The following is a 56,412-nucleotide window of genomic DNA, read 5'->3' as shown; positions in this document are numbered from 1 at the left end:
CACGAAGCGTGGCTGCACCGCTCATGGCCTTGCCCGGCCCCTTTGGAGTACCAAAATTTGGGCCCATCCTCTTGAACGGATCCCCTTCTTCATAAGTCGAATTCGCCCCAGGGCCGGTTTCCGGCTGCTATCCTGTGACGGCTAATCCCTCAAGGAGGATATGCAAGCAGTTCCGTCCACTGAATGAGCGCATGCCCGTGCACCGCACGTATGCCGAATGGGCGGCTTAGCGCGAGACGGAGAAGATCATTTCAGGGAGAAGGAGGTTCGCATCATGGTTGCCAAAGACGTGAAATTCTCCACAGAGGCGCGCGAAAAGATGCTGCGCGGCATCGATGTTCTGGCCAGCGCCGTGAAGGTCACGCTCGGTCCCAAGGGGCGCAACGTCGTTCTTGACAGGTCGTTCGGTGCGCCGCGCATCACCAAGGACGGAGTCACCGTCGCGAAAGAGATCGAGCTGGAGGACAAGTTCGAGAATATGGGTGCGCAGATGGTGCGCGAGGTCGCCTCGAAGACGAGCGACGTCGCGGGTGACGGCACCACAACAGCGACCGTGCTGGCGGAGGCCATCGTCAAGGAAGGCACCAAATCGGTCGTCGCAGGCATGAACCCGATGGATCTGAAGCGCGGCATCGACCTTGCCGTGGACGCGATCGTTCACGACCTCAAGAGCCACGCCAGGAAGGTCACCGCCAACGAAGAAATCGCCCAGGTCGCCACCATCTCCGCCAATGGCGACGCTGAGATCGGCAAGTTTTTGGCCGATGCCATGAAGAGGGTCGGCAATGAGGGCGTCATCACGGTGGAAGAGGCCAAGAGCCTCAACACTGAGCTCGAGGTGGTCGAGGGCATGCAGTTCGACCGCGGCTATGTCTCGCCCTATTTTGTTACCAATCCCGAAAAGATGCGGGTCGAGCTCGAGGACGCCTATATCCTGATCCACGAGAAAAAACTGTCTGTGCTGCAGAGCCTGCTGCCGCTGCTCGAAGTCGTGGCGCAATCGGGCAAACCGCTTCTGATCGTCGCCGAGGATGTCGAGGGTGAGGCGCTGGCGACCCTTGTCGTTAACAAGCTGCGCGGCGGCCTAAGGGTCGCTGCCGTCAAGGCGCCGGGATTTGGCGATCGGCGCAGGGCGATGCTGGAAGACATCGCGGTGCTGACCGCCGGCACGATGATCGCCGAAGATCTCGGCATCAAGCTCGAGAACGTCATGCTCAACATGCTTGGGCGCGCCAAGAAGATCGTGGTCGAGAAGGAGAGCACGACCATCGTCAACGGTGCCGGCGCGAAAAAAGACATCGAAGGCCGTATCACGCAGATCAAGGCGCAGATCGAGGAGACCACCTCAGATTACGACCGCGAGAAGCTGAAGCAACGCCTGGCAAAACTCGCGGGTGGTGTCGCGGTGATCCGCGTCGGCGGCGCGACCGAAATCGAGGTGAAGGAGCGCAAGGACCGTGTCGACGACGCACTGCATGCGACCCGCGCGGCGGTGGAAGAAGGCATCCTGCCCGGCGGCGGGGTGGCGCGGCTCAGGGCGCAGAAGGCGCTCAAGGGCATCAAGACCGCCAGCTCTGACCAGAAGGCGGGCATCGACAACGTGCGCCGCGCGCTCCAGGCGCCGGCGCGCCAGATCGTGGAGAATGCGGGCGAGGACGATTCGCAGGTAGTCGCAAGATTGCTCGAGAACGAGAACTGCAACTGGGGCTTCAATGCTGCAACTGGCGAATATCAGGATCTGGTCAAGGCCGGCGTGATCGATCCCGCAAAGGTCGTCCGCACCGCGCTGAAGGATGGCGCCTCGATTGCTTCGCTTCTGGTCACGACCGAAGCCCTCGTCGCCGAAAAGCCGAAGAAGCAAGAAACACACGCGCCAGCTGCGTCGCCGATGGATTTCTGATGAGCGCGCCCGATCGCCTTAACACCGGGCGTTCCATCATTGATGGTCACGGCGGCATATCGACGAGTCGGCCTGCTCCCGACGAAGCCGTTCAAGCCCTCGTGGACGCGGGTGCTTCTGGCTGCAAGAACGCACAGAACCCGCAGACTGCGCACCATTGAGCGCCGGACTGGCTTTAGCTGCCAATCACACGCCGGATTCTCGCCAGTGCCTGATCGAGGTCCGCTGCATTCGTGCAAATCCCGAAACCGAAGCGAAGGCGGTCGCCGCGGTGATCGCAGTGCACATGGACTTCGGCAAGTTTTGCCTCAATCTCGCCTGCACGCCGCGTCCGGAAGGTCAGAAAATTGCCGCGCTCGGCCTTAGCACCCCATGGCGTAATCAAATCTGCAAACCGCAATCCCTCAATGTGCTGAAGCGCAAGCCCCTCGATGAATAACGTCATCAATGCCTGCGCGTGACGGTGGATTTGCTCAGCAGTCAAGCTCTCACGGGCAAGCCAATCGAATACGGCGACAAGCCGGTAGAGACCCGAGGGATCGAAGGTCGCCCCCAGGAAACGGCCGGCATCCCGAGGATACCCGACTGATTTCCCCGGAAGCGCTGCAAGCGAGCCGAAATCGGCGAACCAGCCTGTGTCCCGGGGTCTTGGCCCGTAGCCAGGCGGGCAATGCAGGAAGCAGCATCCCTCCCCTGCCATCGCATATTTGTAACCGCCTGCGAGATAAAAGGCGCGGCCCGCGATCTCAGACAGATCGGTCGGACGGGCCATAAAGCCGTGATAGCCGTCGATTACGATGAAAGTATCGCGCGAAGGTACCGCCTCGACCAGGGTCTTGAGATTTCCCGACGTTGCTGACGAGGTGAAAAACACCTGGCTTACAAAGACAAGGTCATGTTCGCCGTTCCCGCATGCCGCATGAAAGCGTTCAGCAAAGGTCTCGAATGGCTCGGCGGATATGCGCGTGACAGCAACCAATCCATCCTCCTCCAGGCGGTCGAGCTGACGCCGTGCGGTATGGAACTCGGCGTCGCTCGTCAGGATACGAATGGGCCGATCCGACGGAAAGCAAGACAACAACCTGCGCAGGAATTCGTGCGTGTTAGGCGCAACGGCGATGGTCGATGGGTCGGGTAGTTGGAGGTGCTTGGCGATCCCGGCCTGGACCCGCGGGATCAGCTCACCGAACACCAAGCCCCATTTTTCGCCGGCGAGCCGCGCCGCATCGTGCCAGCACTGCTCTTGCGCGGCGAGTGTCACGTCGGGCCAGTCGTGGTGGCTGTGCGCCGCGAGGTTGATCCGCTCAGGCGCCGCGGCGCGAAACTTGGCAAAATGAGCGGTAAGATCGAGCATGGTCATGACGCGTACACGAACCTCATCTGCTCCAGGATCGGGGCCGGGAGCTCAGGCACAGCTGAACGCGGAATGAGGAAAGTGGACAGTCGGAACAGGTCAGAGAACATGCGATGTCGCTCGGCCGTCATCCGAAGATAGGCGTGACCCGAGGAGCCGCCAGTACCGATCTTCAAACCGATCATGCGCTCCACCATGAGTGCATGCCGATATCGCCACAGAGTTAGGGTTTCGTCGATGTCCATGAGCACAGTCAAAAGACGGAACGCCGGTTGCACGGCAGGCTTGTCACGATAGAGAGTGATGAAAAGGGCAGCCTGAACTGATTGCGGCAACAGCCGCCAACTACCCCCCTCATCTGTTTCCGAGAAAATTTCCGAGAACGACGCAATCGCCCGCTCGATATTCTTCAGTTCGCGATCGCGCTTTTCCGGCGGGATCGCAGGATCCGCGCGCACCAGCTCAGCATCGCGAGCCAGATGTTTTTCCACCGCAGCGCGATAGGCCTCGCGGAATGTCTCCCCTCCCCAGTCAAGAAATGGCGTTCGCGCAAGCCAACGATTGAGCAAGTCAAATAACGATGGCCGAACGCCGGCGGCTCGAAGGGCATCCCGATCCGATTGGGAAAGACGCTCATCGATCGCCTTTTCATCAAATGGAATGCGCGTTTCAGGCGGCAAGCCAAGCCGCGTCTCGATCAGCCGAAACTGCAGGGACTGGAAACCCGAAGCCGGCATCAGCAGGTCGCGAAAGTCCAGGAAGTCAAATGGCGTCATGGTTTCCAGCACGTCAAGCTGGGCCACGACAAGCTTGAGGATTTCATGGACACGATTGAGCCCGTGTACGATACGGGCCATGGCATCATCAGTGACCGGGATCGCGCCAAAGTCTGCCTCAACCCGGTCGAGCTCATGCAAAATCTGCTTGAACCACAGCTCGTAGGCCTGGTGGACGATGATGAATAGCATCTCGTCATGGGCGTTGATGCCGATTCTGGCACTTTCGGGCTCTTGCGATGACAGGAGGCGGTCGAGCCGCAGGTAATCGCCATAGTAGACCGGTACGCGCATCGCTGATCTCCATCGAAATGACGGACGACACCAACTCTTGCGCGGCATCATCCTCTCAATGCGGGTCCGCAGCAAGTGCACAACGAACGTCGCCGATCTGCGCCTGAAAACGAGCCCGGTACTGCATGGCCATCCCGATCACTGGCCCGGACCCAAATGGCTTTACGTTCAGCCAGGCCCGGCAACTGCAAGCTGTCCTTCTGAACCAAGGACGAGTCTAGCTTCGAACTTTCGACACTCCCGATCCAGTGTCTGCCGGATCCATTCGATATCCCGCCGCGCCGGAATGGAGAGACGGAAGTTCCTGATCTGGAGCGGAATCAAGTTGAGCGCGTGAAGACAGCCGTCGGTCGCATCCAGGTCGGCGAAATACATCAACACCAGGTCGTCCCGGTAGCGCTCGTAACCTTGAATCCCCTCATAGTCGTTCAGAAAATCACCGCAGCCATACAGAATGAGACGATCCCGATAGATTTCGATCGCTCTCGGATGGTGCGACGAATGCCCATGAACGATCGACACGTTCGCCTGGTCGATGAGTGTTCGGGCAAAGACCATCTGTTCGTCCAGAATCTGATATCCCCAATTGGATCCCCAATGGATCGAAACGACGATCAGATCACCCGGCTTCTTGAGCGCCACGATTCGATCGGCAACCTCTGAGGCGCTCGCTTCGGACAGGTCAGGCAGCAGGTTGACGCCTGGAGCGCCCTCGGTGGCGGCCCATTCCAGGGGAATGCCGCTCGATGTCGAGCCGAACGAAAAGATCAGAAGCCGGGCATAGGCAAGATTGAGCACGGCCGGAGCGCTGGCTTCGCGATCGTTGCGCCCCGCGCCAGTCGCCCTGATGTCGAGCTTTTGTAAGGTTGCCAGCGTCTCCTCCAGGCCTGGGCGCCCATAATCGAGCACATGGTTGTTGGCAAGCACACAGCAGTCGATCTTGGCGGCCGCCAGACAATCTGCATTCTCGGGGCTCATGCGGTAGTTGACGCCCTTGCGCGCGCGGTCCTTGCTGCGGGTCACAGCCGTTTCGAGATTGATGATCCGCGCGTCCGGCCGCATCCGCGCCAACTGGTCCAGTGCGGCGCCCCAAGCATAGGACGGCCCATGGCGCCGTGGAATCCACCCGTTTTCATGCTCGGCGAGCAACACATATTCCTCCGCTGATCGCGCGGATTGTTCGTGAATTTCGGGGCTGCACGGGTGCGCCAACACTTGGTCGATGCCACGACCGCACATGACGTCTCCGCATAGAAAGAGCCGGAGCGATTTTCGATGTCCAGCGGGCAAATAGATTTCCTCAGGCATGGTCTAGCAGTGAGCCCCCCTGAACGCCGCCATCACCTCAGCAAGCATCCGTTGCTGCTCCCCCACATAACGTGGAGAGAAGTGAAACGGCTCGACGCGACGCACGTTGGCTTCTCGAGCAATTTCTCCAGCAGCTGTGGTCGTGAGATGGGCCCGGTGCCTCGCCAGCGCATCGTCCGCTCCTGCAAACGCGGCTTCGATGAAGAGGATATCCGCGTTCTGCACGAGCGCTACGATGGCGCCACGATTGGCCGGCGTATCGGCGACGTCGGTGACATAGCCAACTTTCTGTCCGGCCGTGACGGTGAGGAGATCACGCAAGGCCCCAAGTGGAACGAGCCGATTGTCCGAAACTGCCGATCCATCGATCTTGATCAAATGATCGTCCGCGCGTCGTTCGGCCACGGCCTGCTTGAGCGAGCGCAACCACGGACCAACGGGCAGCCCGCGCTCCAACAACCGGTTCTTCCAGACATTGACATGCGCCGCCTCCTGCAGCGCAAAGGCAAGGCAGGGCGTACCGTGTTCAAGGATCACGGCTGACACTTGATGGGTCGGTTCGTCGCAGATCACCCCGGCAACGGTCTTGCGAGAGACTGAGGCCTCTGCGACAAAAGCCTTCCTCAGCCTGAACCGCGTGCTCAAGATGGAATTCGCCGCTGCGAGCTCGCTCACGATGAAGACAAGATCGCTAGAATAGGTTTCGACCAAATTCCAGCGATAGGCCTGAAGCTTGTGAAAGACCCGCTCGGTAAAGCCGGATGGACCAAAGAGCTGCACGGACTTCTCGTGCCCGACCAGCAAGCGAAGCAGGTGGTCGAATCCAACGAAGTGATCGATATGCTCGTGCGAGACGAAGACCTGGTCGATGCGTCGTATCTTCCGCGGCGACAGCGAAAAAATCTCTCCGATATCGAACAGCAGGCTGCGCTTCTCGAACAGCGTCTCCACATATACCGTCGGGTCGCCGTAGCGGCCATTGACCAGGTTCGGATGAAAAAGCGGTCGCATAGCAAGCCAACCTGCCGCAGTTGCCCGACGGACTTCCTGATCTAAGCAGACTTTATGGATTTCGCACTCGCCAAAATCGAGCCACACGGCCGCAATCTGGTCGCGCTCGTCCGCCGATCCGGCGAGGTCGCGCCGGCTCCGTAGGAACTCTCAGGCCCGAGCCCAGGTCCGAAACCTATGTCCCCTGCAAGAAAATGGAGGGAGCCATGAAACTCGTTTCAAGCGCCTTCGCCGACGGAGCGCAAATTCCGAGACGGTTCACCTGCGACGGAGAAGACCTCTCGCCGCCTCTGCAATGGTCTGATGCGCCGGCGGGAACAAAAGTTTTGTCTTGCTCTGCGACGACCCAGATGCGCCCGCCGGGACGTGGCACCATTGGGCGGCTTACGATCTTCCGGCAGTCCTAACGGAGCTTGCGGAAGGCGCCGCGCGGAACAAAAATGTGAAACAGGCGGTCAATGATTTCCACAAAGTAGGCTATGGCGGCCCGTGACCGCCTCATGGCCATGGGCTTCATCATTATCACTTCCGGCTGATTGCCATCTCCACCGACCTGCTTCAGGCAAAGGCCAACGTGTCCTGCCGCGACATCGAACGAGAGGCGCGCAAGTCCGGAATCGCGGAGGCGACCCTCGTCGGCTGGTATAAGAGATAGTGACAACGGGAGTTGCTCGGGCCACTTTCCGAGGCTTTAGATGTGATCAGTACGACCTGACCACTTGCCCTCTTTCCATATACCACCGTCGCAACACGGCGGCAGCCAATGGAGTGCTAGGCCATTTTCTTGTCCTGCAGCGATTCATCCGGGTGACGACGATCACGGCGCCGATTCGATTTGCGGACATATGTGATGAGTGCTTCGGGGTTCTCAAGCTTCATCTTGAGAGCTGCAAGTAATGCGTCCTGAGCTTCGATGGTGAGCGCCTTGGTACGCGTCGTCGCGAGCTTCAGTCCGACCGTGTAGTCGTCATGGCAGTTTCCTTACCTCTAACAATACCTCAGGCGGCGGACCGTGGAGCCGAGAACGTGAGTTGCCCCCACAGACCGATCGGCGATTATTTTGGGATAGTTGACGCCGACATTTAGCAGTTCGACTACCGCGATCGCGCTTGTGAGCTGCCAGGAGGTAGCTGCGTCGATGTCGAACGCTTCGCCGCGCAGCCTCATGGCTTTGTTGCACTGCGTTCTTCTGCCGGCCAGCCATACGTGGATGCCGCGGCTCCTAGGTCAGGCCCTTCCCAGGCTCTGCGGCGTACAATTATCTTATTGAAATAAAAAATGATTTTCGACTATCGCGTCTGAGCGGGATCGGGCCACTTCGGAGCGAGTTCAGCCTAAGACGCGCATACCTTCGCTCTTTTGCGGACTTCCAAGAGGAGAAGAATTCAGCACAAAATAATAGAGAGGAGATACCTTGAGATCGGTACGACATACCCGCTTGGCGGCTCACCGAGGAAGGCCGCTGCGCTATTTGCTCCACCGCAACCCTGGCTTGTTCGAGGCACGCCCGGGCAGCTGGGGCAGCGGCGCAGCCTGATCAGGATCGGCAGGCGGGAACGCGCTTGAGTAAGGCTGATGGCGGCGTCGAGGCGCCTTACTGCCGGTGTTGGAGCGTGAGTCCGATTGGGAGGAGATCACGATGAAGATTGACAGCACCACATTTGGCACGATCACGATTGACGGAAAAACCTATGAGCACGACGTGGTCGTTCGTCTTTCCGGCGAGATTGTGAAGCGGAAAAAGAAGCTATCAAAGAACCTCTACGGTACCTCGCACGTGCTTTCAGAAGACGAGGCAAAATTTCTCTTCGAGAAGGGGTGCGACCAGGTCGTCATTGGCTCGGGTCAGTTTGGCAACGTGCACCTGTCGCCCGAGGCTGAAGCCTATTTCGAGAGAAAGGGCTGCGAGGTCCTCTTGAAGCCGACACCCGAGGCGATCGAAATATTCAACAGATCGCGTGCAAGAAGGATCGGGCTCTTTCACGTAACCTGTTGACCCAGCCGTTCTTACATTTCAGATGATTCTGATCGGGCGTGAGCTTTAGGCAATGCTGGTTGGGGTGAGAGGGATCGACCTCCGAATAGCGGGATCGGATACCCTGCTATCACGCGAGTAATCAGTAGAATTGCGAGGCCTTGCGACACCTCAAGCAAGTTGCCCCGCCTCGTTGCACGCGGAACGAAGAGATTTCGTGATCGTTCGAATCTGAGGGTGCCTCCTTCAAACTCTCCCTCGGAAATCTTGGCCGTGCACGTGCACGGCCCGAGCCGGCCCTGTCCGACTTCAAAGGGCCTGCTCTCGTTGGCTGTCGCAAGATTTTTCTTGATCTCCCAGTGCACACGTCGTGCACACGCCGCCCTCTAACCAACTGAAAATATTGAACTCTCGGTCCAATCCATCATCGGGGCGACGGAAATTTTCCATGTCATCTCAATTGCCTAGCCGCAACATCGGTTCAATGCAACATGATGTTTCGAAGCGCTGCCCGGCCGAAACAGGCCCGGCCCAACCAAAATATCGAAAACAACCCCATGCAAAGTAGCTTCGCCATTGCAGGGAGCTCAACGGAGGCGGTCAGAACTGTACCGGCTACCCGGGAAGTCGACAGACATCCGGATGCAGCAGCGGCGCCTCCTTGATCCAGATTTTCGCGCCCTGCGGGCCCACCGTCGCTTTCAGGTCGACGCCGTCGGGTAGCCGACCCCAGCCCTGCGGCTGCAGCGTCTCGCCCCCGATCGTTAGTCCCCCCGATAGAACAAAGAACTCGAGCCCGCGCGCGTTCGCAAGGCTGATGATCTCACCCGGCCGCCAGTCTTCAAGGCGGACCTGTTCGTGGCCGTCCTTAAATAGAATGCTGACGCTGCTTGCACCGGGGCGCGGCGCAACCTGTTGGCCCTCACCTGGCTGACGCACGACCTGGGTCCGGTCCTCGTCCCGGAACTGCCAGAGCCGCACGAAGATGGTGCAGCCGTCCTTCGAGGCGGGGACATGTGACGTCCCCGGAGGGTTGCGGAAGTAGCTGCCCGCGGGATAGTCGCCATGCTCATCCTGAAAGGTACCTTCAAGGACGACAATCTCTTCTCCACCGCCATGCGTATGACGCGGGAAGGCGCTACCGGGAGCGTAACGCACGATCGAGGTGGCGCGCGCGACCTCGGCGCCAATGCGGAACAGCATGCGCCGATCCACGCCGGCCGACGGACTGGCCACCCAGTCCAGCTTCGAGGCGTGAACGATAACAGGCTTTGACAGATCATCGTTGATGCGCATCGTTACTCTCCCTCAGGCGGCGCCATCCGAAACCCACCCCTTCGCCATTTCGGATCTCTTGACCAGCGCAGGTGCCTAAACCAGGACACGTTCAGATTCCCGCGAGCGGAACGCCACTCGCCGCATTCTGCGGTCGTCGTGACGCGATCAGCCGCCGCGCCTCTTCGGCTCGACCACTGCGCAGCAAGGCGCAAGTCACGGAATATTCCAGCAGGTCGCGCTGCGCGCGGCTGCCTCCAACCCTTTCATGGGTTGCCAGGACGGGCGTTAGCTCATCGACGACCCGTGTCCAGTCGCCCTTGGCCAAACCATCGAAGCCGCGCGCGATGGGCACCACCATGTCCGCGGCGGGTCCCTTCGGGTTCTCGATGATCCCGGCTAAGGCCTCCGCATCGCCGGCCATTGCAAAGGCGAGCGCGCTGTGCATGTCGGCAAAGATGATCCCCGAGTTGGGAAACCACTTCGCCGCATACTGGCTGATCTCGCTCCACAGTTCCGGATACCGCGGCTCGCCCGCCATCTCGGCGCGTGCAAGGAACGAGGCGCAATCGGTGAGGACATTGATTTGCGGCCCCCACGAGCCGCCCGGATGCAGCGCCTCACGATAGATTTGCCAGGCTTGATCCCGCCTGCCGGTCTCCAGCGACCACAGGGCAAGATGCCAACTGATATGGCAATGCAGTTGCGCCTCGCGTGGGTAAGCGGCGTTCCATTGCTCGAGATAAGCCAGCCCCTCCTCGCGCTGTCCCTTCTCATAGAACAGATGGGCCTTGATATGCGCAGCGTGAGCGTTGCGGGGACAACCACGAAGTGCGGTCTCGATATTCCTGAAACCACTGTCGAGCCTGTGCAGCTCGATTTCGGCAAACGCGAGCACGGTTCGAAACCACCAGTCATCGCCGTAATGGGTTGCAAGCGGCTCCAGCATCGCCAGTTGCTCAACCTCGCGGCCGGACTTGCCTGAGAAGCCGATCAAGCCGAAGACACCGGTGGCCGGTGCCAGCACCATGGCATCGCGCGGCCAGTGCTTCATATGTTCGGCGATCGCCGAAACCGCCGCAGCGCCTTGACCACTCAGGATCTTGGCAAAGATCGCAATATGACCTTGCTCGCGCGAAGTCGTAGCCGGCGCTAGCGCGATCGCGCGTTCGAGCGGCGCTTTGACTTCGTTGCCGCGACCGAGCAGTTGCAGGGTTCGCGCAAGCGCGATGTGTGCCAGAGCGAAACCTTCGTCGGCGGCGATCGCGTCGCGGAATGCCTGGTCAATTCCCGATCCGGCCGAGAGCAGCTTGTCGACGCCGGCGACATATGCGTCGCGGGCGGCGGCAGAGCTTGTGCTCAAGGGGTTACCGTACCGGTCTTCAAGAATGTGCACCCGATTTCCCATCGAACTCTCGGTCATTTTGATGACACTCCCTCCATGGAAACCTGCTTGGCCTTGGCTTGCCGCCGGCGGCGCTCATCACCCAGCTTGAGCAGCCGCTCGCGATCCTCTGGATTTACTCTTCCATACCGGGGCCGCCAAAGGGAACCCTCCTCCTTCCACACAAATGGCGCTTTCACAGTCGTTCGTGGCGCCGTCGCCGTGTCAAAAAGGGCGAGCGCCTGGCGCATGATTTCGCGCTGCATGTCCGGTTGCCAGGGATGCCCGCAAGGATTGCCCAGCGGGAAATCCGTGAAGTAGAACCGTGGCACGCCGCAGTGCTCCACGACATCCTGCGCCGAGCCGACAATGAGCGTCGGAATGCCGTTCGCTTCCAGATGCCGGGCCACCAAGCTTACGGTCTGATGACACACGGGGCAAAGGGGGCAAAGGATCGCAGCATCCGCCCCGTCTTTTCGAACCCGTGCCAGGATTTCAGGTGCATCCTCCGCGTTCGTTTTCCGTTGGCTGTATTCTGTCGGCACGCCGTGAAAGTGCCGGGTCAGTCCGACGAGGGCGCCTTCGCCGACCAATCCGAAAGCGGCTTCTACCGGTAGGAAGCTGCCCGGATCATTGGTGTGGGTCGACTCCTTGTCCCACGCAACGTTGTCGGTAAACAGTTTCCCGGGCGGCGGCGAAACCACACCCGACCATACCCGTTTGACGCCGTCAAAATCCGGCGGACTGGCCGTGGTAATCAGTGCGATACGCAGGTCCGATGATGGTTCGGCAGGTTTGATGAAAGGGACATCATCGAAGGTCGCCCAGACATAGTCGTTGTCGTAACCAAGGGCACGGTAATATTGGCGCGTTCGCTCCATATATTGAACTGGGGTCTCCGCTACGCTCATGTGGATTCTCCTCGAGACGCTAACTTGGTCGTGCGGCGGGCCGGTATGAAAAGCCGATGAGTGCCAGCAACGCGGCGAGCAGTGGTGCGAACGACAGCATCAGGACGGTCGACCAGCCGAAGGACGACAACAGCCCGCCCGAAAGAAAGGAGCCGATGGTCATCGTGCCGAAGACCACGAAGTCATTGAGCGACTGAACGCGCGCCTTTTCCTCGGGGCGATGGCACTCCAGAACCATCGCGGAGGCGCCGATGAAGCCGAAGTTCCAGCCGATCCCGAGCAGGCTCAGCGTCGCCCAGAAATGCACGACATCGATCCCGAGCAGGCCCACCGACGAAGAGGCCACAATCAGCACCAGCCCGACCGCGACGATCGCGGATGCACCGAAGCGCGTGATCAGGCGGCCGGTCCAGAAACTCGGGGCGTACATCGCGATGACGTGCCACTGCAGACCGAGATTGGCCGATTCCTGAGGCAGCCCGCAGAGCTTCATCGCCAGCGGGGCTGCGGTCATGAGGAAATTCATGAGCAGGTAGGAAACGACCCCGCAGATCACGGCCAGGACAAAGCGCGGCTGCCGGGCAATCACAGCGAGCGGCCTTCCGGCGTTGAGATGCGTTGCAGTCAGTGGAGGAAGCTCAACGCCCGCCAGAACGACCGCGGAGAGCGCGGCAACCGCCGCCTGGCCGACAAACGTCGCGGCAAAGAGGTACGGTGCCCACAGGTTCATGGTGTGCGTCACAAGCTGTGGACCGATCACACCGGCGAACACACCGCCAGCCATCACGGCCGAGAGCGCGCGCGGACGCCGTTCAGGTGCTGCGCAATCGGCCGCCGCAAAGCGGAACGAGAGCACCACGGCCGCGTAGACGCCGCCAAAGAAGGTCCCGGCGCAGAATAGCGGGAATGACGCGTTGAGTACCGCCAGGAGCGCAATCAAGCCTGCGAAGACGCCGCTGCCTGCACCAAGCAAGAATGTCGTGCGCCGGCCATAGCGCTGCGCGACAACGCCCGCCGGCAGCGTGCACAGAGCCATGCCGACGACAAAAACCGAGACCGGCAGCGTCGCAAGTGCCTTGGTGGGCGCCAGCATGTCGCCGACCACGGCCCCGGTTGCGTAGACGACCGTGGAATTGGCGCCCGCGAAAGCCTGGGCGACGGCCAGCCTAGCGACGTTGTTGCGCTCGCGGCGAATGACGGTCGGCGCCTCATGGCTGGGAACGGAAAAATTGAAGTTCACGCTGCGGCTTGCTCCGCCGTTGGATGTCCGTCGACGGGACGTCGCCGATCAGACCGGTGGCCGGTCCACCGGGCCGTGGATCACCGCGTCGGAGTTAAGAAGAAATCGCTGGACTTTTCCTTCTACAGATTGCCAATTTATGTCGATGAAACGTCACATGTCGCCATGGAATGCCGGCTGGAAGACGGTCGATGCCCCGCACGGCCTCGGATCACCGAAGCCTTTGATCGTTCGGGTGCAGTCTCTTCCTGCGAGGAGCTACTTCGCCGAACACAGTCACAGCTGGAATCAGCTGGTCTACGCGATCTCAGGCGCGCTCACCGTGAAGGCTGATGGACGAAGCGTCGTCATTTCACCGGAACAGGCCGTCTGGCTGCCGGCCGGTACGAAGCATTCGGTCGGCTCCCTGATGGGAGCGGAATTCCGGAGCCTCTGGGTCGCCAATGCTGCCAGCCAAGGCATGACTTCCGGCACGACCGTCATCCATGTGTCCCCGCTCCTGCGGACGCTCATCGTGGAAGCCGCGTCGCTGAAAAGCGAGGATCGTCGCTACGCCGATCGCGTTATCGCGCTCATCCTCGATCAGTTGCGGCGGGCGACGCCGATCTCGGCAGCGTTACCTTGGCCCACCCACCCGGGCCTGCTGGCCCTCTGTGAAACCCTCTACGCCGATCCAGCGAATCCTCGCCGCGCCGAGAGATGGGGGCGCGAGATCGGCATGTCGCCGCGAACCTTGACGCGACACTTCGAGCGCGAAGTCGGCATGAGCTTGCGTGCATGGCGTCAGCGTCTCCGGCTGCTCAAGGCTATCGAATTGTTGGGCAGCGACCTGCCGATCACGGAGATCGCGTTGCGGCTGGGTTACTCATCGGCCTCCGCATTCATATTCATGTTTCGCTCTGAAATGCGCGTTAGTCCCCTGCAACATCGGCGCAGTCTGGGCCACGCGGCCAGCAGAGGGACTTCATCAAGGCATCGATCCGGATCTCGAGATTCGCCCCGCCGGGCGCGCTGACCCTTCAGCCGTAGGGCGACTCTCAATGACGAGGTAGGCGCGAGCTGTCCCTGCCCCGTCATCCAGCGAAAACGACGACCATGATCGATCCCCAGGTCGTCAGCAGAATATTGGAGATCGGATAGGCGGGCGTGTAGCCAAGCACCACCACGGAGCTGCCCGAGCGCTCCTGAATGGCCGCCATCGCGGCCGTCACAGTCTGTGCGCCGGTCAATGCACCGAGCAAGAGGATCGGGTTCATGCGCAGCACGAAATGGCCGAAGCAGAAGCCGACGATCTGCGGCAACAGGGTGACGATCATGCCGCCCAGCAGCAGCCCGATGCCCGACTCGCGTATCGCGGAAAGGAAGATCGGCCCGGCATGAATCCCTGTCAGGCCGACAAAGGCCGCCAGTCCAAGCGACGTCATCAGGCTGATGGCGCCGTCGGGGATCCGGCCGAAATACGGCAGACGCGTGCGGAGATACCCGACCAGAAGTCCGGCGAGCAGCGTGCCGACGCTGGTGCTCAGCGAGATGGTGATGCCACTAACCGAAAAGCTTATGAGAACGCCAAGCAGGCCACCGAGGAAAATCGCGAGCCCCAGCACCACGAAATCGATCGCGGTGCTCGGCGCGACGATGACGCCGATGCTCTTGGCCGCGTTCTGCACCACGGCTTCGGGACCCACGATGCTCAGCAGATCGCCGCGCTCCAGAACCGTGCCCGCAGCGATCGGAAGCGCTTCACCGCCCCTGCTCACGGAGCGCAGATAAAGGCCGCGCGTCCAGTCTCGTTCAGACGCCCGCTGGAGGCTGCTGCCCGCGAGCTTCGCGTTGATCAGGAACACGTCCGCCGCGACCACGGGGATATCGAGGAGCTCCCGGTCCTCGACCTCGTCCCCGAGCGGTCCGATCAGTTCGACGATGATCTGGCGCGGCGCCGACAGCGCGACGACATCGCCTGCCGCCAGCACCGTTGCAGGCTCCGCCTCGAGGACGCGCTCGCCGCGACGGATACGGTGGATGAACACGCGCTGCCCGGGCACGCGCGTTTCGGCGGCCGCAACTGTCAGTCCGACGATCGCAGCGTGAGCATCCAGCCGGTAGGCGCGCAGTTCGAACTTGCGCCAGGCCGACGCGAGGCCGGGCTTGGCGCGCGTGATGCCCAAGGTCTGCTCTAGCTTGAGCGCCTCCGCCTTCAGATCGATTTTGAGCAGCGCCGGAACGACAATGGTGCAAAACGTGATCACGCCGGCATAGCCGAAGATGTAGCAGACCGCATCCGCGACCGCGATATGCGAGACAAACAACGCGCGCTGTGCCTCTGACACAGGCAGGGAATTGACCGCGTCGGTCGCCGTACCCATTGCAGCGCTCTGGCTGAGCGCGCCCGACAGGAGCCCGGCGGCAAAGCCGGGGTCGAGCCGCAGCACGCGTGCCACGACGATCGCCGCCGCAAGACCGGTGAGGCTCACGACAACGGCCATCAGCATGGGCTTCAGCCCGTCGCGCTTCATCGCCAGCACGAATTGCGGACCGACCGAATAGCCGACCCCGAACAGGAACAGCAGGAACAGGAACGATTTGGTCATGCTCGAGACGGGCACATGCGCGAAATCGCCGACCGCGAGTCCTGCGAACAGCGCGCCCGTCACCGGGCCGAGGCTGAAAGCGCCGATCTTGAAGCTCCCGATCCAGTAGCCCGCCGCGATCACCAGGAACAGCGCGAGCTCCGGATAACGAACGAGAAATTGCGCCAGCCAGCTCAACATCGTCTCAACACGGTCCCGGGCCGCGGCTATGTCATCATCATCACCAGCACCATGCCCCAGATCGTCAGCAGCGTGTTTCCGACCGCGTAGGTGACGGTGTAGCCGAGACCGGGAATCTGGCTCTTCGCGCGGTCGTTGATCATGCCCAGCGAAGCGGTCGTGGTGCGCGCGCCGGAGCAGCATCCGAGCAGGATCGCGTCGTGGAAGCGGAACACGTATTTGCCGACGAACATCGCCAGGATCAGCGGCACGGTGGTCACGACGACGCCCCAGAGGAACAGGCTGAAGCCGAGCTTTTGCAGGCCGGCGACAAATCCCGGGCCAGAGGAGATTCCGACCACGGCAATGAAGACGTTCAGGCCGACCGAGTTCATGAACCACACGGTGGGTGACGGGATGCGGCCGAAGGTCGGATGCACGGATCGAAGCCAGCCGAAGAACAGGCCGGAGATCAGCGCGCCGCCGGAGGTGGACAGCGTGAGCGGCACGCTTCCGATCTTGTAGACGAACGCGCCGACAAGAGCGCCGATCGCGATGGCGGCGCCGATGAACGCGACGTCGGCAACGTCTGTCGCGCGATCCGGCCGGCCCAGCAGCTTTGTGGTGGCGGCGACATCGGACGTGCGTCCGACCAAGGTGAGAATGTCGCCCCGATTGATCTTGGTGTTCGGCAGGATCGGAATCTCGGTCGCGATCGCGCCCCGGGCGATCCTGCGCAGGAATACACCGCGAGCGCCCGGTTCCTTCGCCAGTTGCTCCAGCGTCTTGCCGTCGACGTCCTTGCTGGTGACGTAGACATCGACGCCTTCGATCGGCACGGCCAGCAGCTCGCGATCGTCAACCTCCTCGGCCTGCTCGCCGATCAGCTGCACCAGCACATCGCGGCGCCCGGCGACGGCGACGACATCGCCGGCATGAATCACGGTGTGGGAGGTTGCCTCCACGATCTTCCCGTTTTGCCGGAGCCGGAGAACGAAGATGCGATGATCGGGAATCAGCGCCTCGGCCTGCTCGACCGTCTTGCCGACGACCGGCCCACGCTCGCTGACGCGGTAGGCACGCAAATCGAACTGGTGCCAGGCCGTGCCCGGGCCGCCCAGCTCCTTCTTGCCGCCATGCTCCTCCTCGTATTTCTTGCATGCGGTCTCGAGATCGATCCCGAGCAGCGCGGGCCCGAGCAGCGCCAGCACGATCGCCGACCCAACCGTGCCAAAAATATAGGTCACGGCATAGGCGACCGGCATGGCGTCGAGCAGCTTCTTGGCTTCGTCGGCGGGCAGATCAAGGCGATTGATGGCGTCCGTTGCGAGGCCCATCGACGCGGAAATCGTCTGCGAGCCGGCATAGAGCCCGATGGCCGATCCGACGTCGTAACCGGCGAGCTTGGCGCCGAGATACGCGGACAGCAGACAGAAGACGCAGACCACCGCCGCGAAAACCGCTTGCGGGACGCCGTCCTGCGCGATGCCGCGTACGAATTGCGGTCCGACGCCGTAACCGATTGCAAACAGGAACATCAGAAAGAAGAACGGCTTCAGCGGCCCTGATATGGTGATCCCGATCTGGCCGATGATGACAGCGGCGACCAGTGTCGCGGTGACCGCGCCCAGTCCAAGCCCCTTATAGGTGAAGGAACCGAAATAGTAGCCCAGGGCCAGCGAGAGGAAGATCGCAATTTCGGGATAGGTGCGGAGCGTCTGGAAGAGCCAATCGATCATGATGTCACCCGTTCATGCTGTCCCGGGGCTTCGGCGTGTGCCCGCTCCGATCTCGTGCGGGGTGCCGAAAAGGGCGAGCAACCGTATCGGTCGACATCAGACGGCGGTTGGCGAGCAGGATGTTGATCTATGTCAACCGCCGCTGCGAGAGCCTCGCGATTTCATGATCTTGCCGACACTACGCATGTGCCGCGCACTTGCATCGTGAGCGGCGATCCGTCGCAGCGATCGCATCGCGCTACGCGTGACCGTTGACATAGATCAAGGCTCGTAACCGGTCGCCGATCATGCTGCGCGCGATTGCGCAGGCAACATAGCCTGTCGCCTCCATTCCAACAGCCTGCATCGCCCCCGGGAGTGTCAAATGGCCGATCTTCTGACCCTGAAGAAATTCGAGGCGCTGAGCCCCTTCGAAATCAAGGACGAACTGATCAACCTCGCCAAGAGCAATTCGAAGCGGAGCCAGATGCCGTTCCTGAACGCCGGGCGGGGCAATCCGAACTGGGTGGCCACGACGCCGCGCGAAGGCTTCTTCCTGCTGGGACAATTCGCCATCACCGAGAGCAAACGGGTGATGGAACACCCGGCGGGCATCGGCGGCATGCCCCAGGCAAATGGCATTGCCGGACGGTTCGAGGCCTGGCTCAAACAGCACAAGGACATGCCGGGCGCGAGCTTCCTGACCGAGATGCTGCCCTTTGCGGTCAAGAAATTCGGCTTCAACCCCGACGCCTTCGTCCACGAACTGGTCGATTCGATCATCGGCGACAATTACCCGGTGCCGGACCGCATGCTAGTGCACAACGAAAAGATCGTGCACGAATACCTGATGTGGGCGGTTTGCGGCGAGCCCCGGCCGGCCGGGAAGTTTGACATCTATGCGGTCGAGGGCGGCACGGCGGCGATGTGCTACCTCTTCAAGTCGCTGAAGGCCAATCGGCTGCTGGTGCCTGGCGATACGATCGCGTTGGCGACGCCGATTTTCACGCCCTACATCGAGATGACGCACCTTGAAGACTACGACCTGAAGGTCGTTCAGATCAGGGCTCCGCAGGAGAACAAGTTCCAGTTCACCGACGAGGAGATCAAGAAGCTGGAGGATCCGAAGATCAAGGCCTTCTTCGTGGTCAATCCGTCCAACCCTCCGGGGATGGCGTTGAGCAAGGAGACGGTTGCCAAGCTGGCCAATCTGGTCAAGACCAAGCGCCCCGACCTGATGATCCTCACCGACGACGTCTACGGCACCTTCGTGCACGGGTTCCGTTCGCTGCTGGGCGAACTGCCGCACAACACCATCGGCGTCTACTCCTATTCGAAGTATTTCGGCTGCACGGGATGGCGGCTGGGGGCCATCGCCATCAACGAGGACAACATCTTCGACAAGATGATCGCCAGGCTTCCGGACGAGGCCGTCAAGGCGCTCGACAAGCGCTACGGGCCGCTCACGCTCGAACCGCGCAAGCTCAAACTGATCGACCGCATCGTCGCCGACAGCCGCGACGTGGCGCTCAATCACACCGCGGGATTGTCGTTGCCGCAGCAGGTGATGATGAGCCTGTTCTCGCTCGCGGAGATGATGGACGTGAACAAGGCCTATCAGGCGGCCTGCATGGAAATCGTCAACAAGCGCCTGTGGTCGATGCTCGACGGCCTCGGGCTGGCCGACAAGCTGAGCCCGAATCCCAACTATGATGCCTACTACGCCCTGATCGATTTCGAGTTCTGGGCCCGAAAGAACATCGGCGACGACGCGGTTGAATACCTGAAGAAGACCGTCCACCCGCTGGATCTGGCGTTCAGGCTGGCCGAAGCCCACGGGATCGTGCTGTTGAACGGCGGCGGCTTCGATGCCCCCGAATGGTCGCTTCGCGTGTCGCTCGCGAACCTGCCCGACGATGTCTATGACGATATCGGGCGCGGCGTTCGGACCATCGCCAGAGGCTATCGCGACGCCTACGAAGCAGCGAAGGGCGGAGCCGCAAAGCGCTGACAGCGGCGCCTGCCGCGCATCGAGCGTCTGATCCGGCAGTGCTGAAGCAAAGCAAGAGCCCCGGCGATGGTGCCGGGGCTCAATTTACATGGGATCGCGAAGATCAGTATCTCGCGACGACCGGCCCGCCGAACCGATAGTTCAGGCGTATCGTCAGCAGATCCACGTCTTGTCCGATCCGGTTGGCAGCACCCGCCACGATGGGATTGACGACCGAGAACGTGTTGTTCGCATCGCCCATGAACAGGCGGTCATATTCGAGCCCGACGGACCAGTTCGGGGTGAAGCCGTATTCGAAGCCGACGCCGACCGTACCGCCCCAACGGGTCGACGTTGCCGACGCCACCCCAATTCCGCCCACCGTGGTCCAGATGTCGTAGCGATTGCTGGTGACCGCGGCACCGCCCTTCACGTAGAACAGCGCGGCATCCCAGGCCCAGCCGAGCTGGCCGGTGAAGAGACCCAGTCCGTCGGTCTTCGTCGTCGTCGAGAACCTCGGATCGATCAGGCTAAGGCGCGAGCTCTTCAGGTCCGCCCAATCACCCTGTCCTTCCAGGCCGAAGACAAACTGCCCTGCCTGCCAGCGATAGCCGAGTTGTCCGCCGAAAACGCCACCCGAGCGCGAACTGCATCCGTCGGCCACGACACCTCCGAGGGCGGGGAGGAAATCCCAGCAGGTGCGGCTCTCACCCCAACCGCCATTCGCACCGATATAGAAGCCGGTCCAGTTGTAGACCGGCGGAGGGACCGGCACAGGCGCCGCCTTGACGGCCATGTCAGCCGACAACGCCGGCGTGGCCATGCCGACAATCGCGGCGACAGTAAGCAAAAATCTCTTCATGGAATGATCTCCGGGTCTCTTCGCGTTAATCGAGAAAAGCAGTCCTTGCGCTCGCCCAATCGGGGCAGTGGTCGAAGCCTAGATGTGAGTCACGAAAAGCCACGTGCCAAAATGGCAACACTCAAGGGCAAACGAACAGCGTGCTCGGGCTCTGCGTTCAACTTCGGTGCAGCACGAAGCTCGTCCTGCCGAACAGAAGCGCCGAGCCGGCTCACTGTTCGACGAGCCAATCGGCAATGTTCTGCGAGGGGATCAATTGCCTGGGGAGGTGCGGATTGATGGTGCCGGCAAACACGACCAGCCCTTCGTCCAGTTTTGACCGTGCAAACGCCTTGGCTTCCGATTCGCTGGCAAATGTCCTGGTCTCGCGAGGGCTGCGCGCCCTTCGAGCCAATAGACCACGTCGGCGAATTTCATAAGTGACATACCAGATGGCCGACACCGCGACACCGGGCAAGAGCAAACAGCCCTAGCGACACACCATCAGGCCGGTGGCCGCGCCTTGACCTTGGTCAAGGGCGCGGACCGTAAAAATACGGGCGCCGCGGCCCGAGTTGAGGGAGAAGCGATTCGATCGGAAGCGCGAGTGAACCACAAGCCTGCCGACCGTTGGCATCGCCGGCTTCACCGCCGCCCCGAGAAGGACAGGATGCCGTCCGCTGCCTGCGCGTTCGCAACGACGATGATCAGCGCCAGTTCTTTTGCATCGCATTCATTACGGTGTCCGCCTTGTGCGACTTGCAGTACTTGCCGATAACCTTGCCGTTTCGCTCGACGTAGCGAAAATCGACGACGGTCAGGTTCTTCGATGCGCTGAAATAGCCCGACATCCAGGAGCTGATCAGCGTTTGTCTTTCCTGGTCCGACTCCAGCAGTTGCTTGCAGGTAATGAGGGAGAGATCGACGACGACTTGCGCTTTGGCCACGACGCTGGTGGCGAGAAGTGCAACGGTCGCAACGGCAAGGATCGATGGTTTCATTGTTATCTTCCAACCCTGTTTGATCACTGGCCGGCCGTAGAGCGCTCGAGGCCGGCCATCACGGTCTGAGTGGGATTGGTCGCGCACCACGCCTTTACGCTTGCGACATTTCGCGCATGTGCGTTGAGATCGACAAAGACGTATCCCTTCTTTTGATTGAACCAGCCGCTCATCCAGGCAGAAAATACGGAAGAATCGCCCGGGGACATGGCGAGGTATTGCGAGCAAGTTATCCGCGCCATATCGATGCTCGTCTGCGCTTGCAGCGGACCCGACAACGCCGCACCGGCAAGAGCCAGGCACACAGTGATTTTGTTCATTCGATTTCTCCCAAGCTCCGTGCACAGTGATTTCTATCCAGCGATCTGCGCCCTCACTGACAGACAAGGACCGGAGTCTTTGCTTGCGCCAGCACCTTGTTTGTCACACTGCCGATGAGAAGCTTGGAGAGCCCGCTGCGCCCGTGCGATGACATAACGATGAGATCGCAGCCCTTATCCTCGGCTGCCGCGATGATGGCTTGATGGGGTTGGCCGCTCTCGACTTGGCTTGTCTCGCAGGGAACGCCGGCCTCCCTGGCCGCGTGTGCGGCACGATCCAGCGCGCTCGTGGCCTCTTCCTTGCGTATCTCGGCAAATCTCGCGAGCAGATCACGGTACCGCCCTCCAATTTCCGAAAGCGGCTCAACGACGAAGATGACCGATACTTTGGCTCCGACGGATTTCGCCAGCGCCAACCCCTGCTTCAACCCTTGCTCCGCCAGTTCCGACCCATCTGTCGGAATGAGAATGTGCCGGTACATGCCTTCACCTCCCGGTTATCTGGATGACGTATCGCCGCCCGCCGAATGCAGGCTGAACCTGAGCCTCGGACCTGGCCTTGAGATAGATCAATCCATCGCTCAGTGCCGCACCCCGGACGCTGGTCGTCGCGCGGCGGAGGCACCTTCCATTTGAGGCAGGGCGAATCGAGCCCGAGCTCAGCGCAGCGAGATCGTGAGCCCGCCCAGATTGGCAGCGAATTCCAATCCTGCCTTCGGCCCTTTGAGCATCAGAACCACGCCGTGTTCATTTCGCAGGCTCACCCCGCCTACGCCACCAGCCCATGCGCCACCTGCTCCGACCAGCGCGTAGCTGCCGGCGAAATCGTTGACGTCCCTGATCCCTGAGGCGGTGCCCTCCAGCCAGGTCACCGACGCACCGGCGGTCACGCCGAGGCTGAAGCCGGACGCGATGAACCGATAGTGCCGCCCGCGGTAGGTCAACGTGCCGCTGCCGCCGCCGCCGCCCACGACGAGCGCCGCCTTCACGAACTTGACCTGGACGTGGCCGACGGCCTGCGCGAAGCATGGCGCGACCAAGAGGACCATCGCCGCAAACGCCAGTATGACGGAACGGATCATGGATCGCGTCACTGCAGCCCCCTCCTCGCTCAGGGATTTGTCGGATCCACTTTCTTCCAGGTCTGATCCGGATCGAAAGCGATCATGCGCTTGGCGAGGAAATCGGTGCGTGAACCGAGATCCTTCTGATAGACCGTGCCTGCGTGGTTGACCAGGAAGGTCATGACGCCGGAATTGCCGTACTCGGCGGGATAGGCGACCAGCGCGAATCCACCGATCATCTTGCCCTTCACGACATAGTTCAGCGCGCCGCCCGGGGCGTCGGAGCCCTGTGCCTTCAGGATCCGATAGTAGTAGCCGTGGTACGGCATGCTCTGCTCGCCGACCTTGTAGCCTTCCGCGGCGGCCTGGGCCGCCAGCTCGCCGAGCGGGCTTGGATCCTTGTCGTCGCGCCAGAACAACCCGTCCGTCTTGCCCGGCCTGCTGACGATGCGCTGGGCATAGGCGCCCACACCCTCGCCGCGATCCTTCTCTGCGTATTCGTTCTGTGCGTCGACATAGGCAAGACTGGTCTGGATCGCGGCCAGCTCATTGCGGCCGATCCTGCGGTAGAGGATTTCGCGCCGCCCCGCGGCCGCGTCGAAACTCCAGCCGTCCTTGTTGTTGACTATCGGGATCGGGAACGGGAAATCGTCCCTCCCCAGAATCAAGGTGGCTTTCTTGTTGCCGTCAGCCTTGATCGAATGCTTGGCGTCGTAGGCAGAGAGAAAGCTCTCTCGCGCATTGGCGTCGGCGACATCGTCACCCGACTCGATGATATCGGCGGCATCGCGGCCCAGCACCTTCAGCATCGCCCGGCTGGTGCCGGCCTTGACGGCGGTTGCCAAGGCGGACGCCGCGTCTTCCGGATTGGGGAAGCCTTGCTGGGCGCGCGCAGGAGACAGCAGCAAGGCGAGTGCTGTTGCCGCGGCCACGCCGATGAAGGCAATATGATCCAGTCGCGAGTACGAGGGGCCTGTCATCGTGATGCCTCCGACGGGGATGGAATCTTCGCGCCGGCGGCAAGCCAATCGTTGTAGCTGCGGAACTTGAGTCCGAGCTTGTCGTAATAGACCCTGAGATAGCCGTCGGCACCGCGCGTCACCGCCGCCGGCATGACCTGCTCGACCTCCTGCGCCATCACGCCGACATAGGCTTTGCTGCTGCCGAGATAGGAGAAGCGATAGTAGCCGAGGCCGTTGGCGAGATGTCCAAGCAATTCGATATCGTGCTTGAGCGCGATGTCGGAGCGTCGTCCACCGCCACCGCCGCCGCGGAAGCCGCCGCCTCCGCCACCACCGCGGAAGCCGCCTCCGCCCCCGCCACGGCCGGCAAAACTTGCGCCGCCGCCGCGCGGCATGCTGGCCATACTCGATCGCCCGCGCGCCGATGCCGCCGCAGCTGCCCGTCCGGACGATACGTTCATGGCGCCACCGCGACTGCCACCGCCACGATTCGCCGCAGCTGCGCGGTTACCGGCATTGCCGCGGTTGGCGGCCTTTGCGCGATCGCCACCGCCCTTGTTGCCGGCACCGGCGCGGTCGCCGCCCTTGGCGCGATCGGCGGCACCGGCACGGTCACCACCTTTGCCGCGATCGCCCGCACGGTCTCCGCCGCGGTCGCCTCCACGGTCTCCAGCCCGATCTCCGGCGCGATCACCGCGGTCTCCTGCCCGGTCACCGGCGCGATCTGCGCCCGGGCGATCGCCGCCGGGCTTGAGAACCTGCTGGCCATCGCGGCCGCGAAAATCCATCCGATCGCTGGCACCGGCCCGATTGGCGTTGCCGCCGAAGCGCTGCTGGACGTTGCTGTTGTTGTAGCGGACGCCCTGGCGATGCGCCGGATTATGCTGCCAGCTGTTCCCGATATTATTGACCCGGTTGAAATTGTTTACATAGACGTTGCGATTGCCCCAGTTGAAGCCGCCGCCCCAATAATTACCCCAGCGTCCGATCGCCCATCCGGCGCCGAAGGCAAGACCTGCCGCGATCACCCCGGCGCCGATATAGGACGGATAGCCGAAATAATACGGCGGATAGTCTGCATAGGGCCACGCGCCATAGACCGTCGCGGGATCGTAATAGGGAACGTAGACCGTGTTCGGATCGGTCTGCTCGATGACGATGACCTGCTTGCTCTCCTGGGTCTGGACGCTGACCTTCTGCTGCTTGGTCGTCACCAGCTTGTTGTTGGCCTGCGCCTTGCTGCGCAGCCGCTGGATCGCATCCATGACGTCGGGCTGCTGCGCCAGCACGGCATCGCCCAGATTCTTCGTCCAATCGATCTTGTCGCTCATCATCGCGAGCACGTCGGCGGTGCTCGCGAGCGCCTTCACGCTGTCATCCCAGGCCTGCTTGTCGACCTCGGCCTTCAGCGCATCCCCTTTCAGGCTCTTGCGCTCCTTGAGCCAGCGATCGGCTTGCACGACCTCAAGCGGATAGGTCGACGCCGCCAGCACGTTGGCGAGCAGCGAGTCCGGGTAAAGCGCGATCGGCGCCACCAGGGCTTCCAGCTGTTCCGGCTTCAGGAGCTGATCGGCAGGCTGCGTCGTCGCCGCGGCCGGCTGGCTGGTCTGGGCCGGCGGCTTGTCGGCGGTCTGCGCGAATGCGGCAACGGACGTCACCGACACCAGCAAAACCGCCAGCAGAGTCTTGCCCCAACGAAACATCGCGACCTCCATCGACACCAACGGTCAACAGCATCGGCCACGGTCCCGTCCCCTCCTTGATCAAGATCAAGGAAATGCCCTTCCGTTCAGCTTTCGACTTGCCCCGGCTGTCGCGACGCAAGGTGGATGCGGCGATCGTGAATCAGGTTCTCGAGCCGATGGGCCGCAACGTTCACCGCCGTGACGGCGCGCTCGGCCTTGTCGTCCGCGACCGGCTGGTCGCGCTGCGTTCGCAGCAGCTGGTCGATTTCGCGCTCGATCTCTGCCAGCTCCGACTCACGCCCGGCCGCCCGGACCCGAGGCCCCAGCGCGTAAAGCGTGTCGAGCGCCTCCTCGCGGCTCGGTGTCTCGACCGGTCGGAGGAATTTCCACGCTGCCGCAAGCACGGACGCAAGTCCACCGGCGATCATCGGCGCCAGGAAGATCGCATTGCCCCACTGGTCGAGAAAACTCTCCCTGGTCCCCTCATAGACCGCCGCCGCCCCCGGATGCACCGGGATGTAGGCGCCTGCGTCGGTATCGGGCGTCGCGATCTGGGAGAGTGCCGGCAGCTCGGCAAGCAGATCCCGTCGCGCATTCATGATCGACTGCGTCAGGTCGCCGATCAGGTCATTCCCGAGCTTCTTCTGTGCCACCAGATAGAACGACGTCTGCAGCGTCGTCAGGTCGTCGGCAGGAACAGGCGGCGAGCCGCGCAAGGTCCCCTTCGGTACGTCGAAGCTTTCATAGGCGCGTTCTCTTTCGGCGATCGCTCCGGCGGACTCGATGGCGATCATCACCGGGCCGGCTCGCGTGGTGCGCGAGAAGACATTGCGCAGCAGCGAAAGATACTTTTCGGTCAAAGGTATGACGAGCAGGATCGCCCGTACTTCCTTGGCATCGAGCGCCCGGCGCGCGTCCGCGGGAGCGAGCGGCTTGAACGTCACGCCCGCGCGCGTCAGATCGTATTCGTCGGTCAGCACCTTGATCAGCTTCTGATTGGCTTCGGCGCCGATCACACCGATCGCGGTGCGTTTCAGCTCCGCCACGTCGGATATCGCAGCGCCGGGCGGCGCGACCAACAGGACGGTGGCGTGGGCCAACACGATGACGGCCTGGGCCTGCGAGAGATCGCCGACGTCTCCACGGACGACCGCGAGGTCCACCTTTCCGGACGCGAATGCCTTTGCGGACTCGAGCGGTCCCGGCGTCTGGACCAGGCTGAGCCGAACTGGCGCTTTCGACTGGGCGAACTTTCCAGCGATCGCCGAGACCAGCCTGCCGGCCTCGCCGTCCAGCGACCCGACTGCGATCGTCAAGGTCGTCGGCCGCTCGTACCAGCGATAGGCGAACAGGCTCGCACCTCCGGCCAAAAGCACAAGGCCGGCCACCAGGGCGATGCGCAATGACCTCGGCAACCTGCTGGGATCCACGGCGCGCTACCCAATCGGTCCGGCGTCAGCCGACAACGGTCCGGTGGCACTGAGCCAGCGCGGGGAGCGGACGCCACTAGATCTTGCAACGATGATAGTTGACCTCCATCCCCTCGATGCCCGGGAACTGGCGCGTAATGGTATCGTCGTCGACGGCCTTAAGGAAGAACTGCACATTCGATACCATGATTCCGGACGCGCAGCCGACGATGATGTTGATGGTCTGGCCGTCGTCCTTGCGCGATTTGATCTTGCAGTTCTCGAACTTGCTCCGGAGGCGATCGGGCTCGGCGATGAATCCGCCGCCATAGACGCCTGAGAAGTTCGTGAAGGTCAGCTGGTTCGCCCTGCCCTTGTGGGCGAACACCTTTCGGCATTGCTCGGCGCTCGTGGCCCAGGCACCCGTGAGATCGAAAGCGTGCGCGCAACCCGGCAATCCGAAGATCATGCCCGCCGCCACGATTGCGCGAAGCTTGCAGTCCGGTTTCATATGCTGTCTCCCTGTTCGCGCCCGTCAGTGACCGCTTAACACCAGCGTCTGGATCGGCAGCAGCAGAGCTTGAATCCGAAGCAGCAAGGCATGAACGAGTGCAGTCGCGTCGACGGCGTGCAGGGCAAAGCCTTTCAACGCGCCGGTTTTCGGATCGGAAATCTCGTCATGGTTGCTCGTGTAGGCATTGACGATACAAGTGCTGCCCGGTGTCACGCCGTCAAGGCCGCCCTTGTAAAGCGGCTCCAGGAACACGAGGATCGAACCTGGCTTTTGCAGGCTCTGGGGGTCGATCAACAGCTCGCTGGTCCGAAACTGGCCGGCGGCGATGAAGTCCTGCACGCTGGTGACGACCAGCGGAATGATCACCCAGGGTTTCGACATGCAGGTGGCTTCCGCGACCATGCCGGGCTTCATCACCTGGGCCTCGATCTGCCCGAATCCCGCCTGCAACCTGTTGCGGCCCGCTTCGTCCGGTATCAGGATTCCGGCCGGCCGCATGATCTGGGCGACGAGGTCCCCGGGGCGAACGAGGAATTGCTCGACGCGGCCATCGACGCCGGCACGGACGAAAGTCTTGTCGAGATCCACCTGCGCCTGCGCCCGCGCGGCCTCGGCGCTCGCCTTCTCGGCCGGCAACAGCGTGGAGACCCGCAACGCCGCCGATTCCCTGGCGGCGCTGGCGGCATCGACGCCCGACTGCCGCTGATCAACCAGCACCTGCAGCTTCTCGATGTCACGTTGCGGCACAATGCCGGGATTGCGGCGCTGCAGCTCGCTCTTCACCTCCAGCTCGTCCTTGGCCTGCTGCAAGGAGGCTTTCGCCTCCCCGATCTGAGCGTCCGCCTTGACGACGTCGGCCTGCGCCGCGATCAACGACGCATCGACCTCGGCGATCTTTCGTTTGGCGGTCTCGAGCGCGGCCTCCTGCTTCGAACTGTCGAGCCGGAACAGAACATCCCCCTTCTTCACCGGCGCGGTGAAGCCGACATTGACCTCGACGACACGTCCGGATCCTTCGGGCAGGATCGGCACGGTCCTGAAGTAGATCGCCGCCGAGGTTGTCGAGGGATGAAAGTAGAAGATCATCGTGATCAGCGAGATCGTGAGCATCAGGCAGCCGGTGATCCCCCATCTCAGTTCATACCAGACAGAGAAGAACGTGATTTCCTTTCCGAATCGCTTGCCTTGCCGATAGCGGCGGTAGAGGTAATCCGGCAGGATCGTCACCAGCGAGCAGATCATCAGCTCAAGCATGGTTGTGCACCTCTTGCTTCGCGGGCGTCCGGACGTCGGGACTGCCGTCCGGTACGGATTCGGCTTCCGGCTCGGCAGCGCCCGGCGTGGCGTCTGCTATGCGCTCGACGGAATCGGCGATGCTGCGCATCGGCGTGCCGAAATCCGGCAGGTCGATGAGTGCCAGCAACAGGCCGGCGACCCAGAAGATATGCATGTGGGTGAAAAGCGATATCAGGCCGAGGACGGCGACGATCTCAAACTGAAGTTTCTGGCTCTTGTGCGCCATGCGCTCCGGCAGGCTGTGCAGCTTCCAGTACAGAGTGCCAACCCACAAGACGGTGGCGACGAGGAAAATGCCCATCACCACCATCAGGGCGTCCGACCCGTCGGCGCCGGGAATGAAAAACGGCAGATGATGGGGGGCCGCCGGATGCATCTGTTCGCTCAAGCCAAGTCTCCCGGTCGCAATAACACCGCAAGCGAATCTTGATTGACACTGCTGACGATCCTATCGCGCTTGCTTGATCTGGATCAAGGAAGCCGGTCGGCTCATCCCTACCGTTCCGGGGGCAAGGTGGAAGATCGGGCTTAGGAGTCCCCAGCCATGCGAGACAAGATCGATGATCTGATCCCCAAGGCACACGAAATCCAGAAGCAGGCGGCGCTCAAGGAAGCGGAGAAAGCCGAGGAGCACGCCAAGCGTGCGGCTGCCATCGAAGCCGAGAAGCGCGCGTTGATCGAGCGGCTGAGCAAGCCCTCGGGGCTTACCGAGGACGAGAAGGTCAAGCTGGCGTCGACGGTGATTCAGCGGGCGGTGCGCAACGGGTTGAGCGAGGTGCAGGTCTATCGCTTTCCCAATACGCTGTGCACCGACAAGGGGCGAGCCATCAATCAGATGGAGTCCGGCTGGGAGAAGACGCTGACGGGTATCCCTAAGGAAATATACCAGCTTTGGGCTGACTACCTGCAGCCGCGCGGCTACCGCATCCGCTATCAGATCGTCGATTACCCCGGCGGCATGCCCGGCGATATCGGAATCGTCATTGCCTGGGGCGACTAGTTGAAAACGATGGACGGATATCCATGGCGAAAGACAAGCCCGCTGGGAAGATGAAGCGCAAGGACTATGAGGAAGAGCTGAACAAGCTGCAGATCCAGCTCTGCCATCTCCAGGAATGGGTGAAAGCGAACAATCTCAGGGTCATCATACTGTTCGAGGGACGCGATGCGGCCGGCAAGGGCGGAACGATCAAGGCCTTGACCGAGAAGGTCAGCCCGCGCGTGTTTCGCGTGGTCGCCCTGCCCGCGCCCTCGGATCGTGAAAAGTCTCAACTTTTTATCCAGCGCTACATGCAGCAGTTTCCGGCGGCCGGCGAGATCGTGATCTTCGATCGCAGCTGGTACAATCGCGCGGGCGTCGAATATGTGATGGGGTTCTGCACGCCGGCGGAGCACAAGCGGTTTCTCTCGCTCTGCCCGCAGATGGAGCAATACATCATCGAGGGCGGCATCATCCTGATCAAGCTGTGGCTCGAGGTCGGGATGGACGAGCAGGAGCGCCGCTTCAGGGCCCGGATCGACGATCCGCTGCGGCAGTGGAAGCTGAGCCCGATGGACACGGAATCCTACCGCCGCTGGTACGATTACTCCCGCGCGCGCGACCTGATGTTCAAGGCGACGAGCTCGGAGCACGCGCCCTGGAACGTCATCCGTTCCGACGACAAGCGGCGGGCGCGGCTGAACTGCATCTCGTTCCTGCTGAAGACAATTCCTCACGGACGGGTCAGGCGCGACAAGGTCAAGCTCCCCAAGCGCTCCAACAAGGGTCGCTACAACGATCAGGCCGGACTGCACGGAATGAAGTCCGTCGAGGAACGCTACTGAGAGTACGGGCCGCGCAGGGCGCGCGGCCGGCCTCCTAGACCTACTTCAAGCGGATGGAGACCCCGCCCACGGCGGCCGAGACTTCGGCGCCCACCTTCGGGCCGCTGAGCTGCAGGATCACGCCATTGGCGTTCTGCAGTTGCACGCCGCCGGCGCCCGCGGCGATCGCCCCACCGGCACCTGCCGCGCTGTAGGAGCCTTCGATCGAGGCAGGCCCTCTGAGATTGAGGGCGCGCCCGACCAGCTTGGTGGTCGAGGCGCCGATCGTGAAGCCGACGCTCATGCCCGACACCGTGAACGGATAGTGCTTGCCGCGCAGCGTCAAGACGCCCTCGCCGCCTCCGACACCAACGATGAATCCACCCTTGGTGAAGATGACGGCGACCGAGCCGGTTTCAGCCAGCGACGGCGTGCTGAAGCCGGCTAATCCAATCGCCAGCATAGCAAGAGCTCCGATCAAACTCACTTTCCTCATCACGTCCCTCCAGGAACCGGTTGCGTTACGCCTTATTACGCAAGATTCATCGCCACAAGAATGCGAAGACACCTTGCGGACTCTCCTTCGTCTATGATGCAGCCTTGAACTTCGGCGCGGCCGCTCGCGGCTTGCCCATCCTGGCCAGTGCCTCGGTCGTCACGAGCTTCAGGCCCTCGGCCGCGTCGTAGCCATGGATCTCCTTCACATCCAGCTTGCGCATGAAATCGATGGTCTCCTGCGTGATGACCTGGCCAGGGACCATGATCGGGAAGCCCGGCGGATAGGGAATCACGAAGTTGGCGGAGACGAGAGCGGGCCCGTTCTTCAGACGCCTGTCGATCTCGGGATCGTGCAGGCGAATATATTCGCATCCTGCCGCGTCATAGGCCGAATAGAACCCACCGCGGATGTCGCCCTCATTCGTCTTCGCGCCGGCATCGCCGCGATAGGCGTCGTGGAAATGCGAGAAGTTCGGCAGATCGGGTACATCCTTCATCAGGCTGTTGACCCGCATGTCGAAGTCGACCCTGGCGTTCGCGCCGCCCTTGGTCAGGCCGCGATCGATTTCGCCGGAGATTTCGGCCAGCACCCGGACGAGATGCGCGACATCGCTCCGGGTATTGTTGATGTTGGACTGGATCAGGACCGAGTTGCGCGAAGTCTTGTTGACCTGGATGTTGTAGCGGCTGGCGAGCAGCCCCTTGAACGACGTTCCGTCGTACCCGGCGGTGCCGCAGACCAGCGTCATGCGGGTCGGATCGAGGCAGAACTCGTCGTCGTTCAGGCTCTTCAGGGCGCTCGCCCAGTTGGTCCCGGCCGCCAGATAGTCGGTGAATCCGCTCTGGCGGTATTGCTTCGGCACCATGGCATCCGCGCCGAGAACGCGGAAGTATCTCGAAATCAACGGATTGGTGTTGACCGCGTTGCGGATGGCGAACGCGATCTCCATGGCATTGGCCACCAGTCCATACCCCTCGAGCTCCATCTGCCGGCGCGAGACGTCGAGGCTGGCGATCAACTGCTGGTTCGGGCTGGTCGAGGCGTGCGTGAACACGGCCTCCTTGAATTGCGCTTCGACGGTGTGGAATTCGATGTCCTTGACCGCCAGCATCGAGCCCTGGCGGATCGCCGACATCGACTTGTGCGTCGAGTTGGTCTGGTAGACGCGCAGCCGGATCTGGCGCGGATCGGGGATCAGCCTGGTCTTGAGCAGAACCTCGTCGGACGGATTCTTGCCGAGCTCGGCCTGCTGTTTCTCATAGGCGGCGACCGATTTGGGATCGCGCATCCAGGCTTCGATCTCATTCGCCGCGCCCATCGCGGTTCGCCGCCTCAGGAACGGCGAAAACCGCGCGAAGCCGAACCAGGCCTCGTCCCAGAGGAAGATCAGGTCAGGCTTGATCGCGAGGCATTCCTCCATCACCCGCCGCGTATTGTAGATGTGGCCATCGAAGGTGCAATTGGTCAAGTCGATCAGCTTGACCCGGTCGAGCCGGCCATCCGCCTTCGCGTTCAGAAGCGCCTGCTTGATCGTCTGCAGCGGCACGGCGCCATACATCGAGTATTCCGTCATCGGGAATGCCTCGACGTAGAGCGGCTGCGCGCCGGCCAGCACCATGCCGTAGTGGTGCGACTTGTGGCAATTGCGGTCGACGATTGCGATGTCGCCGGGACCCAGCAGCGCCTGCACCGCCATCTTGTTGGATGTCGAGGTGCCGTTCGTCACGAAGTAGACGCGGTCGGCGCCGAGCGCGCGCGCGGCCTTCTCCTGCGCTTTCTTGATGTTGCCGGTCGGCTCCAGCATGCTGTCGAGGCCGCCGGTGGTCGCGCTGCTCTCGGCAAGGAACAGGTTCAGCCCGTAGAATTCGCCCATGTCGCGGATCCAGTCCGACTTAAACACGGACTTGCCGCGCGCGATCGGCAGCGCGTGGAAGGTGCCGATCGGCCGCTGCGCATATTTCTTCAGATTGTCGAAGAACGGCGTGTCGAAGCGATCCTGCACGCCCTCCAGAATTGAAAGGTGCAGTTCGAGGATATCCTCGACCGAGTAGAACACCCGGCGCACCACATCGGCTTCGGGATTGCCGGCCAACTCCTCGACGTCGCGATTGGACATGAGGTAGAGGTCAAGCTCGGGACGGACCCGCTTCAGGATATGGGCCAACCGTAGCGCGGACGCATCGGACTCCTCGCTGAGCCCCATGGCGCCGGTCATGGCGCGAAGCACCGGCGCATCGTGGCGCGAGCGCAGCCCGAAGCCTTCATTGATCACCACCGCCGCAATATTGGGGTTCAGCATTGCCGCACAGAAGGCGTCTTCGAGGTTGCCCACCACCACGGGCTCATAGATGAAGGCGTCGACCGGACGCCGCAGCTTGCGCCACTCCGACAGGAGTCCCGGCCAGTTGCTGGCTGGCACCCCGGTCACGATCAGGGTCTCGAAGTAAGGACGGCGCGCCGCCGATTGCCCCAGAGTTGGCGGAAGCAGATCGGGAACGTCGCCATTGCCCTCGTCCTGCGTGCTCCAGTCACCTGCATGCTGGCGGAAGGATTTTGTCTGAAGCGCCTGCGCGATCCGCGTCGCAAGCATATGCGAGGTGGCGGCGTCGCCCGCCGCCGCGGCTTCCTTCAGCGCCGCCATCAAACGAAGGCCCGGATAGCCGTGAAACTCCTCCGTCACCGCAAGCGCCGACAGCGCCGCGTCATACGCCGCACGGTTGCCACCCCTGCTCCACACCTTCGCCGCCTCGACCAGATCGCGCCAATTGTCGGCGCGTCCGCCGGGCCCGGAGAAGAACTGGTCGATGCGCTGCTGTGCCGGCTTCGCGTCGTTGGCCATGAGTGTCTCCCGATCTCGTGATCTCAGCGCTGGTTCTGTCCAATCGTACAAACCGGGCCCATTGCGCCCTTTGATCCAAGTCAAGCTGCAAGCTGGATTGAGACAGCTCCCCAAGCGCGCGTGATCGCGACGTCTTGCGACGCAACAAGGCTGGAGTGTCGCGGCAGTCCGTACGGCACGCTAAATGCTTGCCTGCGGCTTCCTGTTGCTCAATACGCTGTCGAGCGTACGCGTCCAGTCGCCGCTGTCGGTCTTGTCGGCAAGACCATCCGCCCGAAGCAGATCCCGCAACTGCGCGTGCGCGCCCACGATGCAGAATGTGATCTGGCGCGATGCGAGCTCCTGATGAAGGTCGTGCAGCATGCGCGAGCCCGCAAGATCGATGAACGGCGAGGCCGACAGGTCACAGGCCACCAGCTTGACGTCCGGCGACACCCGAAGCGCCGCCAGCACCGTTTCGAAGATCGTCTCGGCATTGACATAAAGGAGCGAGGTCTCCGGGCGGAACGCGATGATCCCGGTCAGGGGCTCGACGTCACCGTGTCGCGCCCGGTCAGAATAGCGCCCACTGCCGGCTTGACGGCCCAGAAACGCGATATTGGGCTGCGACGCCCGCAACAGCAGCAGGAAGATCGAGGCGACGGCGGCCAGCAGCACGCCCTGCAATATCCCGAGGAACAGCACGGACACCAGCGCGATGATAGCGGCATAGAAATCGATCCGGCTGATCCGCCACATCCTGGCGAGCGCCGCAATATCGACCAGTTTGTAGACGGCTGAGAAAACGATCGCGGCGAGCACGGTCTTCGGCAGATTAGTCAAGAGGCCCGTGAAGAACAGCAGGCAGAGCGCGAGGGTTGCCGAACAGAACACCAGCGCCAGCGGCGTGCGTGCGCCGGCGGCGTCATTCACGGCCGACTGCGACAACCCGCCGGCGACGGGATAGCCATGCCCGAAGGCTGCGGCGAGATTGGCCGCGCCGAGTCCCAGAAACTCCTGCCTGACATCCAGCGGGTAGCCGTGCTTTGCCGCAAAGCTGCGCGCGGCAGACACCCCTTCCACATAGGCCAGCACCAGGCATCCGGCAGCGATCGGAAAGAGATCGTCAAATTCGAGCAGACCAAATGTCGGTAGCGACATCGTCGGCAACCCGGTCGGGATCGGCCCGGTCACCGGCAGTCCCATTTGCGCGAGCCCGAGCGCGGAGACCATCAGGATCGAGAGCGCGACCACCGCCAAGCCGATGGGCTTTCCCGGCAGCCTCTTCTCGCCGAGCAGGAGCAGCACCGTCGCAACCACACCGAAGGCGAGCACCAGCGGCCTGGTATCGCCGAGCTGGCCGGCAAGCTTGATCACGCGGTCGAAGAAGTTGTGGCCGCCTCCAGCGACGCCGAACAGGCTGGGCAGCTGGCTCATGATGATGGTGAGCCCCGCTCCGGCCTTGAAGCCCACCAGAATACTGTCGCTGATCAACCGCACCAGCAGACTGAGCTTGAACAGCCAGGCAATCAGGCAGAGCACTGCGACGCTGAAGGCCGCGAGACTGGCAATCTGCCCGTAACGCGCGGCGTCGCCGCCGGCCAATATGCCGACAGCGCCGGCGATCATCAGCGAGATCGCCGATGTGGGTCCGACCGCGAGCTGCCGGGACGAGCCCAGCAGGGCGTAGCCCACGCCGCCGAGCAGATAGCCATAGACGCCGATCTGCGGCGGCAGACCCGCGAGCCCAGCATAGGCCAGCGACACCGGAATCGCGTAGGCCGCCAGCGTGACCCCGGCGATTGCGTCCGCCCCGAGCCAGGATGCGCGGTAGTCGGCGAGCCAGTTCGCCGGCGGAAACCAGCGCATCCAACTCGTCTCTGCCTGGATCGACATCAAGCCCGCCGTATGACGCACAATGGTCGCATGTGGTTGCGCCGGCGGGCCCGATGCGCGTTGATTCAGATCAAGCCTTGCAGTCCTCAATGTGCTTCTGATCTTGCGCGGCTCGATCGCCGTGACCTGCACATTTGCCAAATGACTGCCGGAGCGCATGGCATGCGTCAGCACCGCTTACGGACCCTCGCAACCGCAGCGCTGCTGTTGCTTGGCCTGATCGCTCCGGCGCGCGCGGCGGACCAAGCCACATCCCAGCCTGTCCAGGAAGAGATCTGGGCGTTGCCGACCCCGCTGCCAATGTTCGCTTATCTGGTCCGTCCGCTCGGCGATGGCCCTTTCCCACTGGTCATCATGAACCACGGCGTGTCATTGAACGCGAGGGATCGCAGCTTCTTCCCGCTGGTCGAATTTCGCGATGCCGCAATGTGGTTCGCGCGGCGCGGCTACCTCGTGGTGGCACCGGTCGGGACCGGCTATGGCGCGGCGGCCATCGATATTCCCGAACGCGGTCTTTATGGCCCGTTCTTCTCCAAGATCGGCAAATGCACCAATCCGAATTTCCTCGATGCGGGCCTCGCCGTCGCGCAGGTCGATCTCTGGATCATCGATTACATGGCCGCCGAACGGCGCACCTTGCCGAAGGACGTCATCGTCGTCGGACAGTCGGCCGGCGGCTGGGCTGCGATCGCGTTATCGAGCCTCAACCCGCCGCAGGTCAAGGCCATCATCACCTTCGCGGCAGGCCGCGGCGGCCGTGTCGATGGCAAACCCAACAACAATTGCGGCCCCGACAGACTGGTCGAGGCCACCGGCATGCTTGGCCATACATCGCGGGTGCCAATGCTGTGGTTCTACATTGAGAACGACACATTCTTCGGCCCGGCCCTGTCGAAGCGAATGCACGAGGCCTTCACCCGCGCCGGCGGTCGTGCCGAGTACCATCTTTTGCCGCCGTTCGGCGACGAAGGGCATTTCCTGATCGGCTCTCCCGATTCGATTCCCACATGGTCGCCTTTGGTCGAACGATTTCTCGACAAGGTTCGCTAGGCGGCCGTTCCCGCTGGAGGAGCATCCATGGTCCGATATGGTGCCTTGGCGAAGTTGGCGCTGTTTGCGGCCGGCATCAGTGCTGCCCACGCTCAACAGACGTCCTCACCGCCTGCTACGGTGAAGGACGGCGGCGAAGTAGCCCCGCGGGGGGCACGTCAGCCGGTGCGGGACATCAAGTATGGCGAGTGGCGAAAGGTCTGCTTCAACGCCGCCGGCGCCAAGACACTATGCCGGACGACGATCACCGGCACCTTCCCAACCGGCCAGACGGCCGTTCGCGTCGATCTGATCGAGCGAGAGGACGGCAGCGACCGCGTCCAGCTATTCCTGCCGGTCGGGATGTATCTGCAGGCCGGCGTCAAACTATCGGTAGACCAGAAGCAAGCCTATCGCCTGCCCTATACCTGGTGCGTGACCAACATGTGCATCGCGGCGGATGTCGCCGATCCCAAGCTTCTCGAGGACATGGATGGCGGGAAGACGCTCTCGATCGAGGTCGTCGACACCAGCATTCTGACGATGACGACATCGGTCCCGCTCGACCGCTTTGCAAGCGTGCGCAAGGGGGCACCCGCGCTGACACTCGATCAAGTGATCGATGAATGATTGAGACCGGCAGCTGCTAGACCACGCCGGCCAACAGCCGTTCAATCGGCTGGATCAGCGAATTGGCGGTGAATGGCTTGGTCAGATAGGCCACGCATCCCGATGCCGTTGCCGCCATGCGCGTCGCCGGGTTGTCATTTCCGGTGATGTAGATGACGGGGATTTCGATGCCCTGATCCGCCAGGCGGTGCCGCAGTTCGATCCCGGACCCATCGCTGAGATTGATGTCCAATATCAGGCAAACCGCGCTGTCAAAGCTGCCATGTCTCAGTAACGCGCTTCCGGTCTCGAATAACCTGGATGCAAATCCACACTGCCGTAGAAGCCGTCCGATTCCACGGAGCATGGAGGGATTATCATCCACGACGAAAACGAGTTTCGCGGTCGGCAAATCCTGAAGCCTCTACCTATCGCTGAATGACCTTCGCCCGCGTATGGATAAAGGGCACGTCAAGCGGCTACCGGCGCGCAATATTCTCGCGGCCAAGATCGGAGATACGCCGCGTCACAGAGCTTTCATATTGTACCATGGGACAGGAGGGGCAGAGCTCCCCGGCCGATCAAGCCTTGACCTCGCCACCGGATGCGCGCGTCCCGAGCTGCTCGGCGATCGAAACCAGCTCGGCAAGCGACTGCACCTGCATCTTCTCCATGACCTGGTGACGATGCGCCTTGATCGTGCGTTCGGTCGTGCCAAGCTCGTGAGCAATCTGCTTGTTGATCCGGCCGCACACAATCAGATCGAACACCTGCCGCTCGCGCGGGGTCAACTTCGCCAGCAGCGCGCGCAATGAATCGAGCCTGGTTCGCCGGCCGCGGGCCAGTTCGTGCCGTGCTAGAGCGCGATTGATCGCCTCGATCAGCTGTTCCGACGCGATCGGCTTGGTCAAAAAATCTTCGGCACCTGCCTTGATCGCCTGGACGGTCGTCGCCGTGTCGGCATGTCCGGTCAGGAATACGATCGGGAGCGTCGACCCCAGCTCGTTGAGGCGGCCCTGCAGCTCCGGACCGCTCATTCCGGGAATCCGGACGTCCAGCAGGATACAGCCGGCCCCTTCGTCGTCGGGCAATTGGTCGAGCAATTCCCGGGCCGATGCGTAGGTGGCGACGCGATAGCCTGCGAGCTTGAGCCGGCGCTCGAGCGCTGCGCGAAACGAGGCGTCGTCGTCGACTATGTGCACGTAAGCGTGCATTATTGCTCCACCGGCCAACATCGCCGCTACCTGTAGAATGACCATCAGCGGCGATCTGAAAATGCTGCGTTCGTCGTAAATTGAACCTTGCAATAAGGCAAACAAGACCCAAACGCGCTACGCGGCCAGCGGCAGTGAAAGGTGGAATACCGCCCCTCCTCCGGACTGATTCTCGGCCCAGAGCTGGCCGCTATGCGCAAGAACGATCGTCCGTGCGATGGACAGGCCGATGCCCATGCCCTGCTCCTTTGTGGTGAAGAACGGATCGAAGATGTCGTTCAGCCTGTCCTGCGGAATTCCCGGCCCGGAATCGCTGATGGAAATCACCGCCGACGCGTCCCCATTGACTTCCGTACGGCCGATGATGGTGCGCCCGTAGGGCATTTTGGCCATCGCGTCCATGCTGTTGACGACGAGGTTGAGAATGACCTGCTGCAACTGCACCGGGTCGCCCTTCACCCGCAGGGTCTGCGGTGAGGTCTGCAGATAGATTGCGACGTTGCGCGTCGAGGCCTGCAGCTTGAGGAAATCAAATGCTTCCCGCATGGTCTGGTTGAGGTCGATCTCCTTCTTCTCAAATGGCGCACGCTTGAGCAGGCTGCGCATCCTGCGGATCACCTCGCTTGCACGCAGGTCATCGCGCTTGATGTCGGAAATGATTTCCCGCACCTCCTGAAGGTCGGGCGTCGGCGACGCGAGGATCAGCTCCGCGCTCTCGGCATTGGTCAGGATCGAGCCCAGCGGCTGGTTGAGCTCATGGGCGATCGAGGACGAGAGCTCACCGGCAGTCGCCTGCCGATTGATATGGGCGAGTTCGGACAGGCGACTGCGGGCTTCGACCTCGGCACTCCGCCGCATGTGACGCTCGTGCAGCAGGAACGCAATGAGCGCGGTTTGAACCAGCAGCGCCACTGCCAGGGCAACGGCCCGCCAACGATATTTTTCCAGGAAGGACGGCTCACGGAAGCGAATTTCGTTGCCTCTTGGCAGACTGGCTTCGCTGACGTTCCAATGCTGCATCTGCCGCCAGTTGAAGATCGGCTTCACCGCATCGATGACCGACGGTGGCAGGCTTTCCGGCGCCTCGCCATCCAGAATGCGCAGCGCCCTTCCCGCAGCCTCGGCACCGATCAGCGACGGAACTATGACGAATCCGCCGATGCCGCCCGCCCCGAGGAAGGTCTCCGCGGCGACGACAATCGGACGATTGGCTCTTGCCGCGACAAATGCGAGGGCATCCGACGGCGGATAATAGTTGCCTTTGCCGTCGCTATAGAGGCCCGTGTAGATGATCGCGCTATGATCGGGGAGCGCCGCGACCCGCTCAACGATCTCGGGCATCGGACGTCCGATGATCTCGACGATGTCGAGGCCCGGAATGCCGGCCGCTGCCTGGTCTTTCCAGTTGCGAAACAGAACTTGCCGGTCCCAATCCGCGCCAACCAGCACGACGGTCTTGAGGCCCGGCAACACGGCGCGGGCAGCCGTGACGGCATCCTTGAGTTTCAAGTTCACGATGCCGTCGGTAACATAGGCCGGCGGCTGCAATCGCTTGAAATCGGCCTCTTCGACCAGCGAAAACACGATTGGCGTGTCGGGCCAGAGCTGCGGGCGCCAGCGGAGCGCAAGCTCAAGCGCAGCCGCGCCAATGGTGACCACCACGCCGATCGGCCGATCGCGATATTTCGCCTCGAGGAATCGCCGGAAATCCTCCTGATAGGCCTCGCCGCCGAAGCGATTGAGATCGAGGCTTTCGGTGTAGACGGTGGTCGGCGCGTGCCCGTGAGCGCTCACCGCATCCCTTAGGCCAACGAACACCTGGTAGTAGAAGGGGCCACGTCTATCGGACTGGTCCAGCACCAGCATGGAATGCGGGCGCGTTTGTTGCGCCCGGAGATCAGCCGGTGCCAACAAAGCAGCCAGCAGGATGATCAGTCCAGAGAGCCGAATTGCACTGCCCATAACGTTCGGAGCCGGAGACCAACGGGTTCAAAACCTAGCACCCGGTTGTCGCCGAGAAAATTGAAAAGTGATCTAAGACGGTGCGCACCAATTTACGAACAAATTGCCGCATTTCGCGCATCCTGTCCTTTAGGACAATGACCTCAAGACCAATAGAGACCGGCCGGGCCCTGTCGTAGTCATTGCGCGCGGACAAAAGCATTTCGAGCCGCCGCGGACGCTGCATCAGTCGTTACCCGAGAGAGTTAGTCCATGTTTGCTCGCGTCAATGCCAGACCCGCCAATGTGCCGAGCATCCTCGGTGGGTTGACCGCCCAGCACGCCAGCTGCGTCACCAGCGAATTCCACTACCGGAAAGGCACCGAGATCTACGGAGAGAAGGAGCCGGCGGAGTACGTCTACCAGGTCGTTTCAGGAGCAGTCCGCAGCTACAAGCTTCTTTCCGATGGGCGCCGCCAGATTGGCGCCTTTCATCTCGTCGGGGACATCTTCGGCCTCGAGAATGCCGAAACCCATCGCTTTACCGCGGAAGCCATCGTCGACACCAACGTACACTTGATCAGGCGGACCAGCCTTGAACGCGTGGCCGATTCCGATTTCGCCCTGGCTCGCAACCTGCTGGTCATGACGACCAGCAACCTGCGGCACGCCGAGGAGCACATGCTGCTGCTCGGCCGCAAGACCGCGCTGGAGCGGGTTGCCGCGTTTCTGCTCGAAATGGATCGCCGGCTGACCGGAGTCGGCGTCGTCGCCTTGCCGATGTGCCGGCGTGATATTGCCGACTATCTCGGACTGACGCTCGAAACCGTGTCACGTGCGCTATCCAAGCTGCACGCCTACGGCGCGCTCAACTTCCTTGGCTCGAACCAGCGCGAGATCATGCTGGTTGACCGCGACCAGCTGTCCAGGCTGGACAACTAGCCGACGTCAGGGAGATTTCGTGAGCGCCGCCTGGCGCTCGATGGTCTTTTGCAACACTTCGAACAAGACCGCGGTCGACCACCCGAACATGAGAATGCCGTTCATGGCCGCCATCGGTCCGATCAACAGCCACTGCTTGACCGGGATGACGTCGCCATAGCCGAGCGTGGTGTAGTTCACGAAGGCGAAATACAGCAGATTGCTGCCGGCGGGCGCGGCGCCGAGCACCCAATAGGCCAGGCTCCACACCACGATCTCGAGCGTGTGAGCCAGCATCAGCGCAAGCGCGGTTGCCACCATCACGCCGCTGAGCTGTAGCCCCGCCCGGCCGGCCGCGCTCAAGGCAACGCTGCGAAGCAACCCGATGGCCGCGACCGTCCACAGCGAATGGATCGCGATGTTGATCGCGCTCACCGCCGATCCCACGAGGAGCTGAAACAGCATCATCGCTCTCCCGCCAGCCGGGCGCGGTCGTCCCGGATCCATGCCGTGATCAATTCCCAGGCGACCGCGAGAATGATTGGGCCGATGAACAGGCCCACGATGCCGTGGGCAAGCGTGCCGCCGATCACGCCGACAAAGATGACCAGCGCCGGCGTGGTCAGGCCCCGCCCCATCACCAGCGGCTTCAGCACATTGTCGAGGACGCCGACGACCAGGAAGAAGAACGTGAGGGCGAGTGCGGTCGTGAAATCCTTGGCCGACCATAGCCAGATGATGACCGGAAACAGCACGATTGCCGCCCCGATCTGCACGATCGCGAGCAGCATCACGACAAACGCCAGCAGCCCCGCACTCGGGATCCCCGCCAGCTTGAAGCCAATGCCGGCCAGCAGCGATTGCAGGACGGCGACGCCAATGACGCCGCGGGAAACCGCCCGGATGGTCGCACCTGCAAGATCGAGGAAGTGCTCGCTCTGCTCCGGCACGATGCGGGACAGGAAGCTCCGGCACGCCGCCGCAAGCTGCAAGCCATAGGGAAACAGAAACCCTGCCACGACGACCGCCAGCAGAAACTTCAGCATCCCGATCCCGGCATCGCTGGCAAATGCAAACAGGGTCCCGGCCAACGGCTTCAGTTGCGGCACGACCTCGCGCAGCACGGCACGCAGATTGGTCGACGCCCGATCCCAGATCTCATGGAGCGGGCCGCCGATCAGCGGCCAATCCTTGATCTCGGGCGGCGGCGACGGCACGACAACGTGGCCGGCGCCGAGTTGTTCGGCGAGCTCCCTCACCCCCTCTACCGCTCCGATTCCGAGCCAGGTCGCCGGCCCGATGACGACTCCCAGAGAGATCAAGGTCAGCACGAGCGCCGCGACGCCGGTATGGCCGCCGAGCATTGCTGCGAGCCAGGTAAAGACGGGATAGAGCGCGACCGCGAGCACCACGCTCCAGGCCAGGATCGGCACGAACGGGCTGACCAGAACGAACGACCAGTAGATCAACAGTGCCAGCAATCCGAGGCGAATTGCGAGCTGGACGAACTCGTCTCCGGTCACGAGCTGGCGAAGGGTTTTCAAGAGCGTGCTTTCGAATCGAGCATCAGCAGCTACGCGGGAAGTGATGCCATCGCCTTGCTGCGCACGGCTTGATTCAGATCAAGCGTGACGCGTCCGGACTTTCACCGAGGAAGCGGCCCGGTTCAGGGGCAGGACATCACGAGCGCGATCGAGCCCCATCAGGCGGCGTCCTGCCTATCCGCGGCAATGTCCCAGGCGCAGGATCAATCGTCCGCACCGCCCTCTTGCCACTTTGATTCAAATCAAGCTTCGGGCCGGCCGCGGCTGACAGGCTCGGCGTCCTCATGGATCGGACAGCCGCTCTCGATTTGGCTGCCTTTCGGTCGCGACTGCCTGTGTCACCCCGATGTGGAGGACGTCATGAAGAACACCAAGACCCTGCCGGCCTTGATCCTGCTTGCGAGCATGGTCGGCATTGGCGCGAGCCAGGCGGCCCCGTTGCCGACCAATGTCGCGGCCATGAAGGGCATGGTCGAGAGCAACACCGCCCTTCAGGTGCGCTGGGGCGGCTGGCGCGGCGGCGGCTGGGGCTATCGCGGTTGGCGCGGCACCGGCGGCTGGGGAGGCTATCGTGGATGGGGCTATCGAGGCTGGGGCGCTGCGGCCGCCGGTGCGATCGTTGGCGGAGCCATCGCGAGCTCGGCCTACTATGGCGCGTATCCCTACTATGGCGGTGGATACGGCTATGGCGGCGGCTATGGCTACGACTATTGCCCGCCGGGCGGAGGCTACGGCTATTGCGCTCGGCCACGCTACTATGACGGATGGTAGTGCCGCCTTTACGTGACAGGCCGGCCTTCGGTGATGTCACCGAAGGCCGAGCAGCGAACGCCGATAGCCGCTCTCGCGCGCTTCATTCCTGCACACGAAGCCGCCATCGAAGCCCCTGGCATAGCGGGTTTGCCCTTTGAGGTAGTAGCGTCCGCGCCGAAAATCGAGCCAGACCACGCTATCGCCGGGGCAATGCCGCTGAGCCTGGGCTTCATAGCGGAAAGGCGTCAGCGGCAGCGCGGCCGTCTGTTGCGCGCAGCAAAACAGGAAGGTCGCGGCGCAGGCCCCGACGCCCAACCTGGCCGCCAGACGGTCTCGACGTCCGCTCGATTTTTCAGCTAATTCGAAGTGCATTCATTGCCGCCGGGAATGATCCGTGTCGTGCTGAAGACGATAGCTCATATTGTCAGAGCTTCGCGGGCGGAGCACCTCAGAACGACGATTCCAGCATCACGCGCGGCAAACAAGAGGCGCGCTCAGGACGATAGCAATCCAAAGGCGATCGCCGCGGTCGACAGCATCCCGGCCGTCACGACCACGACCTTGAAAGCAATATCGCCGTCGGCCGATTCAAGCCAGCGACGCAGCCAATTGCGAGCGCCAGCCGGCTGGCTTGCGCCACGCACTCGCCGAAATCTGTCGCTGGCATACCCCATGGCTGCGATTGTAGATCGCGGTGGAATGGAGAGACCAGTGCAGCTTGTGCCAAGCAGTCAGGGTCACGTGCGACGGCTTGACTGACCCAATTGGGCTATACGAGCCGGTTCGGCGCCAAGGCCCGCTCAACCAGCGCCCTAGCTTCCCTTCGAGCCGGCGGCGTTCCGCATCGGCCGCTCCTCCTCCGACGCGCTCTTCGAGGGCGCCGCGCCGCACATGGAGCCACTCCTTGATTCCGCGGTCGCCGCGCGAGCGGTGCGATCAAACGGATTCCGCTCCATGACCTTAGCGAAGCGAGCTCCTCCTTGTTCAAATAGGAGATCTTTCCCGGCGGAGTCATGACCATCCTGCCGATGGCCGACGGAGGAATACGGAGCTTGGCCGACAACCTCGCAAGCTTGATCGTGTCACGAATCGTTCGACTGTCCTCGTTGCCGTTTAAATTGGAAACCGAATGGACGCCGATCCTGGCATTTGGCGCCGCATAACGCTTCCTGCTCGCCAGGAAAATGAAAGCGCATGCCGAGTCGCATTCTCCGGAAACGTAACTGGCGATTTGCCTCTGGTGCGCGAGCATGGCGATTCGGAAGCCTTCGTAGAGGGACCCACCTCGGGAATCGAGATCGAGGCCAACGACCCGGCGCTCAGTCGCCAGATATCCGCGAAAGCGGACAAAGTCCCCATCCCTGATATCTCCACTGAGCTTCAAGACATCTCCAAAGCACCCCTGGACACGGGAAAACTCCATCGCGAGACAGTTCGTCGAGGTCAGCACGACCGCGATGCTCAAAACGCATCCTACAATCCGCATCGACCCATGCGTGGCGCTCCGGCTGTTTGCGTCGCCATCGATAAATGTCGCGCGGAGGACCCTCAAAGCGTGCTTCCAGGCTGCCACGGCGCTCCCCATTGGACCCGGGACCTCACACGATAAACAGAGCATCGACGCGCATCGTGGGTTGATCTGAATCAAACCCAATTCAGCAAGCGCGCAGGCGGGAGCGCCATTTTGACGTCTAGAAGCGCACGCTCTGTGCCGAGAGCAAACATCATCTACCGTGACCCTGGGATCAGCCAGTCCAATCCAGCATCGGGGTCACCGACAATCTCTACCTTAAGTCATTCATTTCATTTATTTCTTTTTGCCCCCGATCCTTGAGGGGACCGGACCGCCTGAGGAATCCCATTAAGGCTCGACATGCGCGATCAATCCACGCTCCACGCGAACTGCTGGTCGCCAAGGCAACCTAACGCGGGATGCGGCGTCTCGATGGTGCAGCGTCCCGAAAGCCGCCGCTTGCGCCCCATGGCTTGAGCGATGGCCGCCCACACGCGCCGGACAACGCTGTCCGCGACGCGTCATCTTGTGTAAACTCCCACGGCATCCCGATCGATTTGGGAGAACGACAATGAAAGTCTTCTTGCTCGCCTGCGTGGCCGCCGTCGTCGTGTCGGCATTCGGGGCCCTGGCGCTAAACCGGGTGCAAGAACCGGTCGCGCAGGCCTTTGCAACGACGGGCGTACGGCTGTAGCAAGTTCGCGTTCAACGGCTGCGCGCCCCCCTACTCCGCCGCGGTGACGGAGGGCTGGGGTCGCGCATCGCGCGCATTCTCCTCTTCCAGCCAGAGGCTATGGTGCTCCCTGGCCCAATTGACATCGACGGTGCCGCTTCCCATCGCCTCGAACGCGCCTTCCATGCCGATCGTGCCGATATAGATGTGCGCCAACATCACTGCCGTGAAGAGCATCGCTACGATGGAGTGGACGATCTGCGCGAGCTGCATCCCTTCGATGCCTGACAGGTAGAAGGGGAACATCAGCGCATATCCCGTCGCTGCCACCAGACCTCCGCCGATGACTACGATCCAGTAGATCGCCTTCTGGCCGGCGTTGAAACGATAGGCCGGCGGATGATCGTGCCCGACGATGCCGCCGCCGCGCTTGATCCAGTCGACATCCGCCTTGTTCGGGATATTGCCGGCGATCCACATCAGGAAGATCAGCACGACGCCGATGGTGAACGGGAAGCTGAGATAGTTGTGAACATATTTCGCCCATTGCGACCATTCGGAAAATGCCTCGTGGCCGATCAGCGGCAGCAGCAATGGACGTCCAAAAGTGACGTTCAACCCCGAGATCGCCAGAATGACGAAGCAAGTCGCCGTCATCCAGTGCACGAAGCGCTCGAATGCGGAAAAGCGCACGATGGTCCGGCCGGAACGACCGCTCTGCAGCCGCACCATCCCGCGGCTGAGATAGAAGATGACCAGCGCCGCGAGCATGCCAAGAATGGCGATGCCGCCGATCCAGCGCAGCGTCACGTTCCGGAACTCGCGCCATTCACGGCCGGCCGGCTGTTCGAGAACGCCCGAGCGCTGGTCGGGAATGCTGACGCGTCCCTGCACCCGGTTCAGTTCCTGCAGCAGCTGCTGCTCCTTGACCGCGCTTGCGGTCGGGTTGACCTGCTGGGCTACGGACGGGGAAGCCGCGGAGACGAGCAGCAGGAGTCCAGCCACGCCAATGACGAGCCGAACACATCGTGCAAAACACGCCATAAGGTCCTCCCGATATCGACGCGACCCGCGCCAGGTCGTCGTCAGGACTCGATCGTCTCGCGATAGGCGGTCTTCCAGCCCCATGCGCCTGAGCCGTAGCCGCGCTTCAGCACGCGCTCTTTATAGATCTGGGCAATGATCTCGCCGTCGCCGGCGAGCAGCGACTTGGTCGAGCACATCTCCGCGCAGAGCGGCAGCTTGCCTTCGGCAAGCCGGTTCGCACCGTATTTCTCGTACTCTTCCTTGCTGCCATCGGCCTCGGGACCGCCGGCACAATAAGTGCATTTGTCCATTTTTCCGCGCGAGCCGAAATTGCCGACCTTCGGATATTGCGGCGCGCCGAACGGACAGGCGTAGAAGCAGTAGCCGCAGCCGATGCAGAGATCCTTGGAGTGCAGAACCACGCCGTCGGCGGTGGTATAGAAACAATTCACCGGGCACACCGCCGCACAGGGCGCGTCGGTGCAGTGCATGCAGGCCATCGAGACCGAGCGTTCGCCCGGCTTGCCGTCGGCGATGGTGACGACCCGGCGGCGGTTGATGCCCCAGGGCACCTCGTGCTCGTTCTTGCAGGCCGTGACGCAGGCGTTGCACTCGATGCAACGGTCGGCGTCGCAGAGAAACTTCATACGTGCCATCGTCGTTGCTCCTTATGCCGCCGCGATCTGGCAGAGAGTGACCTTGGGCTCCTGCATGCCCGTCGCGGGATCGTATCCGTAGGTGGTGATCGTGTTCGCGCTTTCGCCGAGCACGATCGGATCGGTGCCCTTCGGGTAGTTGCCGCGAAGATCCTTGCCCGCAAGCCAGCCGCCGAAATGGAAGGGCATCCATGCAACGCCCTTGCCGACCCGCTCGGTAACGAGCGCCTTCATCCTTGCCCTGGAATTGTTCTCGGCGCCGGTGACCCAGACCCAGCCACCGTCCTTGACACCGCGATCGGCGGCATCGGCAGGGTTGATCTCGATGAACATGTCCTGCTGCAACTCGGCGAGCCACGGGTTTGTGCGCGTCTCCTCGCCGCCGCCCTCATATTCGACCAGACGGCCGGACGACAGGATGAGCGGAAACTGCTTTGCAATGCCCTTCTCCACCGCGGCCTTCTGCACGGAGAATCCGATATTGGGCATCCGGAACTGCTTGGCGTCGGGCAGCGTCGGGTATTTGGCGACAAGATCGACACGTGGCGTATAGATCGGCTCGCGGTGAACCGGGATCGGATCCGGCAAGCCGAAGGCATTCATGCGTGCCTTGCCGTTGCCGTAGGGTACGCAGCCGTGCGCCAGCGCGACGCGCTGAATGCCGCCCGACAGATCGAGCGACCACGACACCGTGTCCGGATTGGCCGGATTGATCTTGTTGATCACGGCCATTTCCGCTTCGGTGAGCTCGGTGTCCCAGCCGAGCTTCTTCAGGCTCGCCAGCGTGAATTCCGGATAGCCGTCCTGGATTCCCGACCCCAATGAATACGAGCCGTCCGCGAGCAGGCTCACCTTCCGCGTCGTGCCGTCCGGCAGCTTCTCCTCGCGCTCGACGCCGAACCGCGGCCGGAACGTACCGCCGCCGTCCATCACGTGCAGATTGGTGTTGTAGAGCAGCGGCGTGCCGGGGTGCTTGACCTCGGGCGATCCCCAGCACGGCCAAGGCAGGCCGTAATAGTCGCCGCCAACCTCCGGATCGTCCTTCGGCGCCCGCATCGTCAGCATGTCGAACTTCGCCTGGTTCTTCATGTGCGCCTTGAGGCGTTCGGGCGATTGTCCGCAATAGCCGGTCGACCAGCTACCACGGTTCATCTCGCGCAGCACGTCCTCGGCCTCGGGCAGGTTGTTCTCGACCTTGATCTTCTTGAACATCTGATCGGCGAAGCCGAGCTTCTTTGCCATCAGATAGATGATTTCGAGATCGTCCTTCGACTCGAAGATCGGCTTCACGATCTGCTCGCCCCATTGCAGCGAGCGGTTGGAAGCGACGCGCGAGCCCTTGCATTCGAACTGGGTGGCGACCGGGAGAATGTAGACGCCTTCCGTGCGTCCCGCCTCGACCGCGAGCGAGGCCCAGGTCGTCGGATGCGGATCGGCGATGACGAGCAGCTCGAGCGCCTTCAGGCCGTTGAGGGATTCAGGGATACGGGTGATGCTGTTGGAGGCGTGGCCCTGCACGAACACCGCCTTCACGTTGTCCTTCTGGGCGACCTGCTCCTTCGGCAACGTCACCGCTTCGAACCAGCGGGTCAGCGGAATGCCGGGGGTTTCCATGATCTGCTTGGAATCGAACCGCGACTTCAGGAAGTCATAGTCGACCTCCCAGACCCGCGACCAGTGCTTCCAGGCGCCTTCGGCGAGGCCGTAGTAGAACGGCAGCGTGACGATATCGAGCCCGACATCGGTCGCGCCTTGCACGTTGTCGTGGCCTCGGAAGATGTTGGCGCCGGCGCCGGCCTTGCCGACATTGCCGGTCATCAGCAGCGCGATGCAGCTCGCCCGCACATTGGCGGTGCCGACGGTCTTCTGCGTCTGGCCCATGGCCCAGATCAGCGTTGCCGGCTTCTCGGTAGCGAACATCTTGGCGACGCGCTTGAGCTGCTCGCCGGGAATGCCGGTGACGCGCTCGACTTCCTCAGGAGGCCATTTCTCGACCTCCTTCTTGAGGTCGTCGAAACCGTAGACGCGCTGCCGGATGAACTCCTTGTCCTCCCAGCCATTCTGGAGGATGTGCCACATCATGCCGTAGAGCACCGGAATGTCGGTACCCGGCCGCATCCGCACATATTCGGTCGCGTGCGCGGCGGTGCGCGTCAGGCGCGGGTCGATGACGATGAAGTTGGCCCTTTGCAGCTCCTTGCCCTCGAGCAGATGCTGCAGCGAGACCGGATGCGCCTCAGCCGGATTGCCGCCCAGGATGACCTGCGTCTTCGCATTGCGAATGTCATTGTAGCTGTTGGTCATCGCGCCGTAGCCCCAGGTGTTGGCGACGCCGGTGACGGTGGTTGAATGGCAGATACGGGCCTGGTGATCGGTATTGTTGGTGCCCCAGAACGCGCCGAGCTTGCGGAACAGGTAGGCGCCTTCGTTGGTCATCTTGGCCGAGCCGAGCCAATAGACGGAATCAGGACCCGACTTCTCACGAACAGCCTGAATCTTGTCGCCGATCTCATTGATCGCGGTGTCCCAGGAGACGCGGGTCCATTGCCCGCCCACCAGCTTCATCGGATAGCGCAGCCGCCGCTCGCTGTGCACGAGCTCACGCACGGAAGCGCCCTTGGCGCAATGCGAGCCGCGATTGATCGGCGAATCCCAGCTCGGCTCCTGGCCGATCCATACCCCGTTCAAGACCTCGGCCGTCACCGTGCACCCAACCGAACAATGCGTGCAGATGCTCTTGCGCACGGTCGCGCCCGCCGTGAGCGGACCGGCCGCCGCGGCTTCCGCCTTGCGCACGCTGCCGAGCGGCAAGGTGCCGAATGCGGCAAGCGCGCCGCCGGCAAGACCGGATTTGCGCAGGAAGCTGCGGCGGTCGAGGCCACCGGCCTGATCTGCAAGGGAGCTGGCGGCGGAGCCTTGGCGCAGGGAACGCTGGTTTGTTCGCTTGATCAGCACGGTCAACCTCCCTTGGCCGGATAACGATTGACGCGGTAGAACGCCTTGACGTGATCGGTTTCCTTGTAGCGCGCCTTGCGCTTCTCATCGTTGGTTTCGCTGTCAGCTTGCGCAGCCCCGACCAGCGGCGTTGCGAGGGTCGCGCCGGCGCCCACCGTGCCGACGCCGACCTTGCGCAGGAAATCGCGGCGCCCGACTGTGGTTGTCCTGTCTTCACTCATCGCATCTCTCCTGGACCTGCGGATGCAGGTCAGTTCGCGAACGTGAATGCTTCTGTCTCGATCTCGATAAAGGCGCGACCAAGCGCACCGACCGCACGATAGAAGACGGCGCTCTCCGCGCGCTCGATGTCGACGAACAGCCGCCCCATCCAAGGCGCGACGTGTTTGCCGAAGAAGGCGCGCTGCGCGTCGAACGGCGCCGGGAAACGCCCTCCCGCGAAGCCTGCCATGATCTCGCACAGGATAGCCGCGTGATCTTCCGGCTCGGAATTGTTCGCGATGCGCTCGATCCCGGACGCAGCGAGGTCGGCGCGCAGACGCGACAGCGGCCGCTCGTTGAGAAAGCCGGTCAGATAGTAGGAGGCGTAGGGCAAGAGCTCGCCGCGGCCGAGACCTGTGAACAGATCGAAATATTCGCGTTCGACCTTCGCCGCGACCGCATTGGCGGCGGATTCGGCCAGCGCGGCATGCGCGCGCCCAAGCGGCGTGGCATCGGCGGTCAACGCAGCCAGTTGATCGAGCAGTTTCTTCGATGGTGCGGCGGACAACAGTGTCGCGAGCAGCAGATATTCCTGCGCACGCGCGACATCGACAGAATCGATCGGCGCTTCGGCGTGAAGCGGCTCGCTGTACAGATCAGGCCGCAAATGATCGCGCGAGATGCCTGTGGCGGCTTCGACGGCGATCACCCGTTGCGCGGGCACCTTGTTCCAGTTCGAAACAGAGGGCTGGCTGATGCCGATTTTGCGCGCAAGCTCTGCAACGCCGCCGGCAGCGTCAATGGCTCGCTCAAGGCCAGCATCGCGCACGTGGACCTCCATCCAAGTCCCGGGTGCTGATTTTGCTTTTCTTACAAAGCGCTAGCGAAGCCTAGTCCCGGCCCAACGGGGGGTCAATCAGCTCGCATAGTCTGAGGCTATGGCCTTTCGTCGCGGTCCCTAGCGAGGCAGCGCGCTGCCGTGCGTGCGGCGCTCAACCGGCACCTGTTCGCCGTCGGAGCTTTCGTCGAGCGTTCGTTGCGTTGCAGCAGGATCAGGTGCGGATCCCGTGGTCGCGGCTTCTTCGGCGCCGATGCCCGGCAACTCGACCTCGCGCAATTCCTGCGAAGAATCCGCGACTTCAACCGAACGCTCGGGCGGTGCCTCGGCCGGCTTGCCGAGGCCGCCGACGATCCTGTCGATGAGCGCGGCCAGTTCCGGCTCGGAGCAATCCAGCGGGCCAAAGCCCGGCATCGCGGTCGGGTCGTTGAAGTCCCAGGCGTTCTCGGCAAGCCCGACAAAGTCGCGAATGACGGGATCGGCGCTCCAGGCGCGACGAAGCGCCGCACGCGTCAGCTCCTGCGGAATTCCCTTGCGCAGGAACGCCGTGATGTCGGTCGCCGACGTGATCGAGTCGATCGAAGGCAGGCTCGAAAGGTCGAATTCCGTGTGGTCGGCGCTCACGGCAGACGGCGGCGACGACTGCATGTCATCGCGCATGGCCGGGTCCGGTGGCGTGGCGTTCGCCTTTGCCTCCTGCTTGCGACGGGACCAGCGTGTCAGGAACTTGTCCTCACTCATTCGTGTCCGCCTTCATGCTGCCGGCGCGCGAGCGCCTCGGGATCGGCCTGCCGTCGCTTGCGCTTGAAGAACTCACGTTCGACGTGGTGCTCGGCCACGAAGCTTTCAATCTGCTCACGCAGCATCTCCGGCATGGGGACGGCCTCGACCAGATTCGCACCGGCCTCCGTGAACGCCTCGCCCTCCGAAGGATCGGCGGTCGCGGCAGCCACCGAATAAGGCCAGGCGCCTTCCGCCGGCGACAAGACGGCCCAGATGGCCGGACTGCCCGAGGCGAGATTGTCGCGATAGCGCGCCGTCTCGGAACCATAGAGATCGACCGTAGCGCTGCCGGCATAAAACAGCGTCGTCCCGTTCTCTTCGCGAAGCACCGTCCAGGGTTTGGTGTCCGGCTCGTCGGGCAACACGGCGACCGCGCGCCAGACAAAGTCGGTCCACGGCGAATCCGCCTGGTGCCGCTCGACCACAACGCCGACGGGGACGCGCACAAGCGGCAGCGCGGCCGGACTCATGTCGCCAACTCCAGATGTTTGACCGGCAGCCCCGTCAGCAAATTCTGCGGCTTCATCCGGAGCTTCTGGTCGGCGTTCATCGACAGAATGAGATAGACCGGCTCGCCCCGCATCTCGTCCGCGGCCGCGTTCGTGTCCGCAAACGTCAGACGGAACAATGAAAGCACGCGTCCGGCGCTGCGGTCGTCGAGCTGCTCGCCATGCCAGAGACGGTCGCCGAGCCTGGTCGCATCGGCGTCGAGCCCGACATACCAGGTGAGACGTGCATCACGCAGCTCGCGCAGCGGCTCAATGCTGACGTCGATCCCGAGCAGATGGGAGATCCAGCGCGCCATCGCCTGCGCCAGCGCCGCCGGCCCGCGGCCGCCTGCGGTGAGGTCGAATGCCATGTCGAACTGGTCGCTTCGGCGCCAGTAATCGCCGGCATTGTCCTCGCGCAAGACGTCGAGCTCGGCATCGGTCACCGCCCCCAGCATCGACATCAGCGAGAGCACCGGGGTCGGAGTCTGTCCCCCGACGACCTCTTCATCGCCGAGCAGCAGGGCCGGCAGGATGCGCTGCGGGCGGAAGAACAGTTCGGCTGCGCGCAGCACGAACGGATCATCGCAGCCGTCGAGCGCATTGCGCAGGATCACGTGCACGAGCTGATTGACGAACAGCGGCGGCAAATCGTTGGTCCCGGACCGGACGGTTGCAAGATAGGCCTGCTCCAGCGTCGGATGCCGCACGAGGAGGTCGCGGAAGGCAAGCACGAGCCGCCAGTTCTCCCGGGCGTCCGCATCGACAATGGCTTCGATCTCTTCGGCGCCGACCGGCCTGCGGGGAGAAGCGAGCAGCGCGCGGTGCAGCCGCCGCTCGACCGGGCATGCTTCATCCGGCGGAATCAGCTCCGGACGAACAAAATAGGCCTTCAGGAACTCGTCGGTGACGCAAAGCCCACCGCTCTCGTCGCGATCGAGCAGATGGTGGCCGCACGCGATCCAGAAATCATTCATCGGTGCCGCGACTCCCCGCTCATATCGGCAAGCTTGAGATCACCGTCAGGCTCGACATCGTCTTCGACTTCCATGAACGAGAACGCCTTGCCGTGTCCCTGACCCTGGCGCAGTTGCAGCCTGCGGAACGACTCCCGGACTTCGCCGTCGCTCACCGAACGGTGAACGGCAATGAGCGAGCTGACCGGATGGTTGCAGAGCGACTGCGCGAAGGCGACCTCCTCTTCCGCCGCCGTCCGCGCGGTCGCCAGATCCGGCGCTCCGAAACGATCGACGAGCTGCCTGGCGAGGCGGTCGATCAGCGCGCTGCAATCATTCTCGGTCGCAGGCACGATCTGCACCAGCGTCGACCAGCCCCAGGACTGCACCCCGAGGAAGCCACTGCGGAACGCGACGCGGGCCTTGCCGGTCAGCTTCGTCGGATCCTGATCGCAGAAGCGGAAGGCGCCGGAGACGGCCCATTCGCCCGGCTCGGCCGCCACATCGAATACGAAGGTGTCGGAGGGATCGAGCGCGATGCTGCGCAGCAGTTTCACAGCCGCGGCCCTCCGAGCTTCGGATCGAACCAGGACGGCGTTCCGAGTGCCTTGACGAGTACGCTGCGTTCAATCCTGTCGGCACCGACGCGGCGCGTGAGGAGATCGCCGCCGTCATCGATCCGCAGCACGGTGCGCCGCTCGCGGGGGATCCGGCTGAGATAGTCGCGCGCGAGGCTGCCAAAGCCATCGGTCTGCCAGCTATCGATCGCCCGCATCAGGTGCCGCGCAAAGCTCTCGGTCACCTGCACGGCTCCCGCTTCGCCAAACCCCTCCTCATCCAGCGCGGACGCGAGCGGATGGACGCCTGGTCCCTGATCGGCCATTGCAACCGTCCGGATCATGGCGCCGAACACCAGCCAGGCAGGCGGCTCGTCCTCGCGCGCTGACGTCGGCCATCCCATCCGTCCGCCGCCGACCAGCCCACCGTCAATCGCGACGGTGTCGGGCCAGCCGATCGCGACCGTCTTGTGCGGCGGCGCATAGGCGCGCAGGGCGTCGGTGAGCGCGACCATGCCGGCATAGAAGGCGCGCCGCGCGGTGGCCAAGGGCTCGCCCGGCTCGAGCACCACGGCGAATTCGGCAAGATCGAACCGGCCGACGCACACCAGCGTGCCGGCACCGCTTTTGGGTGCAATGCGGCAAGCGTGAGCAAAGGCGTCTCCGCTCTCACGCAACCGGACGAGCGTGAATGGCGGCGGCAGATGGATCGCTTCCGTCACGGAAACGCGGCTGGTCGGGGTCGACCGCAAGGGCCGTCCTCCACTTTCCTTTTCCTTCCGATAGTGAATATCTATACGAGGTGAAGGAATGGCGCGAGTCCGCAAGACGGCGCCGCACCCGCGGAGGGATCGACCTGGAGCAGCCAGCGAAGACCGTCCTGATCTGCTCGTGTGAAGACACGATGCGCCTTGACGTGGCCGCGATCCAGCGTGGATGTCCCAACTGCGAGATCAGGAGCCATCGTCATCTCTGCGGCGCCGAGCTCGAAGATTTCCGCAACGCCGCGAAAGCCGACGGCCCGCTGACCGTCGCCTGCACGCAGCAGGCCGGCCAGTTCACCAATGAGATGGGCGAACGCGCCGGCCCGATCAGCTTCGTCAACATCCGCGAGACGGCGGGCTGGTCGCGCGACGGCGCGAAGGCGGGCCCGAAGATGGCGGCACTGCTTGCGGCGGCGGCGGTTCCCGCGCCGGACTATCCGCTGGTCACATTGTCGAGCGATGGCATCATCCTGATCTATGGGCGCGACGAGACCGCGATCGAGGCTGGCCGGCTGCTGGCGGACCATCTCGACGTCACGGTCATGCTCAGGAAGCCGGCGGACGTCGTGCCGCCTGCCGCGGCCGTGTTCCCGATCGTGAAGGGCACGATCCGCAACGCACGGGGGCATTTTGGCGGCTTCGAGCTCACGATCGACGACTACGCGCAGCCACGCCCGTCCTCACGCGCCCGCTTCGAGTTCGAAGCCCCGCGCAACGGCGCGATCTCGCGCTGCGATCTCGTGCTCGACCTCTCGGGCGAGCCGCCTCTGTTTCCCGCACACGATCTGCGAGACGGCTACCTCCGCGCGGATCCGAGAGATCCCGCGGCCATGCTGCGTGCGGTGCTCGCCGCCCGCGATCTCGTCGGAAGCTTCGACAAGCCGAGATATGTCGACTTCACACCCAGCCTCTGCGCGCATTCCCGCTCGAAGCTGATCGGATGCCATCGCTGCCTCGATTTGTGCCCGACCGGCGCGATCACGCCGGACGGCGACCATGT

The 56,412-nt window shown here is 62.7% G+C and carries 55 protein-coding genes and 1 pseudogene (2 of these 56 running past the window's edge); 13 read left to right on the top strand and 43 right to left on the bottom strand.

All coding sequences use genetic code 11. The features are described from left to right. On the bottom strand, positions 1–18 hold the 5' portion of the coding sequence (locus J6525_RS21000) for a hypothetical protein (RefSeq protein WP_225646119.1). It extends 138 nt beyond the left edge of the window; only the first 18 of its 156 coding nucleotides appear in the window; the start codon lies at positions 16–18; its stop codon lies beyond the left edge, outside the window. Positions 19–274: 256 nt separating this feature from the next. Here J6525_RS21000 and groL point away from each other — a divergent pair, with 256 nt between their 5' ends. Beyond that, positions 275–1,900: a chaperonin GroEL gene (gene groL / locus J6525_RS20995; RefSeq protein ID WP_225646118.1), complete on the top strand. Its 1,626-nt coding sequence runs from the start codon at positions 275–277 to the stop codon at positions 1,898–1,900. Positions 1,901–2,075: 175 nt separating this feature from the next. On the opposite strand, the gene J6525_RS20990 is transcribed toward groL, so the two are convergent. From J6525_RS20990 to J6525_RS20975, 4 genes are all read right to left on the bottom strand, one after another. Continuing rightward, the gene (locus J6525_RS20990; RefSeq protein WP_225646117.1) at positions 2,076–3,260 is read right to left on the bottom strand and encodes an aminotransferase class V-fold PLP-dependent enzyme; all 1,185 of its coding nucleotides are present in this window, start codon (positions 3,258–3,260) and stop codon (positions 2,076–2,078) included. After that, positions 3,257–4,324: a tryptophan 2,3-dioxygenase family protein gene (locus tag J6525_RS20985; RefSeq protein WP_225646116.1), complete on the bottom strand. Its 1,068-nt coding sequence runs from the start codon at positions 4,322–4,324 to the stop codon at positions 3,257–3,259. Before J6525_RS20985 ends, J6525_RS20990 begins: the two co-directional genes overlap by 4 nt. Before the next feature lie 168 nt (positions 4,325–4,492). Continuing rightward, positions 4,493–5,632, bottom strand: a complete 1,140-nt coding sequence (locus J6525_RS20980; RefSeq protein WP_225646115.1) for a CapA family protein — start codon at positions 5,630–5,632, stop codon at positions 4,493–4,495. Between the two features lie 3 nt (positions 5,633–5,635). After that, positions 5,636–6,730 carry a ribonuclease Z gene (locus J6525_RS20975; protein ID WP_225646114.1) on the bottom strand — a complete coding sequence of 365 codons (1,095 nt, stop codon included), beginning with the start codon at positions 6,728–6,730 and terminating at the stop codon, positions 5,636–5,638. 107 nt (positions 6,731–6,837) lie between these two features. Between J6525_RS20975 and J6525_RS20970 the strand changes: the two are divergent. Together J6525_RS20970 and J6525_RS20965 are read left to right on the top strand one after the other, a co-directional pair. Then, positions 6,838–7,298: pseudogene (locus J6525_RS20970) on the top strand (YbhB/YbcL family Raf kinase inhibitor-like protein). Positions 7,299–8,282: 984 nt separating this feature from the next. Beyond that, entirely contained in the window at positions 8,283–8,639 is a 357-nt protein-coding gene (locus J6525_RS20965; RefSeq protein ID WP_225646113.1) for an Mth938-like domain-containing protein, read from the top strand. A 594-nt stretch (positions 8,640–9,233) separates the two neighbouring features. Here J6525_RS20965 and J6525_RS20960 read toward each other — a convergent pair. The 4 genes from J6525_RS20960 to J6525_RS20945 form a co-directional block, all read right to left on the bottom strand. Continuing rightward, a complete protein-coding gene (locus tag J6525_RS20960) occupies positions 9,234–9,914 on the bottom strand; it encodes a cupin domain-containing protein (protein WP_225646112.1) in 681 nt (226 codons plus the stop codon). 91 nt (positions 9,915–10,005) lie between these two features. Beyond that, positions 10,006–11,316 carry a tetratricopeptide repeat protein gene (locus J6525_RS20955; RefSeq protein ID WP_225646111.1) on the bottom strand — a complete coding sequence of 437 codons (1,311 nt, stop codon included), beginning with the start codon at positions 11,314–11,316 and terminating at the stop codon, positions 10,006–10,008. Next, positions 11,313–12,188: a glycine reductase gene (locus J6525_RS20950; protein WP_225646110.1), complete on the bottom strand. Its 876-nt coding sequence runs from the start codon at positions 12,186–12,188 to the stop codon at positions 11,313–11,315. Before J6525_RS20950 ends, J6525_RS20955 begins: the two co-directional genes overlap by 4 nt. A gap of 19 nt (positions 12,189–12,207) precedes the next feature. After that, positions 12,208–13,428: an MFS transporter gene (locus J6525_RS20945; protein WP_446471729.1), complete on the bottom strand. Its 1,221-nt coding sequence runs from the start codon at positions 13,426–13,428 to the stop codon at positions 12,208–12,210. Here J6525_RS20945 and J6525_RS20940 point away from each other — a divergent pair. Next, positions 13,418–14,443, top strand: coding sequence for an AraC family transcriptional regulator (locus J6525_RS20940; RefSeq protein WP_312009812.1), 1,026 nt, complete (start codon positions 13,418–13,420; stop codon positions 14,441–14,443). The genes J6525_RS20945 and J6525_RS20940 overlap by 11 nt on opposite strands. A gap of 58 nt (positions 14,444–14,501) precedes the next feature. Here the strand turns inward: J6525_RS20940 and aspT (J6525_RS20935) are convergent, their stop codons facing one another. Continuing rightward, positions 14,502–16,196, bottom strand: a complete 1,695-nt coding sequence (gene aspT, locus J6525_RS20935) for an aspartate-alanine antiporter (protein ID WP_225646109.1) — start codon at positions 16,194–16,196, stop codon at positions 14,502–14,504. Positions 16,197–16,222: 26 nt separating this feature from the next. Next, positions 16,223–17,914 (bottom strand): aspartate-alanine antiporter, encoded by a 1,692-nt coding sequence (gene aspT / locus J6525_RS20930; protein ID WP_225646108.1) that lies wholly within the window; start codon positions 17,912–17,914, stop codon positions 16,223–16,225. A gap of 364 nt (positions 17,915–18,278) precedes the next feature. Here aspT (J6525_RS20930) and aspD point away from each other — a divergent pair, with 364 nt between their 5' ends. After that, a complete protein-coding gene (gene aspD / locus J6525_RS20925; protein ID WP_092084427.1) occupies positions 18,279–19,904 on the top strand; it encodes an aspartate 4-decarboxylase in 1,626 nt (541 codons plus the stop codon). Between the two features lie 103 nt (positions 19,905–20,007). On the opposite strand, the gene J6525_RS20920 is transcribed toward aspD, so the two are convergent. The 12 genes from J6525_RS20920 to J6525_RS20865 all read right to left on the bottom strand — a co-directional run bounded on the left by J6525_RS20920 (position 20,008) and on the right by J6525_RS20865 (position 29,363). Then, on the bottom strand, positions 20,008–20,745 hold the full coding sequence (locus tag J6525_RS20920; RefSeq protein WP_225646107.1) for an outer membrane protein: 738 nt from the start codon (positions 20,743–20,745) through the stop codon (positions 20,008–20,010). A gap of 211 nt (positions 20,746–20,956) precedes the next feature. After that, positions 20,957–21,202, bottom strand: coding sequence for a hypothetical protein (locus J6525_RS20915; protein ID WP_157343962.1), 246 nt, complete (start codon positions 21,200–21,202; stop codon positions 20,957–20,959). A gap of 229 nt (positions 21,203–21,431) precedes the next feature. Beyond that, positions 21,432–21,725 carry an HdeA/HdeB family chaperone gene (locus J6525_RS20910; protein WP_225646106.1) on the bottom strand — a complete coding sequence of 98 codons (294 nt, stop codon included), beginning with the start codon at positions 21,723–21,725 and terminating at the stop codon, positions 21,432–21,434. Positions 21,726–21,748: 23 nt separating this feature from the next. Beyond that, positions 21,749–22,045, bottom strand: coding sequence for an HdeA/HdeB family chaperone (locus tag J6525_RS20905; protein WP_225646105.1), 297 nt, complete (start codon positions 22,043–22,045; stop codon positions 21,749–21,751). Between the two features lie 53 nt (positions 22,046–22,098). Continuing rightward, positions 22,099–22,527, bottom strand: a complete 429-nt coding sequence (locus tag J6525_RS20900; RefSeq protein WP_225646104.1) for a universal stress protein — start codon at positions 22,525–22,527, stop codon at positions 22,099–22,101. Between the two features lie 177 nt (positions 22,528–22,704). Beyond that, the gene (locus J6525_RS20895; protein ID WP_225646103.1) at positions 22,705–23,127 is read right to left on the bottom strand and encodes a hypothetical protein; all 423 of its coding nucleotides are present in this window, start codon (positions 23,125–23,127) and stop codon (positions 22,705–22,707) included. Between the two features lie 29 nt (positions 23,128–23,156). Continuing rightward, complete coding sequence (locus J6525_RS20890; RefSeq protein ID WP_225646102.1) at positions 23,157–24,089, bottom strand: DUF2950 domain-containing protein; 933 nt, start codon at positions 24,087–24,089, stop codon at positions 23,157–23,159. Continuing rightward, positions 24,086–25,774: a DUF3300 domain-containing protein gene (locus tag J6525_RS20885; RefSeq protein WP_225646101.1), complete on the bottom strand. Its 1,689-nt coding sequence runs from the start codon at positions 25,772–25,774 to the stop codon at positions 24,086–24,088. Before J6525_RS20885 ends, J6525_RS20890 begins: the two co-directional genes overlap by 4 nt. 86 nt (positions 25,775–25,860) lie before the next feature. Then, positions 25,861–27,171, bottom strand: coding sequence for a TAXI family TRAP transporter solute-binding subunit (locus tag J6525_RS20880; protein ID WP_225646100.1), 1,311 nt, complete (start codon positions 27,169–27,171; stop codon positions 25,861–25,863). A 91-nt stretch (positions 27,172–27,262) separates the two neighbouring features. After that, a complete protein-coding gene (locus J6525_RS20875) occupies positions 27,263–27,676 on the bottom strand; it encodes a hypothetical protein (protein WP_225646099.1) in 414 nt (137 codons plus the stop codon). A 24-nt stretch (positions 27,677–27,700) separates the two neighbouring features. Next, positions 27,701–28,933 carry an HlyD family secretion protein gene (locus J6525_RS20870; protein WP_092084442.1) on the bottom strand — a complete coding sequence of 411 codons (1,233 nt, stop codon included), beginning with the start codon at positions 28,931–28,933 and terminating at the stop codon, positions 27,701–27,703. After that, on the bottom strand, positions 28,926–29,363 hold the full coding sequence (locus tag J6525_RS20865) for a hypothetical protein (protein ID WP_225646098.1): 438 nt from the start codon (positions 29,361–29,363) through the stop codon (positions 28,926–28,928). Before J6525_RS20865 ends, J6525_RS20870 begins: the two co-directional genes overlap by 8 nt. A gap of 156 nt (positions 29,364–29,519) precedes the next feature. Here J6525_RS20865 and J6525_RS20860 point away from each other — a divergent pair, with 156 nt between their 5' ends. After that, positions 29,520–29,975: a hypothetical protein gene (locus J6525_RS20860; protein WP_225646097.1), complete on the top strand. Its 456-nt coding sequence runs from the start codon at positions 29,520–29,522 to the stop codon at positions 29,973–29,975. A gap of 23 nt (positions 29,976–29,998) precedes the next feature. Beyond that, positions 29,999–30,799, top strand: a complete 801-nt coding sequence (ppk2, locus tag J6525_RS20855) for a polyphosphate kinase 2 (protein ID WP_225646096.1) — start codon at positions 29,999–30,001, stop codon at positions 30,797–30,799. Positions 30,800–30,839: 40 nt separating this feature from the next. Here the strand turns inward: ppk2 and J6525_RS20850 are convergent, their stop codons facing one another. The 3 genes from J6525_RS20850 to J6525_RS20840 all read right to left on the bottom strand — a co-directional run bounded on the left by J6525_RS20850 (position 30,840) and on the right by J6525_RS20840 (position 35,991). Then, positions 30,840–31,274 carry a hypothetical protein gene (locus J6525_RS20850; RefSeq protein ID WP_057017289.1) on the bottom strand — a complete coding sequence of 145 codons (435 nt, stop codon included), beginning with the start codon at positions 31,272–31,274 and terminating at the stop codon, positions 30,840–30,842. 91 nt (positions 31,275–31,365) lie between these two features. Continuing rightward, positions 31,366–34,116 carry a decarboxylase gene (locus tag J6525_RS20845; protein WP_225646095.1) on the bottom strand — a complete coding sequence of 917 codons (2,751 nt, stop codon included), beginning with the start codon at positions 34,114–34,116 and terminating at the stop codon, positions 31,366–31,368. Between the two features lie 180 nt (positions 34,117–34,296). Then, entirely contained in the window at positions 34,297–35,991 is a 1,695-nt protein-coding gene (locus J6525_RS20840; RefSeq protein WP_225646094.1) for a SulP family inorganic anion transporter, read from the bottom strand. A gap of 162 nt (positions 35,992–36,153) precedes the next feature. Between J6525_RS20840 and J6525_RS20835 the strand changes: the two genes are divergently transcribed. Then, complete coding sequence (locus J6525_RS20835; RefSeq protein ID WP_225646093.1) at positions 36,154–37,041, top strand: alpha/beta hydrolase family protein; 888 nt, start codon at positions 36,154–36,156, stop codon at positions 37,039–37,041. 27 nt (positions 37,042–37,068) lie between these two features. Next, positions 37,069–37,650 carry an invasion associated locus B family protein gene (locus J6525_RS20830; protein ID WP_225646092.1) on the top strand — a complete coding sequence of 194 codons (582 nt, stop codon included), beginning with the start codon at positions 37,069–37,071 and terminating at the stop codon, positions 37,648–37,650. A gap of 16 nt (positions 37,651–37,666) precedes the next feature. Here J6525_RS20830 and J6525_RS20825 read toward each other — a convergent pair whose 3' ends face one another. The 3 genes from J6525_RS20825 to J6525_RS20815 form a co-directional block, all read right to left on the bottom strand. Beyond that, a complete protein-coding gene (locus tag J6525_RS20825) occupies positions 37,667–38,014 on the bottom strand; it encodes a response regulator (RefSeq protein ID WP_312009813.1) in 348 nt (115 codons plus the stop codon). 196 nt (positions 38,015–38,210) lie between these two features. Further along, a complete protein-coding gene (locus J6525_RS20820) occupies positions 38,211–38,843 on the bottom strand; it encodes a response regulator transcription factor (RefSeq protein ID WP_225646138.1) in 633 nt (210 codons plus the stop codon). Between the two features lie 117 nt (positions 38,844–38,960). Continuing rightward, on the bottom strand, positions 38,961–40,709 hold the full coding sequence (locus J6525_RS20815) for a sensor histidine kinase (RefSeq protein WP_225646090.1): 1,749 nt from the start codon (positions 40,707–40,709) through the stop codon (positions 38,961–38,963). Between the two features lie 348 nt (positions 40,710–41,057). On the opposite strand from J6525_RS20815, the gene J6525_RS20810 reads away from it, so the two are divergent. Then, positions 41,058–41,726, top strand: a complete 669-nt coding sequence (locus J6525_RS20810; protein WP_225646089.1) for a helix-turn-helix domain-containing protein — start codon at positions 41,058–41,060, stop codon at positions 41,724–41,726. Between the two features lie 6 nt (positions 41,727–41,732). On the opposite strand, the gene J6525_RS20805 is transcribed toward J6525_RS20810, so the two are convergent. Together J6525_RS20805 and J6525_RS20800 are read right to left on the bottom strand one after the other, a co-directional pair. Next, the gene (locus J6525_RS20805; RefSeq protein ID WP_225646088.1) at positions 41,733–42,170 is read right to left on the bottom strand and encodes a potassium channel family protein; all 438 of its coding nucleotides are present in this window, start codon (positions 42,168–42,170) and stop codon (positions 41,733–41,735) included. After that, positions 42,170–43,249, bottom strand: coding sequence for an AI-2E family transporter (locus J6525_RS20800; protein WP_157343976.1), 1,080 nt, complete (start codon positions 43,247–43,249; stop codon positions 42,170–42,172). The genes J6525_RS20805 and J6525_RS20800 overlap by 1 nt, the downstream gene beginning before the upstream one ends. Positions 43,250–43,609: 360 nt before the next feature. Between J6525_RS20800 and J6525_RS20795 the strand changes: the two genes are divergently transcribed. Further along, positions 43,610–44,020 (top strand): hypothetical protein, encoded by a 411-nt coding sequence (locus J6525_RS20795; protein WP_225646087.1) that lies wholly within the window; start codon positions 43,610–43,612, stop codon positions 44,018–44,020. Between the two features lie 36 nt (positions 44,021–44,056). On the opposite strand, the gene J6525_RS20790 is transcribed toward J6525_RS20795, so the two are convergent. Beyond that, positions 44,057–44,374 carry a hypothetical protein gene (locus J6525_RS20790; RefSeq protein WP_225646086.1) on the bottom strand — a complete coding sequence of 106 codons (318 nt, stop codon included), beginning with the start codon at positions 44,372–44,374 and terminating at the stop codon, positions 44,057–44,059. Positions 44,375–44,771: 397 nt separating this feature from the next. After that, entirely contained in the window at positions 44,772–45,425 is a 654-nt protein-coding gene (locus J6525_RS47525) for an ATP-dependent Clp protease proteolytic subunit (protein WP_225646137.1), read from the bottom strand. A 661-nt stretch (positions 45,426–46,086) separates the two neighbouring features. On the opposite strand from J6525_RS47525, the gene J6525_RS46960 reads away from it, so the two are divergent. Beyond that, positions 46,087–46,209 carry a hypothetical protein gene (locus J6525_RS46960; RefSeq protein WP_256520575.1) on the top strand — a complete coding sequence of 41 codons (123 nt, stop codon included), beginning with the start codon at positions 46,087–46,089 and terminating at the stop codon, positions 46,207–46,209. Between the two features lie 30 nt (positions 46,210–46,239). Here the strand turns inward: J6525_RS46960 and J6525_RS20780 are convergent, their stop codons facing one another. The 10 genes from J6525_RS20780 to J6525_RS20735 form a co-directional block, all read right to left on the bottom strand. After that, on the bottom strand, positions 46,240–47,232 hold the full coding sequence (locus tag J6525_RS20780) for a formate dehydrogenase subunit gamma (protein WP_225646085.1): 993 nt from the start codon (positions 47,230–47,232) through the stop codon (positions 46,240–46,242). 41 nt (positions 47,233–47,273) lie between these two features. After that, positions 47,274–47,870: a formate dehydrogenase FDH3 subunit beta gene (gene fdh3B, locus J6525_RS20775; RefSeq protein ID WP_011088224.1), complete on the bottom strand. Its 597-nt coding sequence runs from the start codon at positions 47,868–47,870 to the stop codon at positions 47,274–47,276. A 12-nt stretch (positions 47,871–47,882) separates the two neighbouring features. After that, the gene (locus J6525_RS20770; RefSeq protein WP_225646084.1) at positions 47,883–50,825 is read right to left on the bottom strand and encodes a formate dehydrogenase subunit alpha; all 2,943 of its coding nucleotides are present in this window, start codon (positions 50,823–50,825) and stop codon (positions 47,883–47,885) included. A 2-nt stretch (positions 50,826–50,827) separates the two neighbouring features. Then, positions 50,828–51,046, bottom strand: a complete 219-nt coding sequence (locus J6525_RS20765; RefSeq protein ID WP_028345027.1) for a twin-arginine translocation signal domain-containing protein — start codon at positions 51,044–51,046, stop codon at positions 50,828–50,830. 29 nt (positions 51,047–51,075) lie between these two features. Further along, a complete protein-coding gene (locus tag J6525_RS20760; protein WP_225646083.1) occupies positions 51,076–51,855 on the bottom strand; it encodes a Cro/CI family transcriptional regulator in 780 nt (259 codons plus the stop codon). Between the two features lie 129 nt (positions 51,856–51,984). Further along, positions 51,985–52,605, bottom strand: a complete 621-nt coding sequence (locus tag J6525_RS20755; RefSeq protein ID WP_225646082.1) for a DUF3306 domain-containing protein — start codon at positions 52,603–52,605, stop codon at positions 51,985–51,987. Then, positions 52,602–53,117 carry a DUF3305 domain-containing protein gene (locus J6525_RS20750; protein ID WP_225646081.1) on the bottom strand — a complete coding sequence of 172 codons (516 nt, stop codon included), beginning with the start codon at positions 53,115–53,117 and terminating at the stop codon, positions 52,602–52,604. The genes J6525_RS20755 and J6525_RS20750 overlap by 4 nt, the downstream gene beginning before the upstream one ends. Beyond that, positions 53,114–54,112 (bottom strand): DUF6352 family protein, encoded by a 999-nt coding sequence (locus J6525_RS20745; protein ID WP_225646080.1) that lies wholly within the window; start codon positions 54,110–54,112, stop codon positions 53,114–53,116. The genes J6525_RS20750 and J6525_RS20745 overlap by 4 nt, the downstream gene beginning before the upstream one ends. Beyond that, a complete protein-coding gene (locus J6525_RS20740; RefSeq protein ID WP_225646079.1) occupies positions 54,109–54,648 on the bottom strand; it encodes a DUF6505 family protein in 540 nt (179 codons plus the stop codon). Before J6525_RS20740 ends, J6525_RS20745 begins: the two co-directional genes overlap by 4 nt. After that, the gene (locus J6525_RS20735) at positions 54,645–55,400 is read right to left on the bottom strand and encodes a biotin/lipoate--protein ligase family protein (RefSeq protein WP_225646078.1); all 756 of its coding nucleotides are present in this window, start codon (positions 55,398–55,400) and stop codon (positions 54,645–54,647) included. Before J6525_RS20735 ends, J6525_RS20740 begins: the two co-directional genes overlap by 4 nt. A 152-nt stretch (positions 55,401–55,552) precedes the next feature. On the opposite strand from J6525_RS20735, the gene J6525_RS20730 reads away from it, so the two are divergent. Next, a protein-coding gene (locus J6525_RS20730; RefSeq protein WP_092084608.1) for a 4Fe-4S binding protein crosses the window boundary here: on the top strand, positions 55,553–56,412 show its 5' end (the start). 1,111 nt of this gene lie beyond the right edge of the window; only the first 860 of its 1,971 coding nucleotides appear in the window; the start codon lies at positions 55,553–55,555; the stop codon falls past the right edge of the window.

Source organism: Bradyrhizobium australafricanum (genome assembly GCF_020329495.1).
Lineage (GTDB): Bacteria > Pseudomonadota > Alphaproteobacteria > Rhizobiales > Xanthobacteraceae > Bradyrhizobium > Bradyrhizobium australafricanum.
This window is presented reverse-complemented; position numbering and strand designations above follow the sequence as displayed.

What these genes read in the sequence shown, in the direction of transcription:
- groL (WP_225646118.1), top strand. Translation starts at nt 275, where the DNA reads ATGGTTGCCAAAGACGTGAAATTCTCCACAGAGGCGCGCGAAAAGATG.
- J6525_RS20990 (WP_225646117.1), bottom strand. Translation starts at nt 3,260, where the DNA reads ATGACCATGCTCGATCTTACCGCTCATTTTGCCAAGTTTCGCGCCGCG.
- J6525_RS20985 (WP_225646116.1), bottom strand. Translation starts at nt 4,324, where the DNA reads ATGCGCGTACCGGTCTACTATGGCGATTACCTGCGGCTCGACCGCCTC.
- J6525_RS20980 (WP_225646115.1), bottom strand. Translation starts at nt 5,632, where the DNA reads ATGCCTGAGGAAATCTATTTGCCCGCTGGACATCGAAAATCGCTCCGG.
- J6525_RS20965 (WP_225646113.1), top strand. Translation starts at nt 8,283, where the DNA reads ATGAAGATTGACAGCACCACATTTGGCACGATCACGATTGACGGAAAA.
- J6525_RS20960 (WP_225646112.1), bottom strand. Translation starts at nt 9,914, where the DNA reads ATGCGCATCAACGATGATCTGTCAAAGCCTGTTATCGTTCACGCCTCG.
- J6525_RS20955 (WP_225646111.1), bottom strand. Translation starts at nt 11,316, where the DNA reads ATGACCGAGAGTTCGATGGGAAATCGGGTGCACATTCTTGAAGACCGG.
- J6525_RS20950 (WP_225646110.1), bottom strand. Translation starts at nt 12,188, where the DNA reads ATGAGCGTAGCGGAGACCCCAGTTCAATATATGGAGCGAACGCGCCAA.
- aspT (WP_225646109.1), bottom strand. Translation starts at nt 16,196, where the DNA reads ATGTTGAGCTGGCTGGCGCAATTTCTCGTTCGTTATCCGGAGCTCGCG.
- aspT (WP_225646108.1), bottom strand. Translation starts at nt 17,914, where the DNA reads ATGATCGATTGGCTCTTCCAGACGCTCCGCACCTATCCCGAAATTGCG.
- aspD (WP_092084427.1), top strand. Translation starts at nt 18,279, where the DNA reads ATGGCCGATCTTCTGACCCTGAAGAAATTCGAGGCGCTGAGCCCCTTC.
- J6525_RS20920 (WP_225646107.1), bottom strand. Translation starts at nt 20,745, where the DNA reads ATGAAGAGATTTTTGCTTACTGTCGCCGCGATTGTCGGCATGGCCACG.
- J6525_RS20910 (WP_225646106.1), bottom strand. Translation starts at nt 21,725, where the DNA reads ATGAAACCATCGATCCTTGCCGTTGCGACCGTTGCACTTCTCGCCACC.
- J6525_RS20905 (WP_225646105.1), bottom strand. Translation starts at nt 22,045, where the DNA reads ATGAACAAAATCACTGTGTGCCTGGCTCTTGCCGGTGCGGCGTTGTCG.
- J6525_RS20900 (WP_225646104.1), bottom strand. Translation starts at nt 22,527, where the DNA reads ATGTACCGGCACATTCTCATTCCGACAGATGGGTCGGAACTGGCGGAG.
- J6525_RS20895 (WP_225646103.1), bottom strand. Translation starts at nt 23,127, where the DNA reads ATGATCCGTTCCGTCATACTGGCGTTTGCGGCGATGGTCCTCTTGGTC.
- J6525_RS20890 (WP_225646102.1), bottom strand. Translation starts at nt 24,089, where the DNA reads ATGACAGGCCCCTCGTACTCGCGACTGGATCATATTGCCTTCATCGGC.
- J6525_RS20885 (WP_225646101.1), bottom strand. Translation starts at nt 25,774, where the DNA reads ATGTTTCGTTGGGGCAAGACTCTGCTGGCGGTTTTGCTGGTGTCGGTG.
- J6525_RS20875 (WP_225646099.1), bottom strand. Translation starts at nt 27,676, where the DNA reads ATGAAACCGGACTGCAAGCTTCGCGCAATCGTGGCGGCGGGCATGATC.
- J6525_RS20870 (WP_092084442.1), bottom strand. Translation starts at nt 28,933, where the DNA reads ATGCTTGAGCTGATGATCTGCTCGCTGGTGACGATCCTGCCGGATTAC.
- J6525_RS20860 (WP_225646097.1), top strand. Translation starts at nt 29,520, where the DNA reads ATGCGAGACAAGATCGATGATCTGATCCCCAAGGCACACGAAATCCAG.
- ppk2 (WP_225646096.1), top strand. Translation starts at nt 29,999, where the DNA reads ATGGCGAAAGACAAGCCCGCTGGGAAGATGAAGCGCAAGGACTATGAG.
- J6525_RS20850 (WP_057017289.1), bottom strand. Translation starts at nt 31,274, where the DNA reads ATGAGGAAAGTGAGTTTGATCGGAGCTCTTGCTATGCTGGCGATTGGA.
- J6525_RS20845 (WP_225646095.1), bottom strand. Translation starts at nt 34,116, where the DNA reads ATGGCCAACGACGCGAAGCCGGCACAGCAGCGCATCGACCAGTTCTTC.
- J6525_RS20840 (WP_225646094.1), bottom strand. Translation starts at nt 35,991, where the DNA reads ATGTCGATCCAGGCAGAGACGAGTTGGATGCGCTGGTTTCCGCCGGCG.
- J6525_RS20835 (WP_225646093.1), top strand. Translation starts at nt 36,154, where the DNA reads ATGCGTCAGCACCGCTTACGGACCCTCGCAACCGCAGCGCTGCTGTTG.
- J6525_RS20830 (WP_225646092.1), top strand. Translation starts at nt 37,069, where the DNA reads ATGGTCCGATATGGTGCCTTGGCGAAGTTGGCGCTGTTTGCGGCCGGC.
- J6525_RS20820 (WP_225646138.1), bottom strand. Translation starts at nt 38,843, where the DNA reads ATGCACGCTTACGTGCACATAGTCGACGACGACGCCTCGTTTCGCGCA.
- J6525_RS20815 (WP_225646090.1), bottom strand. Translation starts at nt 40,709, where the DNA reads ATGCTGGTGCTGGACCAGTCCGATAGACGTGGCCCCTTCTACTACCAG.
- J6525_RS20810 (WP_225646089.1), top strand. Translation starts at nt 41,058, where the DNA reads ATGTTTGCTCGCGTCAATGCCAGACCCGCCAATGTGCCGAGCATCCTC.
- J6525_RS20805 (WP_225646088.1), bottom strand. Translation starts at nt 42,170, where the DNA reads ATGCTGTTTCAGCTCCTCGTGGGATCGGCGGTGAGCGCGATCAACATC.
- J6525_RS20795 (WP_225646087.1), top strand. Translation starts at nt 43,610, where the DNA reads ATGAAGAACACCAAGACCCTGCCGGCCTTGATCCTGCTTGCGAGCATG.
- J6525_RS20790 (WP_225646086.1), bottom strand. Translation starts at nt 44,374, where the DNA reads ATGCACTTCGAATTAGCTGAAAAATCGAGCGGACGTCGAGACCGTCTG.
- J6525_RS47525 (WP_225646137.1), bottom strand. Translation starts at nt 45,425, where the DNA reads ATGGAGTTTTCCCGTGTCCAGGGGTGCTTTGGAGATGTCTTGAAGCTC.
- J6525_RS46960 (WP_256520575.1), top strand. Translation starts at nt 46,087, where the DNA reads ATGAAAGTCTTCTTGCTCGCCTGCGTGGCCGCCGTCGTCGTGTCGGCA.
- J6525_RS20780 (WP_225646085.1), bottom strand. Translation starts at nt 47,232, where the DNA reads ATGGCGTGTTTTGCACGATGTGTTCGGCTCGTCATTGGCGTGGCTGGA.
- fdh3B (WP_011088224.1), bottom strand. Translation starts at nt 47,870, where the DNA reads ATGGCACGTATGAAGTTTCTCTGCGACGCCGACCGTTGCATCGAGTGC.
- J6525_RS20765 (WP_028345027.1), bottom strand. Translation starts at nt 51,046, where the DNA reads ATGAGTGAAGACAGGACAACCACAGTCGGGCGCCGCGATTTCCTGCGC.
- J6525_RS20755 (WP_225646082.1), bottom strand. Translation starts at nt 52,605, where the DNA reads ATGAGTGAGGACAAGTTCCTGACACGCTGGTCCCGTCGCAAGCAGGAG.
- J6525_RS20750 (WP_225646081.1), bottom strand. Translation starts at nt 53,117, where the DNA reads ATGAGTCCGGCCGCGCTGCCGCTTGTGCGCGTCCCCGTCGGCGTTGTG.
- J6525_RS20745 (WP_225646080.1), bottom strand. Translation starts at nt 54,112, where the DNA reads ATGAATGATTTCTGGATCGCGTGCGGCCACCATCTGCTCGATCGCGAC.